The following is a 57,671-nucleotide window of genomic DNA, read 5'->3' on the forward strand; positions in this document are numbered from 1 at the left end:
GGATTTGCTGGCGGCCAACCAAGCGTTGATGACGGTCTACTTGATGAAAGCTGAACTCAAAACGCTCTGGACGCCAAGTACCGCCTGGGGCTGGAGATCAGCCTGGAAGCAATGGCTGCGCCACGCTCATGAAAGCGCGATACCGGCTCTGATCCTGTTCGCCAAACGGCTAAAGGGTTACTGGCGGGGAATCGTCAGCCGGGTTCGCTGGCCGATGCACACGGGGCAGTTGGAAGGCATAAACAATCGAATAAAGGTTATCAAACGGATGGCGTACGGTTACCGGGATAGCGAATTCTTTTTCATGAAAATCAAGAGCGTCTTTCCCGGTAATCCGTGAAGAACCAAAAAAAAGCCCCGATCTCTCGACCGGGGCTTTGTCTTTTCAGCCTCTGTAAACTACGAAGCCGAATGCACCGCGCCTTGCGACGCATTGGTCGGTTGCAGCTTGAACACGTAGAACAACACGGTCAGCAACACCAGGAACGCGGGGCCGACATACAGCGCCACACGCGTGTCCGGGAAGTACGCCATCAGGCCGACCACCAGCACCAGGAATGCCAGTGCACAGTACGAACTGGCCGGGTACAGCCACATCTTGTATTTCAGGCCGGCACGCTCGCTGGCGCTCAGGCCTTTGCGGAATTTCAGTTGCGCCAGCAGGATCATCACCCAGGTCCAGATCGCGCCGAAGGTAGCAATCGAGGTCACCCAGACGAAGACTTTTTCCGGTACCAGGTAGTTGAGCAGCACGCCCAGCAGCAGCGCAAAAATCGACAGCAGCAATGCGCGACGCGGTACGCCGTTATTCGAGGTCTTGGCGAAACCGGCCGGAGCCTGGCCGTTCTGCGCCAGGCTGTAGAGCATGCGCCCGGTGCTGAAGATGCCGCCGTTGCAGGAAGACAATGCAGCAGTGATCACCACGAAGTTGATGATGCCGGCCGCCGTCTTGATGCCCAGACGCTCGAAGGTCATCACGAACGGGCTGCCCTGGGTGCCGATTTCGTTCCACGGGTAGATCGACAGAATCACGAACAAGGCGCCGACGTAGAACAGCAGAATCCGCCAGAACACCGAGCCGATCGCATTCGGAATGGTCTTCTGCGGGTTCTTCGCTTCACCGGCGGTCAGGCCGATCATCTCGACACCGAGGTAGGCGAACATGACCATTTGTAGCGACATCAGCACCCCCGTCACGCCGTTAGGCATGAACCCGCCGTGGCTCCACAGGTTGGAAATCCCCAGTGCCACGCCGTCGTTGCCGAAACCGAAAGCGATGATGCCGATACCGCCGATCACCATGGCGATGATGGTGACGATCTTGATCAGGGCGAACCAGAATTCGAACTCACCGAAGGCCTTGACCGCGATCAGGTTGATCGAGCCCATGCTGATCAGCGCGGCGAGGGCCCAGATCCAGCGCGGTACGTCCGGGAACCAGATGCCCATGTACACGGCAACGGCGGTGATTTCCGCGACGCAGGTCACCAGCCACAGGAACCAGTAGTTCCAACCGGTGAGGAAGCCCGCCAACGGCCCGAGATAGTCTTGTGCGTAGCGGCTGAACGAACCGGCCACCGGGTTGTGTACGGCCATCTCGCCGAGGGCGCGCATGATCACCAGGATCGCCAGACCGCCGAGAATATACGAGAGCATGATCGCCGGGCCGGCCATTTCGATGGCCTTGGCCGAGCCCAGAAACAGACCGACGCCGATACAGGCACCGAGCGCCATCAGGCGAATATGCCGTTCGCCGAGTTCGCGTTTAAGCGGACCGCCCTGAGCGGTTTCGCCGTGAGGCAGGTGATTGCCGACTGGCATAGGGGTACAACCTCGTCTTGTTATTGGATGTGACCGCCGAGTGTCGAAGCCTCGGCCGGTAGGCCTTGGCTTGTAAGAAAACCGCGCCTGCTTCGTGGGCAAACGCGTCTTGTAGGACAAAACCTGCAAGATCAGCGGGGCGTGCAGTATAAAAAGCCTTGGGCAGGTCTTTTCACTCTATAAACCACAACATTCAGCGACAACTCTCGGCAAAAGCCCGGTTTACGGAGAGGCATTACCTGTTTTTCGCAGGAATACTCGCCGCCAAAAAAGGTGCCGAGTATTGCACAGCATTGGTGCATCGTCATGCCCCTGCTTTAGCAGTATTCACTGCGAAAAGGCTCTACCCATTGTCTTGGCGACACAGCTCCCTCGCCACAGCGTCGTTCAATCCAGATTTTCAGCAATCCCCCTCCCCATCCCCTCACATTTTTTTCCCCACCGCCAACCACCGTCTAAGCTTCAGACAAGTCCGGTCAATCTGCGTGAATGGATCAATCGACGATGGGCGCTTTGTGGCAAACCGATTCGAGTAAAGCCGTGGTTCCGACTGAACGTGTGGATGAAGCGCCTATCCCTGAAAAACCACGCCGCAGCCGGCATGGCTGGAAGGCTTTCTGGTTATTGCTGCTGATTATCGCGATTGTCGTGGGACTGGCGGCGAGCAAGGAAATGCGCACCTCGCGCTTTCAATCCCGGCAACTGAGCCAGTACGCCCAATCGTTGACCTACAAGCTGGAGCCCGGGCCCAGCGAAGCGATTCGCTATCCGGGCAAAGGGCCGTTCGATCTGCGTCTGGGCTACAGCTCGCTTGATGAGTTTCTGCCGCGCCTGCTCAAACGCGATTACGTGATCACCGAGCAGGCCCGCTTCTCGCCAGCCTTGCTCAGCTATACCGACAAGGGCCTGTTCGTGCCCTATGCGGAGAAGATTCAGGCCGGGCTGTCGATCACCGATTGCCGGGCCGCGCCGCTGTACAAGTACAACTACCCGCAACAGCTGTATGCGAGCTTCGCGGCGATACCGCCGGTGGTGGTCAGCAGCTTGCTGTTCATCGAAAACCGCTTTCTGCTCGACCCCAGACAACCCTTGGCCAACCCGGCTGTGGACTGGCCGCGCTTCGGCATGGCGGCGTGGTCGCAAGTGGCCAAGTTGCTGCACCTGCCCGGGCAATCCGCTGGCGGCAGTACCCTGGCCACGCAGCTGGAGAAGTATCGCCATTCGCCCGATGGCTTGACGGTGTCCGGTGCGGAGAAGATCCGCCAGATGATTTCCGCCAGTGTCCGCGCCTATCAGCCCGGCGCACAAACACTGGGGGCGCGGCAGAACATCGTGCGCGATTACCTCAACAGCGTGCCGCTGTCGGCGGTCCCGGGGCATGGCGAAGTGCATGGCATGGCCGAAGGCCTGCGCGTCTGGTACGGCAGTGATTTCAACACGGCCAACGCACAGTTGAACAGCCCGGCCACCGACCCGAAAACCATGGCCGACAAAGGCCTGGTCTTGCGCGAAATGCTCTCGCTGATGATCGCCCAGCGGCGCCCGTCGCATTACCTGACCAAGGGCCGCGATGAACTCGCCAACCTCACCGACAGCCACTTGCGCCTGCTCAAGCAGAACGGCGTGATCGACACCGCCCTGGCCGACGCCGCGCTCGCCGCCAAGGTCAGTTACCGCGACTGGCAGACCCAGCCGACCCTTCAACCGATTGAAACCAACAAAGGCATCAGCGTCGCCCGCAGCCGTCTGGCCAGCATGCTCAATCGTCCGCTGTACGACCTCGATCGTCTCGACCTGTCAGCCACCAGCACCCTGCAAGGTGAGTTGCAAAGCCAGGCCACGGCATACCTGAAGAAACTCGCCGACCCGGCTTATGCCGCCGAAATCGGCCTGCTCGGTGAGCGCTTGCTGACGCCGACCAGCACCACCCAGGTGCGTTACAGCTTCACCCTGTTCGAACTGACGCCGGACGGTTCGCGAGTGCGCGTGCAGACCGACAGCACCGACCAGCCGTTTGATATCAACGAAGGCAGCAAACTCGAACTCGGCTCGACCGCGAAGATGCGCGTGCTCACCACCTACCTGCAGATCATTGCCGAACTGCATGACAAATACGGCGCCATGAGCGTGCCGGAACTGAAGAAAGTCGAGGTGCCCGATCAGGATCGCCTGAGCCAGTGGGTCATCGATTACCTGATCCAGAACAAGGATCACGACCTGTCGAAGCTGCTCGGCGCAGCCCTTGACCGCAAATATTCGGCCAGCCCCGGCGAAGCGTTTTTCACCGGCGGCGGCTTGCACACGTTCCACAACTTCCGCAAGGAAGACAACGGCCGCATGCCGACCCTGCGCGATGCGCTGCGCGAGTCGATCAACCTGCCGTTCATTCGTCTGATGCGTGATCTGGTGCGTTACACCACCTACTCCGGCCCCAACAACAGCGCCGAACTGCTCAAGGATGACCGCGACCCGCGGCGTCAGGAATACCTGGCGAGCTTCGCCGACCGCGAAGGCACGTCGTTTCTGCTCAAATTCTGGAAGAAGTACAAAAACAAGGACACCCAGGCGCGCCTCGACACCTTCCTCGACAGCATGCGCCCGACGCCGATCCGCATGGCCGCCGTGCATCGTTACCTGCTGCCGAACGCCAGTCAGGAAGACTTCAACAGCTTCGTGCGCTCGCACCTCAAGGGCGCCAAGCTCACTGAAAAACTCACCGACGACCGCCTGATCCGGCTCTACGACGCCTACGGTCCAGGCACCTACGACTTGCCGGATCAGGGGTTCATCGCCAAGGTTCACCCATTGGACCTGTGGCTGATGGGATACCTGCTCAACAACCCCGACGCGACCTTCAGCCAGATCGTCAAAGCCAGTCAATTTGAACGTCAGGAAGTCTACAGCTGGCTGTTCAAGAGCAAACACAAGGGCGCCCGCGACAGCCGCATCCGCACGATGCTCGAGATCCAGGCATTCCTCGACATTCATCAGCGCTGGAAGAGCGTCGGCTACCCGTTCGATCACCTGGTGCCGTCACTGGCCACCGCCATCGGCAGTTCCGGCGACCGCCCGGCAGCGCTGGCCGAGTTGATCGGCACCATCCTCAACGACGGCGTACGCATGCCGACCCTGCGCATCGACAGCCTGCATTTTGCCGCCGGCACGCCCTATGAAACACGCCTGGTCAACGATCCTCACGTCGGCAAACGGGTGATGCCGTCAGAGGTGGCGACTGCCCTGCGCGAAGCGCTGTCGCAGGTGGTGGATGCCGGCACGGCGAAACGGGTGTCCGGCAGTTTCAAACTGGCCGACGGCACCCCGCTGGCCATGGGCGGTAAAACCGGCACCGGTGACAACCGTATCGAAGCGATCGGCTCGGGCGGACGGATTCTCAGTTCGAAGTCGATCAACCGTACGGCGACGTTCGTGTTCTACATCGGCGATCACCACTTCGGCACGCTCACCGCGTTCGTCCCGGGGCGTTCGGCGGAGAACTTCAAGTTCACCTCGGCGTTGCCGGTGCAAGTGCTCAAAGGCATGGCGCCGATCCTCACCTCGTATCTGCAACCGGGCAGCGACACGGCCTGCCGCCCCGCTGAGGTCGCCCAGCGCTGAACGTTCGCGGCGTGGTGGTAGCCGGCTGTTTTTTCGTCGCTGTTTTTCAATGTTCAAGCACCGGTAAAGGCGCTTAACCAACTGATATTCAGGCTTTTATTCTGAGCCAGCAGCGCTAGCCTGATCATCCTTATCGAGATTCAAGGATGATCACGATGTCTGACGTAACCCCGCTTGCCTCGCCCCTGAACAAGGGCAAACACCACGCGCTTATCAAAGCCAGTTTCAGTGATTGTTTCCAGTCCGCACCGCCACTGCGGACCGAAGCCCTGACGCGCCTGAAACTGAAGTTCGAGCACTGGCACACCCGGGATGCCGAACTTCGCGAAGCCAACAAACAGGCATGGATCACGCAAAACCGCGTGGATCGGTTCTTCAGCAAAGTGCAGAACGTGCAGGCCTTTGCCGCCCCGCTTCTGCAAGCCAGACTCAAGGAAAAGTACGGCGTGATGGATGATGTCCAGAGCACTTTTCTGCGCCTGTATATTCCGAAAAACAGCGACTGGTGGGTCATCGACACCTCCGCCGGCGTGACGACTCGCACCGTTTCGCTGCTGGATGCAGCGCTGCATAACTTTGCCAGCAATGAAGCCTTCACCGACGACTCCACCTTCATCAGCCAACCCGATGTGCGCGGGCACTTCACGATCAAGCCGATCAAAAGCCGAATGAGCGTCAAACAGTTCCAGGTGTTGTGTCGAGAACTGGACATCGGCCAGCAATACACGGCGCATCTGAAAGAAACTTTACAGTCGCCGGGCATCGTCGCCCGCGAATCACTCAAGGCAAAACTCCTCGCCAATGAAACGGCGGCGCTGACCGCCGCAGCCGCCCTGGCGCGGATCAAAGGTGACATCACGGCAGACGCGCACCGGGTGGTGACGCAAGTGCTGGCGGGCGCGCACAAGCCTGCCCTGAAAGGTAAAGTCATGGGGCATAGCGCCCTTTCCCTGCTGGGGACGACCCTGACCGGCATCGTGATTTTCGGCACCGCCGACAAACTGCTGCCCGATCTCTATCCGGTCATCGCGTACGTCCCTCACGACCCGGATCACCCGTTGAAGCTGTACCGCTCGCACCTCGACTTTCTGCGCGAGCTGAGCCGCCAGTTGCGCGAAAACCGGGTGTCGGCTGCGTCCGGGATGAGCTACCGGCAGTTCTTCAGTCAATTTGTCGACCATCAGCAGCGCGGGCATTTTTTCACCGCCCTGCAAAGCCAGCTCAGCCGTCTTGCCTGGCACAGCAAAGAGCCGCTGGATCAACGCCCGAACTGGCGTGAAGAAGCGGTGGCCGAACCTGACCTGCAACACCGACGGATTTTTCGCAGTGGCCCCCTCGCCGAGCAGCTGTACCAGCGCAAGATCGACAAAGTGCTCAGGGACGCCCGAGACATCGCCGTGTCTACCGCCGACGCCGACAGCCAGGCCCGCAAAACCTGGTGGGACAATGTGCTGAAGATTGCTGCGGATCTGTTCAACGTCGCGCTGCTGGTCGTCACCCCGTTTGTGCCGGTGATTGGCCAAATGATGTTGGCCTACACGGCTTATCAATTGAGCTGCGAAGTCATCGAGGGCGTCGTCGACCTGGCCGAAGGACAGTGGGTGGAGGCCACCGAACACTTGATCGGTGTGTTGAACGAGGTGGCACAAATGGCCGCCCTGGGTGCCGGTATGGCCATCGGCCAAATCGTCACGGCGAAGTTTTCCGCCTTCGTCGACGGTATGCTCCCGGTCAAGTCAGCCACGGGCAAAACCCGTCTGTGGAACCCCGATCTCGCCCCCTACCAACACCCGCAAACAGATCTGCCCCTCGACGCCAAACCTGCGCACAACGGCCTGTATGCGCATAAGGGCAAACAGATTCTGCGCAAGGCGAACCAGCACTACGAAGTCGCAAGAAATACACAAACCGGCGAACACTTCCTGCAGCATCCCACCCGCAGTGACGCTTACCAGCCGCGTGTCGAGCTCAATGGCGCAGGCGCTCACGTACTTGCGTTCGAGCAACCGCGCAGTTGGGACAACGCCACTTTGCTACGCCGTATCGGTCCGTCGGTGGAGCGTTTGAGCGATGCACAGCTGGAAACGGCTCGCCTGATCAGCGCAACCGATCCCGGCGAGTTGCGCGCCATGTACATCGACAACCAGCATGCGCCCGTCTTGCTGACCGACACCCTTGAACGCCTGAGCATCGATCAGGACATTCAGACCTTCATCGAGCACCTGAGCAGTGACGACCCGCTGGTCTATGGCAAAGCCGATGCCGTCACTCAGTTGCGGGGACTTACCGCCCACAACATGTGGCCGGAAAAAGCCTCAATGCGCATCATCGATGGCCACAACCAAACGATCTGGGCCCACACTGGCACCGAAGCCCCTGCCGGCAAAAAACTGGTGGTGCAGCTGCAGGAACGGCAGTTGCGTAATGGTGAGCTGCTGAAAATCGTCATGGAAACGCTGGATGAAAACGGCACCTCGGTCATTCTCGATTTACCCGCCGACCAGCTGCCGGCCTCGCTCGACTTACGTACCCGCGCCCTGCGTAAACGGCTCGTTGCGGTGACCGAGAGCGAACGGGCGAAACTGTTCGAAGAGGATTACGCCAACCGTACCCAAGTCGCCGAACCCCTGACGCAAAAGGTCACGAGCACTTTCCCGGAGATTGCACCGCAAGGGGTGAAAAACCTCTTGGCGAACGCCGGGGAAAACGAACGCAAAATAATCACCGAAGAAGGCCGCCTGCCCCTGCGCCTGAAAACCATCGCTCGCGACCTGCAACTGGAAACCCGCACCGCCCGCAGCTATGAAGGCTTTTACCGCGACGCGCTGATCACCGCCGACACCGAGCGCCTGACCCTTAACGCCTTGCGTCTGTACAGCGATGCCCTGGGCGATCTGCGTATCGAGATTCGCGCCGACAGCATTGATGGAGAGTTGCGCTGCAAGGCAGGTCCGGACGACGCTGGCCGCGTGCGCATCCTGATCCGGTACTCCGGCAATCGCTACGAAGTGTGTGACGCCGCGGGCAACACGCTGCACGAGGCGGCAGATCTCTATCGCTCGGTGTTGCAAGCGCTGCCAAAGGACACGCTTGCAGCGCTTGGCTATCAGCCGCACGAGGGGGAAATGTTCAAGCAATGGGTGATGGTCAAGACCGAGTCGGCCGCAACACGCCGCATCGCGCTTGACGACCGCGGGCCACTGCCGCCGCCAGCGCGGGAAAACCTCTTGCTGGTGCGCGGCCCCGCACTCTCAAGATGGGCCGCGACCCTGGAGGAACGCGTGTCGGACCTGTACCCGCACTTCAGCGATCAGGAACTGCGCACCTTCAACGAATCGCTGCGGACGACGGACGATCCGGCCGCGACCCTGGATCGTCTGGAAAAGGAAATCGATGACCTGCACGTCATGCTCAGGCAGTGGCAATTTCAGCAGCTCGACAGCTGGGCTGGCACCGTGTCCATCCGAAATAACGGCCAGCACATCATCGAGCGGCTGGTTGCATGCTTCGAGCGCAAATCCACGGTCTTTGGCAAGCGCAGTGCCCATCTGGAAGAAGGTTATGCGCTGGACCTGTCCACCGAGATCGCGCAAAACGATCTTGATCTGTGGTGGAACAAGCTACCCGAACTGGGCCAATACCTTGAGCAGGTCACCACTCTGAATCTGGACAACACACGATTTTCCACCGACACCACGGGCTTGTTGAACGACTTCCGCCATGTGCGTCAATTCAGTGCCAGACAATGTGGGCTGAGCGAAATCCCGCAAAGCATCGGCAACATGCATGTGCTCGAAACCCTGCGCCTGAGCGATAACCAGATCCACCTGGCCGCGGCGGATGTCGAGCGCCTGCGCAACCTGACCCGCCTGGAAATCATCAGGCTGGACAACAACCCGCTGGGGAGTTCGGTGAATGTCGGGCGCATGCCGCGACTCAGGGTTCTGAGCCTGAACAACACCGGCATCGAAACCTGGCCGGAGGGCCTGTTCGACAAGCGTCGGCCGCGAAGCTTTTTCCTCGATATGCAGCAAAACCCCATCAGCCGTTTGCCGCAAGTGGTGGCCGGTTCGGATCAGGCGCTGATCATCGCCCGCACCCGCATCTTCACCGAAAGCCTTTCCGACGCGAACCGGATCGCTTACCGCGCTTACCGCACATCAGTCGGTATCGACCCGAATATTTACTACTCCAAAGCGGCTGGCGAGGAAATGCGCTGGTGGACACCCGACCATGACGTGCTCTGGAACAGCCAACCGCCGGGTCTGGGTGCGCTGAGACCGGAAGCCTGGTCCGACCTGGAGATGGATGTCGAATCCGAGGGCCTGTTCAAAGTCATTAAAAAACTGCACCTGTCGGCGGACTATCAACGGGGCGGTGAGGCACGCCAACAGCTGGCCGACCGGGTGTGGCGGTTGATCGATGCGGCCTATCTCGACGCCGGACTGCGCGAAGAGCTGTACATCATGTCCACCGCCCCCGTGACTTGCGCGGATGCCGGTGCACAACTGTTCAACAACATGGGCATCAAAGTCCTCGTCTCCGAGGCCTATTCTGCCTCGACCACCCACGCACAACTGCAGGGCGAACTGGTGAAGCTGGCAACGGGGGCCGCCCGCCTGGAACGGGTCAATGCCATCGCCGAGGCCGACATTGCGTCACGCGACGGCACGCCGGATGAGGTGGAAGTGCATCTGGCCTATGAAACCGGACTGGCGGTGCGCCTGAATTTGCCCTGGCAGTCGCAACGCATGCTTTCCCGTCAGGTGGCCGGGGTTTCCAACGCAGCGATCGCCCAGGCTTACGACACGGTCATCGAGCTGGAACAGGGCGATGGTTTGGTCAATGGCATGCTCGACCAGTCGTTCTGGAGTCATTATTTGCGCGAAACCTGGCCCGCCGCATTCAGGAACAACGCCCTCACTTACGAAGGCAAAGCCGATCTGCTCGACCAGTTGCGTCAGGCACAAAAGGCCTGGGCAGACGCCAAAACCTTGCCGGAGGCGCAAAAAGCACCGATCCGACAACAGCTGAAAACCCTGGCAGACGCGTTCCCCTTGCCGCAAAACGAGGTGTTCACCGGTGCAGCCATGACCGAACAAACCTACGAACGGTTGATCAGCGAGCTGGGGTACAACGAGCAGGAACTGGGTCGGCGACTGACCCGGGCAGCGCTGAAAAAGGCCAAGGAATAAAGACGCCCTGACGGTAGCCGTGCTGCCGTCAGGGTGTTGTTTCAGACTTCCGAATCCCAGACCACCGTGGCGGTACCGGAATACTGGCTACCGCCATGCTTGAGCATCTCTTTGGTATCCTCGCGCCCCACCTCGAAATGCAAGATGCCGGGTTTGCGATCGACATAAAAACCCGGTTGAAACAACTCCGTGCCCGCGCCACTGAGCAACAACGGCTGGCGATTGACCGGCGTGCCGTCAGCGCGGGTCAGCCCGTTGGGCAGGCTCACGCTGATCTGCATCGGCACCTGATGATTGGCGGCATTGCGCAGGCCACAGGTGTCGCCCATCTCCTGCCCGCATTCAAGCTTCATCTTGAAACGCGACGAGGCCGAAATATTGAACGTCTGATCACGAAACAGGCGTGCCGGCTGGCGATTGTTATTCAGCCAGGATTGCCAGCCACCCTGCGGTTCCAGAACGACACGGTTGCCGCCGTGGGGAATTTCAATTTTCAGGGCGTGTTGAACATCCAGCGTCACGTTAAAGGTCAGCGTGTTGTCGTTGGGGATCATCACATCGCCAAAATCGAAGTCCATGCCCGGGCCGATCGTATAGAACATGGAGCCGATGTATTGGCCAGTCGACATGGTCAGCGGGTTGGGATTCCTGATTTCGTAGGCGTACTCGAAGGTCACGGTTTTCATGGCCGGCACATCCATCAGCGCCTTGCGACTGCAAGTGCCCGTGCCTTCGGGGAAAACCCAGAACCAGAGCATGTAGTTAATATTGCCCGCCGAATAATTGGTACTGACGCACGGGGCTGGCGCATACATCCAGATGCTCCAGCGAGGGCCCCAGGCGTCAGTGCCCGGCGGGTTGGCCAGTACGTCAAACCGGTTGCCGATGCCGGCAATGCGCATCTGCACTTTCTCGACCGCTCCCGTTTCCGTATGGACGACCTGCATGTCCCGCCAGCTCGAAGGCACTCTGAACATAAAACCGTCGCGTTCATTTTCATGGTTGGCCGGTATGGGCCTGCGGGAGGTAAACAGTATGTCTTCAGTCCGGATCGTGAAAATTCCCAGTGCCTTGCACATCGGGAACATCGGCGGATGCCAGGCGCACAGCCCGCTTTCCGGGGTGGTGTTGACGAACTTGTTGTTCAACGGATTCGCCGGATCAGGCCGGAAAACCGCGGTAATGTTCTGGACTGCGGCGTCGGCGGTCGCCATGTAACCCACGATCAGCAAACAACTGCCCAACCACCGGATGACGCCTTGTTTGAACCAGGAGATCACGTTCACTGTTTTGCCCTGTTCAGGTTTTGGGAGCGCTGCAGACTTCAAGGCGCCAACGCCTCGAAAATCATGTGTACGCTGCCAAAGTAGTTGCCCGGCCTGTAGCCCTCCGGCGCTGGCGCCGCAGCCACTTGCAAGCCGACACGCTTGCCCGGACGGGCATCGAGTTCCGAGACCACAAGGTCAGAGTCGACCGTCAGGCGTTTGTGATTGAAGGTCACGATCAGCGCAATGTTGTCGCTGTCGCGGCCGTTGCTCAGAAACGGCTCGGCACTGATCCGCGCGGCAATCGCGCCATTGCTGTTCTTCACATCGAAGAACTTGCGCAACGGGGTGAACTGCCCCGACTGCGTGTTGAACGGCAGGCTTTGCTCCAGATGAATCCAGTCAGGTTCTGACGGGATCACATAAAACTGTGCGGTGGGAATGGTCACCGACACCTCGAACGTTTCGCGCTCGGTAATGGCCTGCACGCCTTCACTGACCAGCAGCAGCGGCAGCCATCGGATTAAACGTTTTGCCTTGAACATGGTGATCACCTGAAACGCTCTGGTTGCGCGCTCATCCCTTGACTTCCAGGGGTTTGCTGTCCTTGCCTTCGATCAGCGTAAAGCTGTACTCACGCCCGTTCTGCTTGTCGAACTCGAACGTACGTCCCGGCAAAATGTGGTGCTTGGTGGTCGGCTGGCAGTCGCTTTCGTTTTTTACCGAACAGTCGCGAAACTCATCGATCACCACCACCGAATTACCGCGGTTGCGGATCCGGTATTGCCCGGCACCGTCATTGATCACGCTGTCGAACTGCGTCTGCGCAGGCCTGACGAAGAACACCGTGCCGTAACCGGCGAGCACGTTGACGCCAGCGGAGAGGCCTTTTTTGTATTCTTCGCGCTCCTCGCTGGAGACCACGAATTCGTCTTCCTTTTCCGGCACCACCGGCACGAAGCGCACACGGAAATAGCGTTCCTGATCACGCTTGCCCATGTACACCAGACGGGTGCCCTGCATGCCATTGGCCGGGACGATCAAACGCGCCGGACTGGCCATCAGGCCATTGCGTGCGGCGTTTTCGGTCTGCGACAGCAAGGGGATTTCCTGCGGGTTGCCATCGGCGTCATAAACGATCTCGAGAATGTTGACCTTGACGAAAGCCGTGGAGGCGCCGCCATTGAACACGCGCTTGAGGTAGGTGCTTTTGTCGGCATCAAGATAGTCGTACACCACCCCGACATTGATCGCCGGTGAGGCGTTGCCCAACAACGGCAACCCGGCGGTAAACAGCAGTGCCCAGCGAAGTTTCATTTTCTGCCCTCTGATGGATAAACAGTGAACGGTCGGCGCCTCAGACTTCCGAGTCCCAGACCACCGTGACATTGCCTCTGTAGGTTTTGCCGGTCCCGGTGAGCATTTGCTCGACATCCTTGCTGGCGATTTCGAAGTGCAGGGCTCCCGGTTGGCGATCCAGGTAGTAGCCCGGCATGAACAACTCGGTGCCGCTGCCATCACGGGCCAGTCGGCGGCGGCTGACCGGTTGCCCCGAGGCATCGGTAAGGCCGCCGGGGAGGCTGACGGAGACACTCAACGGCACACCGTGGCCGCTCAATGGCTCATACAGCGAGCAGTCGTTGCCGCCATTGCTGTACTCGCATTCCAGGTGCATTTTGAAACGGCTGGACGTCGACAGATTGAAGGTCTGGTCGCGGAACAACCGCTCCGGACGCTGATTGCGCTGCAACCAGCCCTGCCAGCCACCTTGCGGCAGCAATTCGATGCGGTTGCCGCCCGGCGGCACTTCAACCTTGAGGGTGTGTTCGACGCTCAAGACAAAATCGATGGTGACCGCCGAATCGTGGGGCCGGACCGCATCGCCAATGTCAAAGTCCATGCCCGGCCCGATGCTGTAATGGATACTGCCGCGATAAGTCCCGGTGGGCATTTTCAGCGGGTTGGGCGTACGCAGTTCGTAACCGAAAAACAGATAGCGGTATTCGAAGCGCGGCAGATCGAACAAGGCCGTTGTGGCACAGGCGCCGGCATTTTCCGGCACCATCCACATGAAGATGACGTACTCGCTGGAACCGTTCAGCCCGCCGCCGGAAATGCACGGAAAAGGCGCCTTGTGCCACCGGCCGGTGCTCCACAAGTGCTCGTAGTTACCGCCCCCGGTCATCTCCACCACGTCGCCACCGTGATCGGCGCGGCCGCCGACACCTGAAATACGCACTTCGAGCTCATCTGTATCGCCGTTCTCATTGGTCACCGTCAGGCGTCGCCAGTCAGAAGGCACCTTCAGAAAAGCGCCTTGGCGCGGATCGGTATGGTTGGCCTGCACCCTCATCCCGGTGGTCTGGGGGAAACCACCCAAAGGCAAGGTCAGGCTGAACAGATCGCGGCTTTCGCAGTACGCGGCGAAATGCGCGCAGTAACCTTCGCTGGGCTTGGTGTTCTTGAATCTGTTGACCATCGGATTGCCCGGATCCGGGCGAAACACCGCGGTGACTTCAACAATGCCAGCTTCTGAGCACAGCGGTAACGTCGCCAGAACAAAGGCTGACAGGTATCGCCCGAGGCCGGGCTTGAGCGAACGCAAACGTTTCATCGTGTAATCCCAAGTCATGCCATTAACCTGCGAGTGCCGGCTGCGTGGTGGTCTCTGCCAGGGTGTCGGGCGAGCAACGCAAATCACCGATCATCAGCACGTTGTTTTCACTGCGCGCATTGTCCGGATCGAGGCGGAACTGGCAGAGCAACTGATCACCGCGACGCACTTCCAGCGTCGGGGCACCAGCATTCATTTCCATCGAGAAGAAGCCGTCCACCTCGGTCACCCCACGACTGGCGTGATTGATGACGTGATGGCCCTTGAGCGGCTTGCCCTGCGGGTCGAGCAGACGCCCGAGCACGGTCAGGGTCTTGCTCACGGTGATCTTGCGGTAGTCGACCCCGCCCTTGTTCAAGTGGTAGCGCGCCCGTGCCGGCTGGATGCTCGCCGAAGGCGCGTGGTTGCCTTCGAAGTCGAAGCTGACCGAACTGTTTTTATAAGCGGTGAGCGGTATGTAATTGCGCCCTGGGCGCAGCGTCGCGCTGCCGCCACTGAGGTCGTCGGCGCGCAGGGTTATCTCATCGAGATCGGTTTCGACATCAACGATCATCCCGGCGCCACCGCCATGTTGCTGGCTGGTCATGACCATGTGCTCGCCGCCCACCGCCACGATGCTGTCGAGGTTCAAGCCACCGGTGTAATTACCGTTGTAGGAAGAACGCTGGAGGAATGCATCGCCATTGAAACTCTCGGCCTCGAAACTGCTGAGGCCGGATAACCCGACGCCATAGGTATCCGCCAGTGCGGTGACCGAGACGCTTTGCAGCACATGGTTCTCAAGGGTTTTGCGGTACGACAGCGAGCCATTGTTGTCACGCCCGCCCTCGCGCGCCGTGCGCGTGCCGATGCTGCCCGACCATTGCTCACCCGGTCCGCCCAGCGCCAGGCTGACACTCAGGTCGACCCCGCGATTGCGTGCATCGCCGCTGCTGTAGCTGCCCGGCCGGTCGAACAGCGACAGGCGCCAGTTGGCGTCACTGCCGAACAGCACGGTGCGTTGCGACCACCCCAGATCGAGTGCGGTACCGCTGACGTTGCCTTCGCTGTAGGAGACGCGGCCGTTGATGGAGTTCTTGCTGCTCAGGCGATGGTTGATCGCCAGCGATGAACTGCTGGTCTGGCCAATGAACACGTTGCGTTGGCGCACACGAGTGCCATCGGGCAGGGTTTCGTAGGTGTTGGTGGTGTCCAGCCAACTGCGGTTGTGCGTGGCGAACAGGTTGCCGGAGCCATAGCTGTAGATACCCTGCAGGTCCATGCCGGTGCCGTGCTCCTCGGTCTGGTAGACGTTGGCGTACAGGCTGGCGTTGTCGACCACGCTCCAGTCGATGGACGATCCATATTGCTGCTTGCCCTGAATCTGCCGCGCCGACAGCCCGAGAATCACCCGCGGATGCAACAGGTAATTGACCGCCGCCCCGGCCGTCATGTCGCCACTGGACTGTTCATCCCAGTTGCTGAGCAATTTGCTTTCCTGCCCGGCAAACAGGCTGTAGCGCCAGCGCTCATCGAGGTTGCGCCAGTTGGTCGGTTTGTACACCAGCTCCTGCGTGGTCGACGTGATCTGGCCATCTTCGATCAGGCGCACTTCGACCTCGTAAATGCCCCCCGGCAGCGGCCGGGTATCGAGGGTCTGCAAACCGGCCGCGACCGCCTGGGTATTGACCAGCACGCCATTGCGATAGATCTCCACCGAGGCCTGCCGATTGGCCGTGACGTAGATCGGATAGACACTCGGCCGGGGGCTGTTGATCGCCAGGCTGTCGGAACTGCCGTACATCAGGCCCACCGCCGTATCGGGGCTGGCGCCAAAGGTGCGCAGCTGGCGGCTCAAGCCTTCGGAGTTGGGCGTGAAATAACCCATGCGCAGAAACGTCCCCGGCATTTCACGCTGGCCATACAACTCATGCACGGCGTGATAGAGCTTGTCGTCCGGATCGCCGAGTTTGGCCAGTTGCAAATTGACCCGCTGCGTCCAGTTACCCAGGCTGCTGCTGGCTTCCAGACCATAACGTCCGCCCAGGTCCTGATCCTGACCACCGTTGAGATTCAACTGATTGCGCACGATCAGCCCGGTGCTGCCGTTCTCCGGAACGTCGTAGTAGCGCTTGGCTTCGGTGTCGCGCTCGGCATTTTCCGTGGCAATCGACAGCAGCGAACTCTGCAGGTTGTAATGCACGGCGATCATCTGCGCCGGGCAACTGCCCTGGCAGGCACCCAACAGCACGCCTTGTTGTAAATAAGCCGCCCACGTTTCGCGCTCACTGGCCGCAATCGTGCTCTCGGCCGTGTCGGTAAATTCCAGCAGGGTGACGCGATCATCTTTGCCCAGCACGATCATCGCCTCACCGAGAAATTGTTGATCACGTTCCACCCGAACGGCTAATGGCACATCGAAGAAGTGTTCTTCGAAATCCGCTGGCAACCCTTTGGCCTGAGCGAGCAGACTGCGGGGCGTCGTGGCATTGTCATTGGGCGCAGCCCAGGCACCGGCACATAAAAAAAGTGCGAGCGCAGCCGCGATGGGAGTCATCGGAAACATGATCGTAATATCCAGGTAACTAAAGAAGCCGACACCCACCGACCATCAATGATGGTCAGTGGGGCAAGACTATTGAACAAATAACTTCTTATTCAGAAGCGTACTGGCTCAGGACTTGATGACCGGCTCGAAGATCACCGAGAAACTGCCGCTGTAGTTACCGCTCTGGGTCGCTGACGGGGTCGCGGCCTTGATGCGCAGCGAACGTTGAACCCCCGGTACCGAATCGGTTTCGTTAACGATTTCAGTGGTGGTGCTGCCCAGTTCCACACCACCGACCGAAACGGTCAGCGGGAGGCTGTCACGGCCGTTGTACAGCGCCGGAGTGCCTTCAATCAAAGCGTTGATCGCACCCTTCGGATCGGTGTGTTTGAGGTTGAAAATGTGGTCGATGGTGCTCATTTCACCGCTGTCGAGCTGGCTCATGACTTCGTCGCGACCGAAGTTCGGATCCTGGGGCTTGATCACGAACAGCGACGTCGGCACGAACGCCTTGATGCTGATGCTCTGGCTGATGGGATCGACAGCGAAAGCCATGGAAGAGCTCATGGCCAGGCCAGCGAGTGAAGCGCCGATTGCGAGTTTCTTGAACATCGTTCAGTACCTGTTTGCTTGATAGTGGTTAGGTCATTGAAAGTTCAAACAACGTCTGCCTGAAGGGGAGCCGTGTTGCTTTGAACTCTCAACGCCGAGGCATGATCGGCTGTTGGTTCTTGAAAGTAAGCAGGCAACTTCCGATGACCGCGTAGTTAAACCACCCCACGACCAGCAAGAAAAAAGAACAAAAAATCAAAATATAAAACAGCGACTGTAAGTTATGCCTTACATACAGTTTCCGCAATAAAACCATACAGCGAATACAACTAATGAATACGGGACTTAAACCGGCTAAAGAATATAAGCCGGTGATTAATAGAGTGATAGCTTTAACTTTCCGGACATTGTTTTTATCAGCGAAAATTTAGCGTTAAAAAATGTGCATCGACGGCATTACGCCGCTTTCAGCGCGGGCGCCGCTCGTCGACTGAAGGCAGGTTCCGACAAAAAACGCCTTGCCTGCGTCTTAAGATATATCTTAAGTTGTATCTAAATACGACGAGAGAGAGAAAGCAAAAATGAGAGACCCTCATTCCCCCCACCGCGAACACGGTGACGGCCGTGACGGCTTCGAGAAACGCCCCGGCCGCGAACGCGGCGGCCGTGGCCCGCGGGTGTTTGCCCCCGGCGATCTGAAATTGCTGTTGCTGGCGCTGGTCGCCGAGCAGCCCTGCCACGGCTACGACCTGATCCGCCAGATCGAAGGCATGTTCGACGGCGCCTACAGCCCGAGCCCCGGCGTGATCTACCCGACCCTGACCTTTCTGGAAGAAAGCGAACTGATCACGGGCGACGCCGAGGGCGGCAAAAAACGCTACAGCGTGACCGACGCCGGGCGCCTGTCCCTGGGCGAGCAAGCGGTGGCGCTGGATGGCGTGCGCATGCGTATCGACGTCAGCAAACGTTCACTGCGCGGCCACGACCGGCCGCCAGAAATTCACGAGGCGGTGCATAACCTGCGCCATGCCCTGCAACTGCACCACGGGCGCTGGAGCGCGGAAGAAATCCTGCGTGTGCGCGATCTGCTCAACGACACCGCCAAAGCCATCGTCGACGGCCCCGCCGTTCAACCTGTCTCGGAGAAAGCCGAATGACTGCAGTCGATACTCAAACCATTCACCGTGTGATGCACGAAATCAAACGCCGTCGCCTCGAAGTGCTGCGCGTGGTCGATATCACCCCACGCATGCGCCGTATCACCCTTGGCGGGCCGGAACTGGCCGACTTCATCAGCCTCGGTACCGACGATCACGTCAAACTGCTGTTCCCGCAGAACGCCGAACAAACCGCCGCGCTGGAAACCATGGTGCTCGGCGACAAGAACGAAGGCCCGATGCCCGAAATGCGCGACTACACCCCGCGCCGCTACGACCTCGACACGCTTGAGCTGGACATTGATTTCGTCCTGCACGGTGACGGGCCTGCCTCGACCTGGGCCGAACAGGCTACACCCGGGCAGTTCCTGCACATCGGCGGGCCACGCGGCTCGATGATCGTGCCGGACATCTTCGACAGCTACTTGCTGATCGGCGACGAAACCGCCCTGCCCGCCATCGCCCGCCGCCTCGAAGGCCTGGCGGCCAATCGCAAGGCGCTGGTGGTGATCGAAGTGGCAAACGGCGGCGAGCAGCAAGTACTGGAAAGTGCAGCGCAGGTCAATGTGATCTGGGTATTGCGCGAAGGCGGCAAGGACAACCTGCTGACCACCGTCAAGCAGTTGCAGGTGCCTAAAGGCAATCTGTATGCGTGGGTGGCCACCGAGACCAAGGTTTCCCGGCAGGTTCGGCGGGTGTTGCTCGATGAGCATGGCCTCGACGAGAAGCTGGTGAAAGCCGTCGGCTACTGGCGCGCCGAAGGATCCGAAGAAGAGTGATATCCCCTGTAGGAGCTGCCGCAGGCTGCGATCTTTTGACTTTGCTTTAAAAAGACAAGATCAAAAGATCGCAGCCTGCGGCAGCTCCTACGGGTACTTTAACGTCGTGCAGATCGCCAGCGGTCTATGCCAATCAGCGCTAACCCAATCACCACAAACCCCACCAATATCCCCCCGGCATTGATAAACACCTGTGGATAACCCAGCACCGCCACATCAATGAACGGATACGCATAAGCGCCCAGCAAATGCCCGCGCAGCAAGGCGTAGATGAAGTACACCAGCGGATAAATCAGCCATAGCGGCAGATGCCATAAACGCAACGTGCCTTTGGGTACGCACAACCACCAATAGCCCAGAAACAGCAGCGGCATTACGTCGTGGAGCAATTCGTCGGCGATAAATTGCCAGCCTTCGGGGTGCCACAAATGCCGCAGCAGAACGCTATAGGCGAGGCCGACCACGGCAATGCTCACGGCCACCCCACTGCTCACCCACGGCTGCAGGAACCAGCGCGGTGCGGCGGATTCACGCGACGTGACGGCGCAGGTCAGCACCGTTGCCGCCAGCGTATTGGTCAACACCGTGAAGTAACTGAAGAAACTCACCAGCCCGCCCAACAGACTGGCGCCGACACTCAAGCGCGCAAAAAAAATCAGGTACAGCTGAATCGCCAATCCCGCCCAGCCCAGCACGGCGGCGAGGGTAGTCAGGCGGCGCCGCCACACGGCGTCCATCTCAGAGCGGTCGCTTGGTGCGCGCAAGCTTCACGTACAGACGCTCGACCTTCTCCCGTGCCCATGGGGTCTTGCGCAAAAACGTCAGGCTCGACTTGATGCTCGGATCGCTCTTGAAGCAACGGATGTCGATACGCTCGGCCAGCCCCGACCATTCGTAGTGGGCCACCAAGGCGGTGAGGATCTGTTCGAGGGTCACGCCGTGCAGCGGATCGGGGGATTGTTCGTTCATGCCAGGCCTTTGGGCGAAGTGAAATGCAGAAGCCGCGCACCTTAGCCGAGGGGATGATCGGGTGGAAGGCCTTCCTGCAAATGTAGGCCAACCCGAGAAGATCGCAGCCTGCGAACGGTCCCACAATGCGCCCGTTTGCCGCACTGTTACCGAATCCGAAACGGTTCATGTCAGCAAAACCCCTTTGTCTTTTTGTTACAGATCATTATCCTGCCGCCTTTCCGCTGAATCGCTTCACTGCCTGCGTCAAATCGTAGCGCTCAGCTCACCCCCAAAAAAAGATCAAGAAAGACCCCTTTTATGCCCGATTTTCCGTTTTTCCGAGACAGCGCTATCTCATCCCTGCGCCTGATCGGCGGCTGCACCGCCCTTGGCCTCGCCACCTGCGCCCAAGCGGCTCCCGCGTTCGACAGTGAATCACCGTACATGCTCGGTGACTGGAACGGCACGCGCACCGAACTCGCGGAAAAAGGCTACGACTTCAAGCTCGATTACACCGGCGAAATGGGCAGCAACCTGCACGGTGGCTACGACCACGACCGCACCGCACGCTACAGCGACCAGTTCGGCCTCGGCACGCATCTGGACTTGCAGAAGATCCTCGGCTGGGACGACGCCGAGTTTCAACTGACCATCACCAAGCGCAGCGGCAACAACATCAGCAACGACCGCATCAACGATCCGCGCGTTGGCGGCTTTACCTCCGCCCAGGAAGTCTGGGGCCGTGGCCAGACCACGCGTCTGACGCAGATGTGGTATCAGCAGAAATTCTTCGATCAGAAACTCGACATCAAGGTCGGCCGTTTCGGCGAAGGCGAAGACTTCAACAGCTTCCCCTGCGACTTCCAGAACCTGGCGTTCTGCGGTTCGCAGGTCGGCAACTGGGTCGGCGGCATCTGGTACAACTGGCCGGTCAGCCAGTGGGCCCTGCGCGTCAAATATCACCTGACGCCGGAGCTGTACGCACAGGTCGGCGCCTACGAGCAGAACCCGTCGAACCTCGATCGCGGCAACGGCTTCAAACTCAGTGGTAGCGGCACCCAAGGCGCGATTCTGCCGATTGAAGTGGTATGGACGCCGAAACTCAATGGCCTGCCGGGCGAATACCGTGCCGGTTACTACTACAGCAACGCCAAGGCCAACGACGTCTATAAAGACAGCCACGGCCAACCGGCAGCGCTGAGCGGTGAAGCCTATCGCAGTGCGTCGAGCAAACACGGCGTGTGGCTCGGTGTGCAACAGCAGATCACCAGCATGGCCAGTGACAACTCGCGCGGCCTGAGCGTGTTCGCCAACGCCACGATGCACGACAAGAAAACCAATGCGATCGACAACTACGTGCAGGCCGGCCTCACCTACAAAGGCCCGTTCGATGCGCGCGCCAAGGACGACATCGGCTTCGCCCTCGCCCGCGTCCACGTCAACCCGGCCTTCCGTAAAAACGCCGAAGCGAGCAACCGCGCCAACGCCGTGTACAACTACGACGACCCGTCGTTCCTGCCGCCGCAAGACACCGAATACAGCGCTGAGCTCTATTACGGCGTGCACGTCACGAACTGGCTGACCGTACGCCCGAACCTGCAATACATCCGCCATCCGGGCGGCGTGGACAAGGTCGATGACGCACTGATCGGCGGGATCAAGATCCAGTCCTCGTTCTAACTGACACCGCTGTACCCCTGTGGGAGGGGGCTTGCTCCCGAATGCGTCGTATCAGCCAACACACCAGCCATCTGACACACCGCTTTCGGGAGCAAGCCCCCTCCCACACGAGAATTTAGTTAGCCAAACAAGTTTTATCTGAACCATGCCCACGCCAAATCGTCATCTAAAGTGACTACAGCGCGGGACTACATAAACGTCACGGAGAATCACACTATGAGCACCGAAAGTGCTTCGAGTCGGGGCCGTCTGCTACCGAGCCTGCTCGGCATTCTGCTTCTACTGATGGGCCTGGCCATGTTGGCCGGTGGGGTCAAGCTGAGCATGCTCGGCGGCTCGCTGTACTACCTGCTGGCCGGTATCGGCATCGCGCTGACCGGCATTCTGATGCTGCTGCGCCGTCGTGCGGCGCTGGGCCTGTACGCCATCGTGCTGTTTGCCAGCACCGTTTGGGCGCTGTGGGAAGTCGGTCTGGACTGGTGGCAACTGGTGCCACGTCTGGCGCTGTGGTTTGTCCTCGGCTTCGTGATGTTGCTGCCGTGGTTCCGTCGTCCACTGCTGCTCGCCGGCCCTGCGCCAATGGGCACCGGCGGTCTGACCGTGGCCGTGGTTCTGGCCGGCGTCACCGCTCTGGCCAGCCTGTTCACCCACCCGGGCGAAACCTTCGGCGAACTGGGCCGCGACACTGCCGACATGACCAGCACCGCGCCAGCCATGCCGGATGGCGACTGGCAGGCCTACGGCCGCAGCGAATTCGGCGACCGTTACTCGCCACTGAAGCAGATCACCCCGGAAAACGTCGGCAAGCTGCAAGAAGCCTGGCGCATCCAGACCGGCGACCTGCCGAGCGCGGATGACCCGGTTGAGCTGACCAACGAAAACACCCCGCTCAAAGCCAACGGCATGATCTATGCCTGCACCGCGCACAGCAAAGTGCTGGCGCTGGACCCGGACACCGGCAAGGAACTGTGGCGCTTCGACCCGCAGATCAAGAGCCCGGTCGGCTTCAAAGGCTTCGCCCACATGACCTGCCGTGGCGTGTCGTACTACGACGAAGCCGCTTACGCCAAGTCTGAAAACGCTGCCTCCGCCGTAATTTCCGAAGCTGGCAAAGCCGTTGCTCAGGCCTGCCCGCGTCGTCTGTACCTGCCAACCGCTGATGCTCGCCTGATCGCACTGAACGCCGACACCGGCAAAATCTGCGAAGGCTTCGGCAAAAACGGCGTGGTTGACCTGACCCAAGGCATCGGCCCGTTCACCGCCGGTGGTTACTACTCCACCTCACCAGCGGCGATTACCCGTGATCTGGTGATCATGGGCGGTCACGTTACCGACAACGAGTCGACCAACGAGCCATCGGGCGTGATCCGCGCCTTCGACGTGCGCGACGGCCACCTCGTGTGGAACTGGGACAGCGACAAGCCAGACGCCACCGAACCATTGGCTCCGGGCGAAACCTACAGCCGCAACTCGGCCAACATGTGGTCGCTGGCCAGCGTCGACGAAAAACTCGGCATGGTTTACCTGCCACTGGGCAACCAGACTCCAGACCAATGGGGCGCTGACCGCACCCCGGGCGCCGAGAAATTCAGCGCCGGTGTCGTTGCTCTGGACCTGGCCACCGGTAAAGTGCGCTGGAACTACCAGTTCACCCACCACGACCTGTGGGACATGGACGTTGGCAGCCAGCCAACCCTGCTCGACATGAAAACCGCCGATGGCGTGAAACCTGCGCTGATCGCCCCGACCAAACAGGGCAGCCTGTACGTCCTCGACCGTCGTGACGGCACGCCGATCATCCCGATCAAGGAAATCCCGGTACCGCAAGGCGCCGTCAAAGGCGACTTCACCGCACCGACCCAGGCCCGTTCGGACCTCAACCTGCTGGCCCCGGAACTGACCGAAAAAGCCATGTGGGGTGCGAGCCCGTTCGACCAGATGCTGTGCCGCATCCAGTTCAAGGAACTGCGTTACGAAGGTCAGTACACCCCTCCGTCGGAACAGGGCAGCCTGATCTACCCGGGTAACGTTGGCGTGTTCAACTGGGGCGGCGTGTCGGTCGACCCGGTTCGCCAAATGCTGTTCACCAGCCCGAACTACATGGCCTTCGTTTCGAAAATGGTGCCGCGCGAGAAAGTCGCCGCCGGCAGCAAACGCGAAAGCGAAACCGCTGGCGTGCAACCGAACACCGGCGCGCCTTACGCGGTGATCATGCACCCGTTCATGTCGCCACTCGGCGTACCGTGCCAGGCTCCGGCCTGGGGCTACGTCGCCGGTATCGACCTGACCACCAGCAAAGTCGTGTGGAAACGCAAGAACGGCACCAGCCGCGACAGCTCGCCAATCCCGATCGGCTTCAACCTGGGCGTGCCTAGCATGGGCGGCTCGATCGTGACGGCCGGTGGCGTTGGCTTCCTCAGCGGCACCCTCGACCAGTACCTGCGCGCCTACGACGTCAACTCCGGTAAAGAGTTGTGGAAAACGCGTCTGCCAGCAGGTGGTCAAGCGACTCCGATGACCTACACCGGCAAGGACGGCAAACAATACGTGCTGCTCGTTGTCGGCGGCCACGGCTCGCTGGGCACCAAGATGGGTGACTATGTGATTGCGTACAAACTGCCGGAATAAGCTTTAGCGGCGGTAAAACAAAGGCGACATCCTGTGAGGGACATCGCCTTTTTTGTGCACGCCATTTCTGCATACACCTGGAACCCTGTGGGAGCGAGCCTGCTCGCGAAGGCGTCAGCACATTCAACATCTACGGTGCCTGACACACCGCTTTCGCGAGCAGGCTCGCTCCCACAGGTTGAAAAGTGTTTATCTGTGGGAAATGTGCTCGTCCTACAGACGTTGAAAGTTGCGCGGAGTTTTCCGACAAGTCGCGTCGGTTGTGCCTCGGAAATCGGCTGGATAGGCTCTGGGGGTCGCTGCAAATTCAGCGAACGGGCGTCGCGGCCCGACTTCTGGGGCATAATTGCCGCCGCTTAACAGCAGCACCCCGAGTGCTTGTTTTATGGTGGCTGTACGCGGGATACCTTCGGGTATGCCGAATGCCTCAGGTCGGTCCGCGAACCCGCGTACAGCTACCACCCCTCTTTTTGCGTCGCGGCAATTAGAGGAATGGCCCAATTCCTGAGGAGCAACAAATGAAAAAGCCGACACCCAATCCGCCAGAAACCAACGACACCTCGCCCTACGAATCCCCCGATTCCAAGAAATTCCACGAAGCCGCCGAACGCGCCCTCGATCACTACCTCAAGCCCAACGCTTTGACCCTGCGCTTCCATAAACCCAGCACCATGTTCCAGGTCGCGCCGAATCAGGACAGCGAAAGCCTGCTGGTCCACGCCTGCGAATCCCTGGCCCAAGCCAACATCCTGGCCAGCGACATCGCCGCCTACGTCGATCTCCCGCAGCGGCGCACGATTATGGCGATTCAACAGATCGTGATGCTGGCGGAGTTGGCGGTGAATCGAGTGCTGGATAACCACGAAATCCCCCAACCTCCCGCACACAACTGATCTCCCGTGGGAGCGAGCCTGCTCGCGAAGGCGTCAGCGCATTCAATACTTATGGTGCCTGACCCACCGCTTTCGCGAGCAGGCTCGCTCCCACAGTAGGATTGAGCACATCCAGTAAGAGAATGGTCGGCTGTCAGCCCGCCATCGCTGGCAAGCCAGGCTCCCACAAGGATTGAATACTACCGATAGAGAATGGCCGGCTGCCAGGCAGCCATCGCTGGCAAGCCAGGCTCCCACAAGGATTGAGTACTACCGATAGAGAATGACCGGCTGCCAGCCCGCCATCGCTGGCAAGCCAGACTCCCACAAGGATTGGGTACTACCGATAGAGAATGGTTGGCTGCCAGCCCGCCATCGCTGGCAAGCCAGGCTCCCACAAGGATTGAGTACTACCGATAGAGAATGACCGGCTGCCAGGCCGCCAACTTCAGCAGGCTGACACCCACAGCGACCGAGTCAACCACTAGGCCGAGTGTCAGCTCGCCTGCTCTTGATCTTGATCCACCGGCCGCGTCGGCAGGCTGAGCGGAGGGATTGATCCGGGGGTGGGAGCGCAGCGACCGTTTGGCGCAGCCAAACACATCGAGAGGAGGTGCAGCGAAGCAAACCGTAGGCGATGCCCCCCGGATCAATCCCGGAGCGAAGGAACCCCGAGCCCCAGCGAGCGGGCCAAACGTTGCGGCAAGCCTTTTTGGGTACTTTTTCGGCGTCTGGAAAAAGTGCCTCGCCGTAAGGGCGAAACCGCCAGCCGCAGCACCCGAAGCAACGGATATACCCCCCCCCCAAGAACCTGGTCGGCCCAAAGGCCGCCAAGCCCAAAAGCGTGCCCCCTGTCAAAACCCTGAACACACAACCAGAAACACCCACCCCCATTGAAACCACCCAAACCCTGCCCCATCTAAGACCCATACCCCATTGCGCAGGTGCCCCATGAGCGACCAGCAAGAATTCCCCGATAATTCCGACGACTACACCGAAGCCAGCGAAGACCACATCGAACACACCGCCTCCGGCAAAGGCCTCGCCCTGCCCGGCCAGAACCTGCCGGACAAGGTCTACATCATCCCGATCCACAACCGCCCGTTCTTCCCGGCGCAAGTCCTGCCGGTCATCGTCAACGAAGAACCCTGGGCCGAAACCCTCGAACTGGTCAGCAAATCCGAACACCACTCCCTGGCCCTGTTCTTCATGGACACGCCTCAGGAAGACCCGCGCCACTTCAACACCGACGCCCTGCCGCAATACGGCACCCTGGTCAAAGTCCACCACGCCAGCCGCGAAAACGGCAAACTCCAGTTCGTCGCCCAGGGCCTGAGCCGCGTACGCATCAAGACCTGGCTCAAACACCATCGCCCGCCGTATCTGGTGGAAGTCGAATACCCGCACCAGCCCACCGAGCCGACCGACGAGGTCAAGGCCTACGGCATGGCGCTGATCAACGCGATCAAGGAACTGCTGCCGCTCAACCCGCTGTACAGCGAAGAGCTGAAAAACTACCTCAACCGCTTCAGCCCCAACGACCCGTCGCCGCTGACCGACTTCGCCGCCGCCCTGACCTCCGCCACCGGCCTGGAATTGCAGGAAGTGCTCGACTGCGTGCCCATGCTCAAGCGCATGGAAAAAGTCCTGCCGATGCTGCGCAAGGAAGTCGAAGTCGCGCGCCTGCAAAAAGAGATTTCGGCGGAAGTTAACCGCAAGATCGGCGAGCATCAGCGCGAGTTCTTCCTCAAGGAACAACTCAAAGTCATTCAGCAGGAACTCGGCCTGACCAAGGACGACCGCAGTGCGGACATCGAACAGTTCGAGCAACGCCTGGAAGGCAAAGTCCTGCCGGCGCAGGTGCAGAAACGCCTCGAAGAAGAAATGCACAAACTGTCGATCCTCGAAACCGGCTCACCGGAATACGCGGTCACCCGTAACTATCTCGACTGGGCGACGTCGGTGCCGTGGGGTGTTTATGGCGCGGACAAACTCGACCTCAAGCACGCACGCAAGGTGCTGGACAAACACCACGCTGGGCTTGATGACATCAAGGATCGCATCCTCGAATTCCTCGCCGTCGGTGCCTACAAAGGCGAGATCAGCGGTTCCATCGTGCTGCTGGTCGGCCCGCCAGGTGTGGGTAAAACCAGCGTCGGCAAATCCATCGCCGAATCCCTTGGCCGGCCGTTCTACCGCTTCAGCCTCGGCGGCATGCGCGACGAAGCCGAGATCAAGGGCCACCGCCGCACCTACATCGGCGCGCAGCCGGGCAAACTGGTGCAGGCGCTGAAAGACGTCGAAGTGATGAACCCGGTGATCATGCTCGACGAGATCGACAAGATGGGCCAAAGCTATCAGGGCGACCCGGCCTCGGCACTGCTGGAAACCCTCGACCCGGAGCAGAACGTCGAATTCCTCGACCACTACCTCGACCTGCGCATGGACTTGTCGAAAGTCCTCTTTGTCTGCACCGCCAACACATTGGATTCCATCCCCGGCCCGCTGCTCGACCGCATGGAAGTGATTCGTCTGTCGGGCTACATCACCGAAGAAAAAGTCGCCATCGCCAAGCGTCACTTGTGGCCGAAACTGCTGGAAAAGGCCGGCGTATCCAAGGGCAGCCTGAGCATCAACGATAGCGCGCTCAAGGCGTTGATCGACGGTTACGCCCGTGAAGCCGGCGTGCGCCAGCTCGAAAAGCAAATGGGCAAACTGGTACGCAAAGCGGTGATGAAGCTGATCGACGACCCGAAAGCGGTAATCAAGCTCGGGCCGAAAGACCTGGAGGCCTCGCTCGGTCATCCGGTGTTCCGCAACGAACAAGTGCTGTCCGGCACCGGTGTCATTACCGGCCTTGCGTGGACCAGCATGGGCGGCGCGACGTTACCGATCGAGGCCACGCGGATTCACACACTCAATCGCGGTTTCAAACTCACCGGGCAACTGGGTGATGTGATGAAGGAATCGGCAGAGATCGCCTACAGCTACGTCAGCTCGCACCTGAAACAGTTCGGCGGCGACGCGAAGTTCTTCGACGAGGCCTTCGTCCACCTGCACGTGCCGGAAGGCGCAACGCCGAAGGACGGCCCAAGCGCCGGGGTGACCATGGCCAGCGCCCTGCTCTCGCTCGCACGCAATCAAGCGCCGAAAAAAGGCGTGGCCATGACCGGCGAACTGACGCTGACCGGGCATGTGCTGCCGATTGGCGGGGTGCGCGAGAAGGTGATTGCGGCGCGTCGGCAGAAGATTTTCGAACTGATTCTGCCGGAGCCGAACCGTGGCAACTTCGAGGAACTGCCGGATTATCTGAAGGAAGGGATTACTGTGCACTTTGCCAAGAAGTTTGCGGATGTGGCGAAGGTGCTCTTCTGATAACTCGATAGCGCAGGCGTTACCGCTTTCGCGAGCAGGCTCGCTCCCACAGGGTTGTGCAGTGAACACAGAAATTGTGAACACCGTTGCCCACTGTGGGAGCGAGCCTGCTCGCGAAGGCGTCAGTCCTGACAACCCCTCCCCTGACTGTCACACTTTGTCTCATCTTCAGTTATGCTCGCCGTTCGTCGTAAACGCCGGAGCCGCTGACACCATGTCCCCCACTCGCCTGTTTGTCCCCCTCGCCCTTTCCTTGCTGGCCGCTTGCGCCACGCAGCCGAAACACAACGTGACCGTGGAAAAACAAAGCGAATGCCCCGTCCAGCTCAGCAACGGGCAAAACCTGATTGTGACGCTGCCAAGCAACCCGACCACGGGCTACCGCTGGGCCATTCAGGATTCGGCAGGCGGTGTATTGCGCGCCCTCAGCCCCGAGGTCTATAGCAATCCGGAGGATGCTGGCGTAGTCGGCGCGGCGGGCGTATCGACCTGGCGCTTTCAAGCATTTGCCCCCGGCACCGGGCGTCTGCGCCTGACCTCGCAACAGCCGTGGGCGCCGGAAGTGTTGCCGGTGGAAACCTTTGACTGCGCCATTTCGGTGAACTGATCGTGGGCTGGCTGATCCTGGCGCTGATGGGCGCGGTGACTTTTCTCTACGGTGTGAGCACCCACGCGGCGCTGCTTTGCCTGTTGGTCAAACCGTTACCGGTGCTGGCGCTGCTCGGCTGGCTACACGACGCCCCGCCCAGTGACTATCGCCGCTGGATCAGCCTGGGTCTGATTTTCTCGCTGCTCGGCGACGTGTTGCTGGCATGGCCGGGGGACTTGTTTGTGTTCGGCCTCGGCGCGTTTCTGATCGCGCATCTGGCGTATCTGAAGGCTTATCTGAGTGACTGCAAGCGTCTGGCGGTGCTGCCCTTAGTGCTCGCGCTCGGTGTTGGCGCGGTCTTACTGGGGATTCTGATTTCCAGCGGTCTCGGGCCGTTGCTGATACCAGTGATTGTTTATGGCACCGCGATCAGTGCGATGCTCTGGCGCGCCCTCGCTCGCCTCGGCACCGATGTGCCGAAACGTTCGGCGCTACTCGCGGCGGGTGGTGCGCTGGCGTTTGTATTTTCGGACAGCGTGATCGGTATCGACCGTTTCGTCGCCCCTTTCCACGCCGCACCTTACGTCATCATCCTCAGCTACTGGCTGGGCCAATGGGGCATCGCGGCCTCGGCGTTCTCCCAGACTAAACGGATCTGATCGTTCCCACGCTCCGCGTGGGAATGCATCCTGTGACGCTCTGCGTCATTTGCGCAGGGACGCGGAGCGTCCGGGGCGGCATTCCCACGCAGAGCGTGGGAACGATCACCGGCAAAAAAACGCTTTATCAGACAACCCGCGCATCCCCACGCCACTTTGGCTAAAATGCCGGCCTTTTCCACCGACACCGCCGGACACCGCCGTGAGCAAAGAACCCGATCGCATTTTCGCCCAGCCTTTGGCCCAGGTGCCTGACTTCGCCTTCAACGAAGACGTGGTGCGGGTGTTCCCGGACATGATCAAGCGCTCGGTGCCGGGTTACCCGACCATCGTTGAAAACCTCGGCGTGCTCGCTGCGCAATTTGCCCAGCCAAACAGCGTGCTCTACGACCTCGGCGCCTCGCTCGGTGCGGTGACCCAAGCGCTGCGCCGCCATGTCCGCACCGACGGTTGCCGGGTGATCGCTGTGGATAACTCGGCGGCGATGGTCGAGCGTTGCCGCGAATACCTTAACGGTCAGAATTCGATGTTCCAGGAGTTGCTGCCGGTCGAAGTGATCGAAGGCGATATCCTCGCGCTCGACTTCCAGCCTGCTTCTGTGGTGGCGCTGAACTTCACCCTGCAATTCATCGCCCCGGATCAGCGCACCGCGTTGCTCTCGCGCATCCGTCAATCGTTGCTGCCGGGTGGCGCGCTGATTCTGTCGGAGAAGCTGCGCTTCAACGATGCCGAAGAACACGCGCTGCTCACCGATCTGCACGTCGCGTTCAAACGCGCCAACGGCTACAGCGAACTGGAAATCGCCCAGAAGCGCAGCGCCATCGAAAACGTCATGAAGCCCGACAGCCTCGAAGAACACCGCGAACGCCTGCTGGCCGCCGGTTTCTCGAAAGTCGTGCCGTGGTTCCAGTGTCTTAACTTTGCCTCGTTGATTGCCTTGCCATGATTGATCTGTCCCCCCTCGCCCGCCGTCTGGCCGGTACACCGCTGGCCGACTGGGCCAACACCCTGCAAGCGCAACTCGACAAGAAAATGGAGAAGGGCCACGGCGATCTGGAGCGCTGGCAAAGTGCACTGGATGCGCTGCCGAAGATCCAGCCGAGCGAAGTCGATCTGCTTGACGGTCTGAAGCTCGACACCGATTGCGACGATGCGACCCGCGCGCAAATGCACACCGCGCTGATGGGCCTGTCGCCATGGCGCAAAGGGCCGTTTGATCTGTTTGGCGTGCATGTCGACACCGAATGGCGTTCGGACTGGAAGTGGTCGCGCGTCGCCCCGCATCTGGATCTGAAAGGCAAACGCATTCTCGATGTCGGTTGCGGCAATGGTTACTACATGTGGCGCATGCTCGGCGCCGGCGCGGACAGCGTGATCGGTGTCGATCCGAACTGGCTGTTCTTCTGCCAGTTCCAGGCTGTGCAGCGTTACCTGTCGGAGCCGAATGCCTGGCACCTGCCGTTCCCGTTTGAAGACCTGCCACCGAACCTTGAAGGTTTCGACACGGTGTTTTCCATGGGCGTGTTCTATCACCGCCGCTCGCCAATCGAGCATTTACTGGCGCTGAAGGATTGCCTGGTCAAGGGCGGCGAACTGGTGCTGGAAACCCTGGTGGTCGAAGGCGACAAGCATCAAGTGCTAGTGCCGGAAGATCGTTACGCGCAAATGCGTAACGTGTGGTTCCTGCCGTCGGTGCCGGCGCTGGAGTTGTGGCTGCGCCGCGCCGGTTTCACTGACATTCGTTGCGTCGATGTCAGTACGACAACGGTCGAGGAACAGCGCGGCACCGAGTGGATGAAGTATCAGTCGCTGAGTGACTTCCTGGATCCTGAGGATCACAGCAAGACGATCGAAGGACTGCCGGCGCCGATGCGAGCGGTGATCGTCGCGAAGAAGTAATCCGATCTACCCTACAAAGGAGATCCTCCTGTGGGAGCGGGCTTGCTCGCGAAAGCGGTGTGTCAGGCAACATTTCAATTGCCTGACACACCGCTTTCGCGAGCAAGCCCGCTCCCACTTTGGGGTTGGTGTTTATTCAGTGGCTTTGGCTCGGCGAGCCCGGAAGAACTCGGTCAACACCGCCCCACACTCCTCCGCCAGCACCCCGCCCTCATACAACACCCGGTGATTCAAAAAGCCCTGGGTAAAAAACTGCCCCTGGCTCTGCACAATCCCGGCTTTCGGCTCCAGCGCGCCGTACACCACGCGCGACACTCGAGAATGCACGATCAGCCCCGCGCACATGCTGCACGGCTCCAGCGTCACGTACAGCGTGCTGCCCGGCAGGCGATAGTTGTTCACGGCTTGCGCAGCAGCGCGGATCGCGACCATTTCTGCGTGGGCGCTGGGGTCGCTTCCGGTGATCGGGCAGTTGAAGCCACGCCCGATAATCTCGCCATCCTGCACCAGCACCGCGCCCACAGGCACTTCGCCGAGGGCTGCGCCTTGCGCGGCGAGGGCCAGGGCTTCGCGCATGAAATCACGATCACGGCTGCGGTCGATGATCGCCGCGGGGCGAATCTGGCGCATCACTTCACCTCGATGGCGGCCATCAGGCCGGTTTCCATGTGGTCGATCACGTGGCAGTGAAACATCCATACTCCAGGGTTATCCGCCACCAGCGCCACTTGCGCACGCTCGTTCTTGCCCAGCAGATACGTGTCGGTGAAATACGGAATGATCTTGTGGCGGTTCGACGCAATCACCTTGAAGCTCATGCCGTGCAGGTGGATCGGGTGCTGGTACTGGGTCATGTTCTTCAGTTCGAAAATATAGCTCTGGCCCAGTTTCAGGCTGGCAATCGGTCGATCGGCGCACGTCTTGTCGGTGATGTCCCAGGCCTTGCCGTTGATCTGCCACAGGCTCGGCGGCCTGCCGTTGTCGACGTTGACCGACACCGAACCGACCCATTCGAAATTGAAGTTGAGTTTCTCGGCATTGGCCAGATCGGGCTCGGCCACCGGGTTGGCCGGCAGCGCGGGCGGCCACTCGGTCGGTGCATCGGTGTTGGCCACCGAACGCAGGGTGCCCAGACGTACCGGGCCGTTGCGCAGCGACAGTTCTTCGCCCGCTGCCGGGGCCTTGATCGCCAGGCAAATACGCATGCCCGGACCGAGCCAGTATTCCTTGCCCAGCGGCCGCGGTTCGACCGGGTTGCCGTCCAGCGCATAGATCTTTGCTTCGACACCGGGAATGTTGATGCGATAAGTCAGCGTATTGTCGAGATTGAGCAGACGCACGCGGGTGATCTGCCCGGCCGGCAAATCAATCACCGGCAACGGCACGCCATTGATGGTCGACAGGCGCCCCGCCGTACCACCGCGCGCGGCTTCACGGGGAATGCTGAACTCGACGAAATTGCCTTCCTCGTCGATGTGCCAGTTTTTCAGGCTAAGGGTTTTTTCGTATTTGAAACCGGTCGGCTCGCGCTCTTCGATGATCAACGGCCCGACCAGCCCGCGCCCCAGCTCTTCGCTGCTACTGACGTGCGGGTGATACCAGTAGCTGCCGGCGTCGGGCACGCGGAATTTGTAATCGAAGTATTCGCCCGGCAACACCGGCAGTTGCGACACGTACGGCACGCCGTCCATTTCCAGCGGCAGGCGAATGCCGTGCCAGTGAATGGTGGTCGCCACCGGCAGATGGTTGATGAAGCGCACCCGCAGCCATTCACCCTGACGCACACGCAACTCGGTACCCGGCGCCGACGGGCCGAACGCCCAGGCTTCGGTCTTGTGCCCCGGCACCAGCTCAACGTCCAGCGGCGCGGCGATCAGCTCATAGTCGTGACCAGCCTCAGCGTCAGCCATTTTGCCCAGCCAGTAACGCGACGCGCCCCCCGCTCCCACGCCAACGACAACAAGACCGGCCAGGCCACCGAGGATTTGGCGACGGGTAAAGGACATGAACTCAACTACCTCACGTATCAGCGACAGGCCTGGGGCCCGTAAAAGGCGAATACGATACACCCGCAACTGAGAAAGATTAAGTGAAGTGTTGCCGCAGGGTTGGCATTGCACCGAGGCACTGCGAAGAGGGCCACTATCGTGCCACTTCCTTCATGAAAATAGCCTGCAACAAGGTTAGACTGCGCGACCTGCACGTCGAGACGGCTCGCCGTACCAAGTCACCGTGGGCTAATGGATATTGATCGCGTGACTCACGCGTTCTGACGAATGAAAAGAGAGGGACGTCTTGAAGGTCAGTCAATTGATGGTGATCGCCACACTGGCGATCATTGGTACCCCGTTGCTGTTCGACGCCGCAGCGGCGGCTGATGAGTTTAGTTTCGAACTGAGCACAAACGCACCGGTGACGGCGCAAGGCTATTCAAATACTGACTCGTTTGGCGGCGATGGCACATTCGTCAATTCCGACATGATCGGGTCGCCCGATAAAAAAACCACATGCCCTGTTCCACCTCAGAAAAAGAAGTCACCCTCCAAGCCCGCGCCAAAACCAGAATCTGCCGCCAAGCCCGGGGCGCAAATCATTACGCATGTATGCTCCCCAATCATCACCATTAATATGCCTCAGGGTACGTACTTCCATCCTTCGCAAAGCTCCCGCAACGGCTCGATACCGGCTATCCCGTCTGTCACTGTCGCTACGGAGCCGCCCAGCAATCCGACTAGCTCTTTTACGCCAACACGCGCACCCGATAATTTCAAAGTTAAGTTTAAAGATCTGTTTGAGGTAGAGCTTACGACTCACAGCACAAAAATGCTGGGCGTTTTAATTTTGGCTTTTGTACTGTTCGCGATAGCTGGAGCATATTATTTTCACTTTATCGCTGAGCGCTCGTCAAAATCCAAAGCTCCTTGGGTTTGGAGGAGTTTGGTTCTCCTTGCGCTTGCAGTTCTGGCTACTTATTTGGTGATGAACAATCTTTTACCTCCGAAAATTAAGGACACGACTATTGATCGCATATATATCGAATTATTAACTGCCAAAGCCTCGCCAGCCACAGAACCTGCGGCAGACCCTACCCCCACCAAACCACAACCGACAAGTGAACATATTGAAGCTGTTCAGACGCCAGTAAAATCTTCAGTGGGCGAAAAAACAGACTCCGAAATCTGGGAAATAATTAGCGCGTTCGTTGCAGGAGCAATCTTTAGCTCCGCACTATTTTTTTTATACCTTCACACTAAAACCCTACGCTCTTCTCGTGCACTCCCCCTTAAAGATCTTCATCTTCTAGAGGATGAAGTATCAAAAACGCTAGCAGCCACTAACAACTTTTACGACCACCCAGAAGTTAAACTCAACTCGCTTCTCAATTCAATTAATCAGGCACTAGACTTGTTAGAGCCCGGCGATGCATCAAGAGACTTTACAAGCATTCAACCTGAAACATTCTTCATTCGAGCCAATCCAGACGATTATGGTTATTTGAATAGCAATTTGAGAGAGCTTTACCATTTCCTTTCTACACGCCATAAGAATCAAAAAACTCAGTGGCAAAACGAAGCATTCCAACGACTTGCAGAAGCGCGCCAACATATATTTGAGGTCTGCAGCATCCGCCCCGCCGACGAATATTCGGGCTTCAAATAATCGCCCCAACCAAATAGTTCACCCAACAAAAAAGGCGCCTAAGCGCCTTTTTTGTTCACCACGAAACAACCAGCAGGATCACTCCCACTCAATCGTCGCCGGCGGCTTGCTCGACACGTCGTAAGTGACGCGGGAGATGCCTTCGATTTCATTGATGATGCGGCCGGATACGGTTTCCAGCAGTTCGTAAGGCAGGTGAGCCCAACGCGCAGTCATGAAGTCGATGGTTTCTACGGCACGCAGGGCTACAACCCAAGCGTAACGACGGCCATCGCCTACCACGCCAACCGATTTCACCGGCTGGAACACTACGAACGCCTGGCTGACTTTGTGGTACCAGTCGGCTTTGCGCAGTTCTTCGATGAAGATGTGGTCGGCACGACGCAGCAGGTCGGCGTATTCCTTCTTCACTTCACCGAGGATGCGCACGCCCAGACCCGGGCCCGGGAACGGGTGACGGTAGACCATGTCGTACGGCAGGCCCAGTTCCAGGCCCAGACGACGGACTTCGTCCTTGAACAGTTCGCGCAGTGGCTCGACCAGTTTCAGGTTCATCTCTTCCGGCAGACCGCCCACATTGTGGTGCGATTTGATCACGTGCGCCTTGCCGCTTTTCGCGCCAGCCGACTCGATCACGTCCGGGTAGATGGTGCCCTGAGCGAGGTACTTGATGTTTTCCAGTTTGTTGGACTGAGCATCGAAGACGTCGATGAAGGTGCGACCGATGATCTTGCGCTTCTTCTCAGGATCCGCTTCGCCGGCCAGGTTGTTGAGGAACTGGTCTTCAGCGTTGGCGCGAATCACTTTGACGCCCATGTTCTCGGCGAACATGGCCATCACTTGCTCGCCTTCGTGCAGACGCAGCAGGCCGTTGTCGACGAACACGCAGGTCAGTTGATCGCCAATGGCTTTGTGCAGCAGTGCAGCAACCACCGAGGAGTCAACGCCGCCGGACAGACCCAGCAGCACGTTGTCGGTGCCGACTTGTGCGCGGATGTTGGCGATGGCGTCTTCAGCGATCTTCGACGGCGTCCACAGGGCTTCACAGCCGCAGATGTCGAGAACGAAGCGCGACAGGATGCGACCGCCCTGCTTGGTGTGCGTCACTTCCGGGTGGAACTGCACGCCGTAGTAGGCGCGATCGTCGTTGAACATGCCGGCGATCGGGCAGCTCGGGGTGCTGGCCAGGATGTGGAAGTCTTCCGGCATCTTGGTGACCTTGTCACCGTGGCTCATCCACACGTCGAGGCCGAACAGGCCATCAGCGTCGATGTGATCCTCGATGCCGTCGAGCAGACGGCTCTTGCCGACCACGTCGACACGGGCGTAACCGAACTCGCGCAGTTCAGAACCTTCCACTTTGCCGCCCAGTTGCTCGGCCATGGTCTGCATGCCGTAGCAGATACCGAAGACCGGGACGCCCAGGTCAAACACCGCCTGCGGGCAGCGCGGGCTGTTGGCTTCGTGCACGGACTCGGGGCCGCCGGCGAGGATGACGCCTTTAGGCGCGAATTCGCGGATCGCATCTTCGTCCATGTCGAACGGGTGCAGCTCGCAGTACACACCGATCTCACGCACGCGGCGGGCGATCAGTTGGGTGTACTGGGAACCGAAGTCGAGGATCAGGATGCGGTGAGCGTGAATATCGAGGGCCATGATTCAGTCTCGTCTAAGTCGTTCAGAAACAGTCGTGATTCAGAAACAACTCGGGGCTGAATCAAACAGCCCCGGTTGCTTACTTTATTGCTTGAAGGCTCAACCTACGCGGTAGTTTGGCGCTTCTTTAGTGATCTGCACGTCGTGAACGTGGGATTCGGCCATACCAGCGCCGGTGATCCGCACGAACTCAGGCTTGGTGCGCATTTCTTCGATATTGGCGCTACCGGTGTAGCCCATCGAGGAACGCAGACCGCCCATCAACTGGTGAATGATCGCGCTCAGGGTGCCTTTGTACGGCACACGGCCTTCGATGCCTTCCGGAACGAGTTTCTCGGCGCCTGCCGAGGAGTCCTGGAAATAGCGGTCGGAAGAGCCTTGCGCCTGGGACATGGCGCCCAGCGAACCCATGCCGCGATAAGCCTTGTACGAACGGCCCTGGAACAGTTCGATCTCGCCCGGTGCTTCTTCAGTACCGGCGAACATCGAGCCCATCATCACGCAGGAAGCACCGGCCACGATGGCCTTGGACAGGTCACCGGAGAAACGGATGCCGCCGTCGGCGATCAGCGGTACGCCGGTGCCTTCAAGGGCAGCGGCAACGTTGGCGATGGCACTGATTTGCGGAACGCCGACACCGGCGACGATGCGGGTGGTGCAGATCGAGCCAGGGCCGATACCGACCTTGACTGCGTCAGCGCCTGCTTCGGCCAGAGCCTTGGCAGCGGCGCCGGTGGCGATGTTGCCGCCGATCACCTGCACTTCAGGGAAATTCTCTTTGACCCAGCGAACGCGGTCGATCACGCCTTTGGAGTGGCCGTGCGCGGTATCGACTACCACGACGTCTACGCCAGCGTTGACCAGAGCGGCTACGCGATCACCGGTGTCTTTACCGGTGCCGACAGCAGCGCCAACGCGCAGACGACCTTGATCGTCCTTGCTGGCCAGCGGGTAGGCTTTGGCTTTTTCGATGTCGTTGACGGTCATCATGCCTTTGAGGGCGAATTTGTCGTCGACGATCAGCACGCGCTCGATGCGGTGCTTGTGCAGCAGTTCGCGTGCTTCGTCCTTGCTCGCGCCTTCCTTGATCGTGACCAGACGCTCTTTGGGCGTCATCACTTCACGGACGGTGGCTTCCAGACGGCTTTCGAAACGCACGTCACGGGAAGTGACGATGCCGACCAGGTCGCCATCGTGCAGGACCGGAACGCCGGAAATGTTGTGCATGCGAGTCAATTCGAACAGGTCACGAACCGTGGCATCTGCCTCGATGGTGATCGGATCCTTGACGACGCCGGCTTCGAACTTCTTGACCTTGCGCACTTCGGCAGCTTGCTGCTCGATGGTCATGTTCTTGTGGATAATGCCGATGCCACCTTCCTGAGCCATGGCGATTGCCAGACGGGCTTCAGTAACGGTGTCCATGGCGGCAGAAACCAGAGGAATGTTCAGTTCGATGCCACGGGTAAGGCGGGTCTTGAGACTGACTTCGTTAGGAAGCACCTCGGAATAACCGGGCACTAGGAGAATGTCGTCGAATGTCAGAGCTTCTTGGCTGATACGCAGCATCGCGGGGGCTCCCGAGCGGGAAAATGGAAGCGCGCCATTATAGTCAGACACCCCCTGCTGTTCAATGTAAAACTCAGCTTAATATCAATGTTGCTGATGTACGGGGATCCCCGCCGCTACAGCTCCACCTTGACCCAAGAGACAGGTTGATCGAGCCAATCAGCGAACTCATCGATAAAGCTTTGCTTGAAGCCGGCCTCAAGCCAGTTATTGAAGATGAAACCAAGGTTGGAAAACGCGCATTCCTGCAAAAACAGAAAACCGTTGATGTCATCTTCATGCCCGCATTCGGGGCAAGTGAAGTTGTCTGTGCGGCCCGGGAACCAGTCTTCCAGGCTTTCGAACAGTGCTTCGCCGACTTCACGACGGCACTCGGCGCAACCGGCTTCTTCGAGAAAACCCTTTGCCGGGGTATAGATGCAGCGCTTGGTGACGATCTCCAACCCGTTGATCGGCTCGCCGAAGGGCAGCGCCTCGGGATGCAACACCACGGCGCGGGCGCCATCAGCGATGGCGTGAGCCATGCGGTTGCCGGTGCGACCGCAGGTGGTCAGTTCTTCTTCGATGATGTTCTTGCGCACCAGCCAGCGCACGATCGCCCGGGCCCGGGGTTCGTGGACCGGCAGGGTGGAGATTTTCGGGACGATGATGCTTTGCGAGTTCATGGACAGTCCTGCGGTATGGCTTCTGACGCCTTCGCGAGCAAGCCCGCTCCCACATTGGAATGCATTTCCCTGTGGGAGCGGGCTTGCCCGCGAAGGGGCCCTGAAGGCCGGCAGCTTAATCCCTGACAAAATCCGGTCAAGTACTCAAATAGCGCCCGATCAACGCCAGACCACTGGCCAGCACCAGCCAGGTCACCAGTCGCACAAACGCCTCGCGGGATAAACGCATCGTCAACCGCCGCCCAACCCACAATCCCAGCGCCATGGCCGGCAACAGACACAGCGCCAGCATCAACAAGGGTAGCTCGGCATACACACCTGCGATGGCGAACAGACTCAAACGCACCACCGTGCTGCAACTGATCAGCGCACTTTGCGTGGCCCGGGCTGCGTCTTTCGGCAAACGGCTATTGAGATAGATCGCATAAAGAAAGCCGCCACTGCCAAACAACGCCCCGAACAGGCCACCCACCGTGCCCATCGGCACTGCCCACCCTGCGGACAATTGCGCGGGCCGCGCTTTGACCCACAAGCTGTAAACCGCATAAGCGCTGATGAACACCCCCATCAACAGCAACAACAGATCGGATTTAAGGTTGAGCAAAAAAATAACCCCCAACGTACACCCCACCGCCATGCACGGCAGCAACCGCAACAGCTCCGGTTTAGCCACATCGCGCCGCGACGGCAGCAGATTGCCGAACGCGGCGACGAAATCCAGCAGCACCAGCAACGGCACGATTTTCGACAACGGCATGAACAGAATCAGAATTGGCCCCGCCACCAATGCCGTGCCGAACCCGGCAATGCCGAACACGATATAAGCCAAGGCGATCCCCAACGCGATCACCGCCCAGCCTCCTGCGCCCCATGTCCATTCACTCAACAACGCCACCGCACTCATCGATCCGCTTCCTTAACAAGCCTGTGACGACTTTAGCCAGCGCAGAGGGTTGCGACTAATATCTTCCAGGCCGCTTACCCATCTCGAAAAGGCATACCTGTGCTTTCAACCCGCCAATTACGTTACTTCGTGGAAATTGCCGAATGCGGCAGTTTCAGTGCTGCAGCTGAACGTTTGTTCGTTGCGCAATCGGCGCTGAGCCGGCAGATCAAGGACATGGAAGCCCGCCTGCAAACCCCGCTGTTCGAGCGCACCGCGCGCCAGCCTCGCCTCACAGCGGCTGGGGAAGCATTTCTGCCGCGAGCAAGAAATCTGCTGAACGAGCTGAGCAAGGCCAGCGCCATGGCCACCGAGGTCGGCAATGGCCAGCTCGGCACATTGCGCCTCAGTCACTCCAGCACTGTGTCTATCAGTGGCCGGCTGCTCAGTGACATTGGCGCTTATCTGCAGCAACAGCCCGGCGTGTCACTGGATATCGGCAAGTTGTCTTCCGAGGCGCAATTGGAAGAGTTGGCCGAAGGACGCCTCGATGTCGGCCTGCTGCGCCTGCCCGTATTGCGTCAGCGTGAAGGGATTCAGGTGGTGCCGCTGTTTATTGAGCGCTTGCTGCTGGCAGTTCCGATGGGGCATCGGTTGGCTGCAGCCGAACGTGTCGACTTGGCCCAACTGAAGGACGAGGCGTTCATCTCGATCCCGCACCCGCAACGCGGCGGCCTGAGTTATCTGTGTGCCGAGCTGTGCATGCGTCACGGCTTCTTCCCGAAAGCCGCGCGGGTGATGTCGCGCAAAACCACGCAATTGCAGTTGATCCAGGCCGGTTTTGGCATCGCTCTGCTGCCCGAATCCATGCAGGTCATCGCCCCGAGCGGCGTGCGCTTTCTGCCCCTGGCCGATCCCGACTGCCACAGCACCGTCGCCCTCGCCTATCGCCAGAATCCAACACCCCTGACGCACCACTTCATCCAGACCTTCACAAATCCCTCCTGTGGGAGCGAGCCTGCTCGCGAAGGCGCCGTGTCAGTCATCATCTGAATCGTCTGTAACGCCGCTTTCGCGAGCAGGCTCGCTCCCACAGGCTTTTGTGTTGTGTCATGGTGATTGACTGGCAAATGCCTTTAAACTGCGCCCCATGATTAAAGATCCCTTTGCAAGACTTGGCCTGGACCGTGAAGTCCTGACCGTCAGCCAGCTCAACGGCCGCGCGCGGGTGTTGCTAGAAGACGTGTTCAGCAACATCTGGGTCGAGGGCGAAATCTCCAACCTCGCCCGCCCGGCGTCCGGCCACATCTATTTCACCCTCAAGGACAGTGGCGCCCAGGTGCGTTGCGCGCTGTTCCGGCAGAACGCGGCGCGGGTGCGTCAGGCGTTGAAAGACGGCCTGGCGGTGAAGGTGCGCGGCAAGGTTTCGCTGTTCGAGGGCCGTGGCGACTATCAACTGATTCTCGACACCGTCGAGCCGGCCGGGGACGGCGCCCTGCGTCTGGCCTTCGATGCGCTGAAGGAAAAGCTCAACGCCGAAGGCCTGTTCAGTGCCGAGCGCAAAGTGCCGCTGCCGGCGCATCCACAGCGCATCGGCATCATCAGTTCGCCGACCGGCGCGGTGATCCGCGACATCATCAGCGTGTTCCGCCGCCGTGCGCCGCAAGTGCAACTGACGTTGATTCCGACCGCCGTGCAGGGTCGCGAAGCCACCGCACAGATCGTTCGCGCCTTGAAGATGGCGGACGCGCATGGCTTCGACGCACTGATCCTCGCCCGTGGCGGCGGCTCGCTGGAAGACCTCTGGTGCTTCAACGAAGAAGCCGTAGCGCGCGCAGTCGATGCCTGTGTGACACCGATTGTCAGCGCCGTTGGCCATGAAACCGATGTATCGATCAGCGATTTCGTCGCCGACGTACGCGCACCGACGCCGTCCGCCGCCGCTGAGTTGCTCGCCCCCGATTCCAGCCACCTGATCCGTCAGGTTGAAAGCCTGCACCGCCGCCTGGTGATGCGCATGCGTGACCGCTTGATGCGCGATCGCCTGCGCCTGGAAGGCATGGCCCGTCGCCTGCGCCATCCCGGCGAACGACTGCGCCAGCAGGCTCAGCGCCTGGATGATCTGGACATGCGTATGCGCCGGGCATTCGAACGCAGCCTCAATACCCGTCGCGAACGCCTGATACGCGTGGAGACCCGCCTCGCCGGGCAGCATCCGGGGCGGCAACTGGCGATGTTGCGCCAACGTCTGGAAAGCCTCGCCGAACGCTTGCCGCGCGCCATGCGCGAAGGTCTGAAGAACCGCCGCCTGCAACTGCACAGTCAAATGCAGACGCTGCATGTGGTCAGCCCACTGGCGACCCTTGGGCGTGGTTACAGCATTCTGCTCGACGAACGCGGCCATGCGATTCGCAACGCCGCGCAAACCCATACCGGCCAGCGCCTGAAAGCCAAACTCGGCGAAGGCGAACTGCAAGTGCGCGTCGAGGACAATCACCTCACGCCTGTCACCCTTTCTTTACTGGACTGATCCATGCCGCGTTTTCTCGCTCCACTGTTTTTGCTCTGTCTGACCTTCAATGCCCACGCCGACAGTTACATCACCCGGCTGTTGAACAAACCGGTGCCGGGCGGCGTGGCAGTGGTTGATCTGGGCGCCGCTGCGCAGGCACCGAAAGCCACGTATCAGGGCAAACCGGTACTGGTAGTAAAAGAACAGAACAACTGGCTGGCGATTGTTGGCGTGCCGCTGACCGTCAAACCCGGCGCACAGCAGATCAACAGTGGCGGGCGTAATCTGCCGTTCACGGTTGGTAACAAGAAATACCCGGAACAGCGCATCACCCTGAAGAATACCCAGCAGGTCAATCCGAACCCGGCCAACCTCAAGCGCATCGAAGGCGAGCTGGCCGAGCAGATCAAGGCTTACCGCAGCTTCAGCCCGAACACGCCGAGCAATCTGCTGCTGGACAAACCGGTCAACGGGCCGCTGTCGAGCAAGTTCGGTGTGCGTCGATTCTTCAACGGTGAAGAGCGCAACCCGCATGCTGGCCTCGACTTTGCGGTGCCGGCGGGCACGCCGATCAAGACCCCGGCGGGAGGCAAGGTGATTCTGACCGGTAACTACTTCTTCAACGGCAACACGGTATTTGTCGACCATGGCCAGGGCTTTATCAGCATGTTCTGCCATATGTCGAAAATTGACGTGAAGGTTGGCGATCAACTGGCGCGTGGCGCGGTGGTGGGCAAGGTCGGTTCGACGGGGCGGGCGACCGGGCCGCACATGCACTGGAATATCAGCCTGAACGATGCGCGGGTGGATCCGGCGATTTTCATTGGTGCATTCCAGCCCTGATTCCTCAGTGAAGGCTGCTGGCCTCTTCGGGAGCAAGCCCCCTCCCACACGTTTCTCCGGTGTACACAAGATTTTCGAACATCCCGGATCATTGTGGGAGGGGGCTTGCTCCCGAAGGCGGTCTTCCATACACCGAAATATGCACAGACAAACCACTCCACCCCAAATCATGAAGAGCCCATCTTCCTGAATTGCGCAGCTATCAAACCCTGCGCAAAACTAACAACGATCTATGGCATTAAGCACAATAAAATCGCGCAAAATCCAGCTTTTCGAGTATTCCTCTCAATTTTTTTCGACTGCTTGCCATCCTCCCCACCCGCGGTTAGGGTTGAAGGCATGAAAACCTCTCACACCCTCATTCAGCTTCGCCAGCACCGCAGCCTGTGCCTCGTCAGCGCACGACTGCCAGGCTGAATCGCGGCACCTCGTCCCACGCTTTCCCTGAACATTCGTAACACCGGCAGGCCGCCTCTTTTCGGCCCAGACAATAAGGAATTTCCCGATGAGCATGCTCAAAGATCCGTCTTCGAAATACCGCGCGTTCCCCGTCATCAACCTGCCGGATCGCACCTGGCCGTCGAAAACCATCGACGCCGCGCCGATCTGGTGCAGCTCCGACCTGCGCGACGGCAACCAGTCGCTGATCGAGCCAATGGACGCTGTGAAGAAACTGCGTTTCTGGAAGACCCTGGTGCAGGTCGGCGTGAAGGAAATCGAAGCGTCCTTCCCGGCCGCTTCGCAAACCGATTTCGACTTCGTGCGTACCCTCATCGAAGAAGGCCACATCCCGGACGACACCACCATTCAGGTGCTGACCCAGGGCCGTGAAGACTTGATCGAGCGCACGTTCGAATCCCTGCGCGGTGCGAAAAAAGCCATCGTTCACCTGTACAACGCCACCTCGCCGTCTTTCCGTCGCATCGTCTTCAATCAGGACAAGGACGGCATCAAGGCCATCGCAGTCAACGCCGCCAAGCTGTTCGTCAAATACGCAGCGATGCAGCCGGACACCGAGTGGACGTTCGAATACTCGCCGGAAACCTTCAGCGCCACCGAGCTGGAATTCGCCAAGGAAGTCTGTGACGCAGTGATCGAGGTCTGGAACCCGACGCCTGAACACAAGATGATCCTCAACCTGCCGGCCACTGTTGAATGCGCGACCCCGAACATTTACGCCGATCAGATCGAATGGTTCGGCCGTAACATCAACCGTCGTGACAGCGTGATCATCAGCCTGCACACCCACAATGACCGTGGCACCGGCGTGGCCGCCACCGAACTGGGCCTGATGGCCGGCGCCGACCGTGTCGAAGGCTGCCTGTTCGGTAACGGCGAGCGTACCGGTAACGTCGACCTCGTCACCGTAGCCCTGAACATGTACACCCAGGGCGTTGACCCTGAGCTGGACTTTTCCGACATCGACGGCGTGCGCAAAGTCGTCGAAGAGTGCAACCAGATCCAGGTTCACCCTCGTCACCCGTACGTCGGCGACCTGGTCCACACCGCGTTCTCCGGCTCGCACCAGGATGCGATCCGCAAGGGCTTTGCCCAGCAAAAATCCGACACCCTGTGGGAAGTGCCGTACTTGCCGATCGACCCGGCCGACATCGGCCGCAGCTACGAGGCAGTGATTCGTGTGAACAGCCAGTCGGGCAAGGGCGGCATCGCTTACTTGCTGGAACAGGAATACGGCATCAGCCTGCCGCGTCGCATGCAGATCGAGTTCAGCCAGGTCGTGCAGCGTGAAACCGACCGTCTGGGTCTGGAGATGACCGCCAAGCAGATTCACTCGCTGTTGATCAGCGAATACCTGCAAGCCAACACCCCGTACGCGCTGGTCAGCCATCGCCTGCAGGAAGAAAACGGCAACAGCGCCGTCGAAGTGGAAGTGGCCAGCCAGGGTCAGGGCGAAACCAATCTGCACTGGCGCGGCAAAGGCAACGGTGCGCTGGAAGCACTGGTGGCCGGTCTGCCGATTCCGGTGGAAATCATGGACTACAACGAACACGCGATCGGCGCGGGCACCAACGCCAAGGCAGCGGCTTACATCGAGCTGCGCGTGAACGGCGAACGTGCGGTACACGGCGTGGGTATCGATGAAAACATCACCACCGCCAGCTTCAAGGCACTGTTCAGTGCACTGAACCGCTCGCTGAGCCAGCCGGAAGCGAAAGCGGCGTAAGCCATCGCTGAAATGCAAAGGGCCCCGAAGTGCGAACTTCGGGGCCTTTTTTTGCCTGATGTTTTTTGTATTGACTGGTCTGGCCCCTTCGCGAGCAGGCTCGCTCCCACAGTGGTCGCGGTGTACATGAAATCGGGTGTACACCCACAATCCCTGTGGGAGCGGGCTTGCCCGCGAAGAGGTCCGCACAGACAACCCGCAAATCAGGTGAACTCGAAGGTATCCGCATCCAGATTCGCCGGAAAACGCTCGCGGTAAGCCGCCAGTGGTGCCGCTTCCAGCACTGCCTTGAACACGCCGTCAGCCTCCCCCGCCGCCAGCAGGCTCTCACCCTGGAAATCGAGTACCTGACTGTCGCCGGTGTAGGCAAAGCCCTTGCCGTCAGTCCCTACTCGATTCACCGCCGCCACGTAGCAGAGGTTTTCGATGGCGCGTGCTGGCAGCAGACGATTCCAGTGCAGGCGTCGCGCACCCGGCCAGTTGGCGGTGTACAGCAGCAGATCGGTGTCCTGTGCATCGCGGCTCCACACCGGGAAGCGCAGGTCATAGCAAATCAGCGGACGAATCCGCCAACCCTTGAGCTCAAACTGCACCTGGCGCTCGCCGGGTGTGTAGTGGTTGTGCTCGCCGGCCATGCGGAACAGGTGACGCTTGTCGTAATGCAGCACTTCGCCGTCGGGCCGCGCCCAGAGCAGGCGATTGCGATGACTACCGTCGGCCGCCTGAATGATCACGCTGCCGGTGATCACCGCATTCAGCTTGGCTGCCTGCACTTTCAGCCATTTGCTGGTCGGACCATTCTCGACTTCGGCGAGGGTTTCCGACTCCATGGAGAAACCGGTGGTGAACATCTCCGGCAGGATAATCAGATCCGCCCCCCGCGCCTGCTCCAGCAATGCATCAAAATGCTCAAGATTGGCTTGGCGGTCATGCCAGGCCAGGCTGGTCTGGATCAGCGCCAGATTGAGATCGGGCAAGGTACTCAGATCGCGCATAATTTGGCCGCCGCTTCGCGCAGCGTCTCCTCGCGTTTGGCAAAGCACAGGCGCACAAGGCGCTGGCCTTCGGGTGGGCTCTGATAGAACACCGACACCGGAATACTCGCCACACCGTGCTCGCGGGTCATCCACATGGCCATCTCGACGTCGTTCAGGTCGGGACGAATCTGCGAGTAATCGACCAGTTGGAAGTACGTACCGGTGACACGGGTAAAGCTGAATCGCGACGGTGCCAGCAGATCGCAGAACAGATCACGTTTGGCCTGATAGAAACCCGGCAACTCTTCGACGTGTTCCGGGTGCTCGGCCATGTAATCGGCCAAGGCATATTGCAGCGGCGTGACGCCGCAGAAACTGACGTACTGATGCACCTTGCGCAGTTCCGCAGTCAACGCTGGCGGTGCGACGACATAGCCGGTTTTCCAGCCAGTGACGTGGTAAGTCTTGCCGAACGAGCTGACCACAAAGGCACGCCGATACAGCTCCTCGTGGGCGAGCACGCTGACATGCGGCACGCCGTCGAACACCAGGTGTTCGTAGACTTCGTCGCTGATCAGATAGATGTCACGGTCACGAATCAACGCCGCCAACTGATCCAGCTCGGCGCGGCTGATCAAGGCACCGCTCGGGTTGTGCGGGGTGTTGAGGACGATCATTTTCGTGCGTGGGGTCAGGGCCGCTGCAAGCTTGCCGAAATCGATGGAGAAATCGTCTGGCCTCAACTGCACATGCACGCAACGACCGCCCGCCAGCTCCGTCGCGGGCTCGTAACTGTCGTAGCACGGGTCGAACACGATGACTTCGTCACCGCTGTGGATAACCGCCTGAATGGCGCAGAAGATCGCCTGGGTCGCGCCCGGCGTCACCGTCACCTCATGTTCAGCATCGACATTCACGCCGTAACTGCGGGCGATCTTCGCTGAGATCTGCTCGCGCAGTGCCGGCAGGCCGGTCATCGGCGAATACTGGTTGTGGCCACTGGCAATATGCCGACCTACCGCATCGCGCAGGGACTGCGGGCCGTCGAAATCAGGAAAACCCTGGGACAGGTTGATGGCTCCGGTCTGCGCCGCGAGCTGAGACATCTGCGTGAAAATAGTGATGCCGACATTCGGCAGCTTACTGGTGATCATCGGGGGTTCCCTGCTCTGCACCCGGCTCTGACGACGGCGCGGGAGAGCCCGAGGATAGCCCATCCGGCGCCCATAAAAAAAGGGCGCCTGCCGGCGCCCTTCTCTTTCAATGATCGTTCCCACGCTCTGCGTGGGAACGATCAAATGACCATCTCCATCACTTCTTGTCGCGGCGCTTCTTGTCGGCTTTCTTGGTGTGCGACATCATCCGACGCTTCCTGTTGACCTGGCGATCGGTCAGCGTGTTTTTGTTGCCTTCGTACGGGTTCTCGCCGCCCTTGAACTCGATGCGGATCGGCGTACCGACCAGCTTCAGCACACGACGGTAAGTGTTCTCCAGATAGCGCACGTACGACTTCGGCACTTTCTCGATCTGGTTACCGTGGATCACGATGATCGGCGGGTTCGCGCCACCCAAGTGGGCGTAACGCAGCTTGATCCGGCGGTTGTTGACCATCGGTGGCGCGTGCTCGCCAACCGCGTCTTCCAGAATCTGGGTCAGACGGTTGGTCGGCCAGCGGGTGACCGCCGACTTGAACGAGTTCTGTACGGAAGCGTAGAGGTTGCCCACGCCAGTGCCGTGCAGTGCCGAGATGAAGTGGATGTCGGCGTAGTCAACGAAGAACAGGCGACGCTGCAGCTCGACCTTGACGAAGTCGCGCTCGCTCGGCGTCATGCCGTCCCACTTGTTGATCGCGATCACCAGCGCACGACCGGCCTCGATCGCGAAGCCCAGCAGGTTGAGGTCGTGATCGACCACGCCTTCGCGGGCGTCCATCACGAAGATCACCACGTTGGCGTCTTTGATCGCCTGCAGGGTTTTGACCACGGAGAACTTTTCGACTTCTTCGTGGATCTTGCCGCGCTTGCGTACACCGGCGGTGTCGATCAGCGTGTACTTCTCTTCATTGCGTTCGAACGGGATGTAGATACTGTCGCGCGTGGTGCCGGGTTGGTCGTAGACGATTACCCGGTCTTCACCGAGCATCCGGTTGACCAGAGTCGACTTGCCGACGTTCGGACGACCGATGATGGCGATCTTGATCCCGTCTTTTTCGCTCGGGCCAGGAATGCGCTTGGCTTCCTCACCTTCGGCAACGACTTCTTCTTCGCCGTCTTCCGGCTCTTCTGCGTCTCTCGGGAAATCACCCAAGGCGATTTCCAGCATCTGAGTGATGCCACGGCCGTGAGCACCGGCGATCGGAATCGCGTGGCCCATGCCTAACGGAGCAAACTCAGCGCGGGCCATTTCCGGGTCGATGTTGTCGACCTTGTTGGCAACCACGTAGGAGCGCTTGTTACGTTTGCGCAAGTGTTCGGCGATCATCTGGTCAGCGGCGGTAAAACCGGCCTTGGCATCTACCAGGAACAGCACAACATCTGCTTCTTCAATGGCCAGCAGCGACTGCTCGGCCATTTTTTCGTCCATACCGTGCTCGTCACCGGAGATACCACCGGTGTCGACCAGAATGTAGGAACGCCCTTGCCACTTGGCCTCACCGTACTGGCGATCACGGGTCAGACCGGACAAGTCGCCGACGATGGCGTCGCGAGTCCTGGTCAGGCGGTTGAACAAGGTGGATTTGCCGACGTTCGGTCGGCCCACCAGGGCGATTACGGGAACCATGCGGCTCTCCACTTCGTTATTTCAGAAAATACAAAAGCCGCTGCGAGGCAGCGGCTGGTGCTCGGGGCAACACTGTGGGGGCGAACAGGTTCACTCCCACAAGTGAAGCTGCCTGGGGTGTTATCCCCAAGCATAGTTGTTACTTGATGGTCAGGGCTTCCAGTTTGCCGCTGTTGCCATACACATAAATCGTGTCACCCACCACCAGCGGACGGGCACGCAGGCCGTCGCTGTCGATGCGCTCACGGCCGACGAAACGACCGTCAACCTGACTCAACAGGTGCAGATAACCTTCCAGGTCACCCACTGCCACATAGCTGGAGAACACTTCCGGAGCCGACAGTTGACGACGGGCCAACGAGTCGTTGCTCCACAATGCTGTGGTGGAACGTTCGTCGACGCCTTCAACGGTGCCCGAAGACAGGCTCACGTAAACACTGCCGAAACCTTGGGCGATACCCGCGTAGCTCGACGCATCGCGCTGCCAGAGTTGACGGCCGCTTTCCAGATCCAGTGCCGCAACGCGACCCTGATAGCTGGCAACGTAAAGCGTACCGCCGGACAGCAGCAGGCCACCGTCGATGTCGACCACGCGCTCCAGTTCCGAACGACCTTGTGGAATCGCGATCCGTTGTTCCCAGACCGGCACGCCGTTGGAAATATCCAGAGCGACCACTTTACCCGTCGACAGACCCGCTACCGCGAGACGGTTGGTCACCAGCGGTGCACTGGTGCCACGCAGGGTCAGCACGGCCGGCGTGCTGTCGTACACCCAGCGTTGCGTACCGGTGGATGCATCCAGACCGATCAGACGATCGTCCTGGGTCTGCACCACTACCACGTCACCGTTGTTGGCCGGTGGCGCGAGAACTTCGCTGTTGACGCGAGCACGCCACTTCTCTTCACCATTGCTGGTGTCCAGAGCGACAACTTCGCCACGCAACGTACCGATCAGCACCAGACCGTAACCCACGCCAACGGCGCCGGAGACAGGCAAATCAAGATCCTGTTTCCACTTCACGTCGCCATTGCCGCGATCCATGGCCATCACCACGCCGGTTACATCGGCGGCGTAGATGGTGTCACCGTCGATCGCCGGTACCAGCATGTTGTAGGTTTCGCCCTGACCGTCACCGATCGAACGACTCCACTGCTTTTGCAGAACCACTTCTTCTTTGAAGTCGGTCAGTTCAGCCGGTGGCAATTCTTTTTTGCTGTTGCTGCTGCAACCCGCGGCCAAAATGGCCAGAGCCAGCAATGCTGCATGCTTCCAACGGATCACGTCACGCATCCCCTTTGGCCAGGTCGTCGAGCTTGATTTGAAGGCCACCGACCGCCGCTTCATCCGACAGTGCCGCCTTGGCTTTTTGATACGCCTTGTTCGCGTCGTCGGTACGACCCAGCCGCACCAGCAGGTCGCCCTTAAGTTCTTCGCGGGTGGCCAGGAACGCTTTGTCAGCGTCGCCGTCGAGCAGTTTCAGGGCGTCTTCAGCCTTGTCCTGCGCGCCCAGCACCTGCGCCAGGCGCTGACGGGCGATTTCGCCCAGCGCCGGGTTGGCCGGTTTGTCGACGATGGCTTTAAGCTCGGTTGCGGCGTCATCCAGCTTGCCGCTGTCGACTGCAACCTTGGCCACGAACAGGCTGCCGTACTGCGCGTAGGCAGTGCCGCCGAATTCGCTGTTGAGCTTGCCGGCCAGGTCCGCAACGCGGGCAGCATCAGGCTTGCCGTCAGGCGTCAGCGTGGTTTCCAGCAGTTGCTGGTAAAGCACCGAGGCGCCTTGCGACTGGTTGCTCTGATACTTGTGATAAGCCTGCCAGCCGAACACGATGACCAGCGCCAACAGGCCGCCAGTGACCAGAGGTTTGCCGTTGCGTGTCCACCAGTCCTTCAAATCCGCCAACTGTTCGTCTTCGGTACTCGACACCCCAATACTCCTTAATCGCTAAATCGGCTGTTTAGACAGCTTCAACCCTGCACGACGCAGGTGGCCAGGTGAGCGGCAAGCGCATCCCAGGCAATGCTTTGTTGTTCGCCCTGGCCACGCAGGGGTTTGAAACCTACCACTTGCTGGGCCATTTCGTCGTCACCCAGGATCAGTGCGTACAACGCACCACTCTTGTCGGCTTTCTTGAACTGGCTTTTGAAACTGCCGGCGCCAGCATTGACTTGCAGACGCAGGTTTGGAAGTTGATCGCGTACCCGTTCGGCCAGAGCCAGACCGGCCAGCTCGGCTTCTTCACCGAAGGCGCAGAGGTAGACATCGACCTGACGGGAGATTTCTTCCGGGATCTGCTCCAGGGTTTCGAGCATCAGCACCAGACGTTCGATGCCCATGGCGAAACCGACGCCTGTGGTCGGCTTGCCGCCCATTTGCTCGACCAGACCGTCGTAACGGCCGCCCGCGCACACAGTGCCCTGGGCGCCGAGTTTGTCGGTGACCCATTCGAAAACGGTTTTGCTGTAGTAGTCGAGGCCGCGAACCAGTTTCGGGTTAAGCACGTAAGGAATGCCAACAGCATCCAGACGAGCCTTCAGGCCTTCGAAGTGAGCACGGGACTCGTCGTCGAGGTAATCCGCCATCTTCGGCGCATCGACCAGCACGGCCTGGGTCTCGGCATTTTTGGTGTCGAGCACGCGCAGCGGGTTGGTTTTCAGACGACGCTGGCTGTCTTCGTCGAGCTTGTCGTGGTGCGCCAAGAGGTACTCGACCAGCGCTTCACGATAACGACCACGGGACTCGCTGGTGCCGAGGCTGTTCAGTTCGAGTTTGACCGCATCACGGATACCCAGCTCGCCCCACAGGCGCCAGGTCATGATGATCAGCTCGGCATCAATGTCCGGACCGTCGAGGTTGAACACTTCCAGACCGATCTGGTGGAACTGGCGATAACGGCCTTTCTGCGGGCGCTCGTGACGGAACATCGGGCCGATGTACCAGAGTTTCTGCACCTGGCCACCGCCGGTGATGCCGTGCTCGAGCACCGCACGCACGCACGCCGCGGTGCCTTCCGGGCGCAGGGTCAGGGAGTCGCCGTTGCGGTCTTCGAAGGTGTACATCTCTTTTTCGACGATGTCGGTCACTTCACCGATCGAGCGTTTGAACAGCTCGGTGAATTCGACGATCGGCATGCGGATCTGCTTGTAACCGTAGTTATCCAGCAGACGCGCCACAGTGCCCTCCAGATAACGCCACAGCGGGGTCTGTTCGGGCAGGATGTCATTCATGCCACGAATGGCTTGCAGAGACTTGCTCACTTTAAATCCTTAAATTCGTTCGGCGTTCAGTCAGCTCAGCCGCGCGCGATAACCGCTGCGTCAGCTTCGACCTTCTCGGCCGCTTTCTGGCGGATCAGCCTTTCCAGCTCGTCCACCAGATTGTCATTCGTCAGTTTCTGCGACGGCTTGCCGTCGATATAAATCAGGTTTGGCGTGCCGCCGGTCAAGCCGATATGGGCTTCCTTGGCTTCACCGGGGCCGTTGACCACACAACCGATCACCGCGACATCCAGCGGCACCAGCAGGTCTTCAAGACGCCCTTCCAGCTCGTTCATGGTCTTGACCACATCGAAGTTCTGCCGCGAGCAGCTCGGGCAGGCGATGAAGTTGATGCCACGGGAACGCAGATGCAAAGACTTGAGAATGTCGTAACCGACCTTCACTTCCTCGACCGGGTCGGCCGCCAGCGAGATGCGGATAGTATCGCCAATCCCCTCGGCGAGCAGCATACCTAGGCCCACGGCGGATTTCACTGTGCCCGAACGCAATCCACCGGCTTCGGTGATGCCCAGGTGCAGCGGCTGGACAATTTCTTTCGCCAGCAAGCGGTAGGCTTCAACGGCCATGAACACGTCGGAAGCCTTCACGCTGACCTTGAAGTCCTGGAAATTCAGGCGTTCGAGGTGTTCAACGTGACGCAAGGCGGACTCGACCAGCGCGGCCGGGGTCGGCTCGCCGTATTTCTTTTGCAGGTCTTTTTCCAGCGAGCCGGCGTTGACGCCGATGCGGATCGGGATCCCGCGGTCACGGGCGGCATCGACCACGGCACGCACGCGGTCTTCACGACCGATGTTGCCCGGGTTGATCCGCAGGCAGTCCACACCCAGCTCGGCTACGCGCAACGCGATCTTGTAGTCGAAGTGAATGTCGGCAACCAACGGCACCTTGACCAGTTGCTTGATTCTGCCGAACGCCTCGGCGGCGTCCATGTCCGGCACCGATACGCGAACGATGTCGACGCCGGCGGCTTCCAGACGATTGATCTGCGCAACGGTGGCGGCCACGTCATTGGTGTCACTGTTGGTCATGCTCTGCACAGCAATCGGCGCATCGCCGCCCACCGGTACGTTGCCGACCCAGATCTTGCGCGATTCGCGACGTTTGATTGGAGATTCGCCGTGCATGACTTATTGACCCAACTTCAGGCGAGCAGTCTCGCCACTGGTGAACGGAGCGATATCGACCGGCTGGCCGTTGTAGCTGACCTGTGCGGCGCGGGCAACGCCCAGACGCACGTTCAGCGGCAGCTTGCCGCTGACAGCCACGCTGTCGCCTTTATGTTTCAGACCACTGAACAGCACTTTGCCGCGACCATCGGTAACTTGCGCCCAGCAATCGCCGGTGAACTGCAATTGCACCTGGCCGTCGCCGGCAACTGGAGCGGTCGCTTGCGCGGTTGGCGCAGGCGTCGCAGGAACGACTGGCGCCGTGGCGGTCGGCGCTTGCGTCGCGGGAACGTTCGGTGCAGGAGTGGCCGGGGTGGCGACAACCGGGGCCGGTGTGTTAACCGGTGCTGTTGGCGTCGCCGGCGCTGCTGGCGCAGTTGCCGGAGCAGCAGGCTCGGCGCCAGCAGCGCCGGCGGTGGTTTCCGATTGCGGCAGCGCCAGGGCAGTGGCGCCCTCGGTCTGAGCTTCGGCGACAGCCTGATCTTCCGGCTCGTCAATCGGATGGATCTGGGTGGTGCCGTCGGCGCCTTCGACTTCGACGTGCTCTGGTGTCAGGCTGGCCAGGTCTTTGGTGCGCTGCGACGTCTGATCCTGCCACCAGACGAAACCGCCGCCGATGACCGCGATCAGCAACAGCAAGCTGACGATACGCAAAATGGTGTGGGAAACCCGCACCGGCTCTTCGATACGACCCAGAGCGTGGACGTTGCTGCCTTGGGAATCGGTGCCGGTGGACTGGTCGAATTGCTGGACCAGAACGGTCTGGTCCATGCCGAGCAATTTGGCATAAGCGCGAATGTAACCGCGAGCGAAGGTATGCCCCGGCAGCTTGTCGAAAGCGCCGGCTTCAAGATTGCTCAGGGAAGTCACGGTGAGGTTGAGCTTGAGGGCCACTTCGGCCAGCGACCAGCCATTGCTTTCGCGGGCCTGGCGCAGGGTCTCACCGGGGTTAACGCGATTCGCTGCTACAACTTCGGGATGCGCCGCTTTCATCATTGCTCCGACAGGTATTGCTGATATTCCGGCGTACCGGGATAGAGTCGTTTTAATTGCAGGCCATAACTGGCGGCCTTGTCGCGATCTTCAAACACTTTTGCCAGCCGAACGCCGAGCAATAGACTACGTGCATTTTGTTCGGTCAGCAGGCTGAAACGGTCGTAATAGTCTCGCGCGGGCACATAATGCCTGTCTTCGAAGGACAACTCAGCCATTTCCAGCAATGCGCGTGGCTGTTGGCGGTTCAACCGCAGCGCCTTTTCCAGCTGCTGCTGCGCCAGATCACGCTGACCGAGCTTCGCCGCCGTCATGCCGAGGTTCTCGAACACACGCGAACGCTCAGGATACAGGGTATCGGCGGCGGCCTGTTCAAAACGCTCGTAGGCTTCTTTATAACGCTGTTGTTCGTAGAGAAAACTGCCGTAGTTGTTGAGGATGCGCGCATCGGCAGGACGGGAGGACAAAGCCTTGCGGAAGTGTTCGTCGGCCAGCTCAGGCTCCATTTCGGACTGGAACACCAAGCCGAGAGCAGCATTGGCATCAGGATCGGAACCGTCGATTTCCAGCGCCTTCTTCAGCGGCACCTTGGCCCGCTCGCTCATGCCTTGCTGCAAGTACCCCAGCCCCAACTGCACGTAGGCAGCCCGCGCTTCATCGCGGCCCTTGCTGGTCTTCATCGGGTTGTAGTCACCCGACAGGACACAACCAGCACACAGGCTGGTCAACAGCAACAGCAGCGCAAAGCGCAGGGACATAGAGATCCTCTCTTAGTTAGTGTTCGCAGCGTTCTGTGCCAGATCGCTGTCGGCGCTCAACTCACGCACGGCGATGTAACGTTCGCTGCGACGGGTGCGATCCAGCACCTGCCCTACCAATTGACCACACGCAGCGTCGATGTCTTCACCACGGGTGGTGCGGACAGTGACGTTGAAACCGGCCTGATGCAACTGATCCTGGAACCGTCGGATAGCATTGTTGCTCGGCCGCTCGTACCCGGAATGCGGGAACGGGTTGAACGGAATCAGGTTGATCTTGCACGGAATGTTCTTCAGCAGCTCGATCATTTCCACCGCATGCTCAACTTTATCGTTGATGTCCTTGAGCAAGGTGTACTCGATGGTCAGCACACGCTTCTCGCCAAGGGCGGACATGTAGCGCTTGCACGACTCGAGCAGCATCTTAAGCGGATATTTCTTGTTGATCGGCACCAATTGGTTACGCAATGCGTCATTCGGTGCGTGCAGGGACAACGCCAGGGATACGTCGATGTGCTTGGCCAGCTCATCGATCATCGGCACCACACCCGACGTGGACAGGGTCACGCGGCGCTTGGAAATCCCGTAGCCGAGGTCATCCATCATCAGATGCATGGCGGCGACGACGTTGTCGAAGTTCAGCAGCGGCTCACCCATGCCCATCATCACCACGTTGGTGATGGCACGGTCGACGGTTGCCGGGACACTGCCGAAAGATTTGTTGGCAATCCACACCTGACCGATGACTTCGGCGGCGGTGAGGTTGCTATTGAAGCCTTGCTTGCCGGTGGAGCAGAAACTGCAATCCAGGGCACAGCCTGCCTGGGACGAAACGCACAGAGTGCCGCGTTTGCCCTGGGGAATGTACACGGTCTCGACGCAGCTGCCGGACGCCACGCGCACCACCCACTTACGGGTGCCGTCGCTGGAAATGTCCTCGCTGACCACTTCAGGACCACGGACCTCGGCAATAGCCTTGAGCTTGTCGCGCAAGGCCTTGCTGACGTTCGTCATGGCGTCGAAATCATCGACGCCAAAATGGTGAATCCATTTCATTACCTGACCGGCACGGAAACGCTTCTCCCCGATTGAGTCGAAGAATTTTTCCATTTCCTGTTGAGTCAGCCCCAGCAGGTTGGTTTTTACAGTCGATGTAGTCATGGATTCACCTTCACTCTTAAGCCAATGCTTAGCGAGTGGTTACTTCAGTAGCTGCGAAGAAGTACGAGATTTCACGAGCAGCTGCGGCTTCGGAGTCCGAACCGTGAACAGCGTTGGCGTCGATGGAATCAGCGAAATCAGCGCGGATGGTACCGGCAGCAGCTTCTTTAGGGTTGGTAGCGCCCATCAGCTCACGGTTCAGAGCGATAGCGTTTTCGCCTTCCAGAACCTGAACAACTACAGGACCGGAGATCATGAAAGCAACCAGGTCGCCGAAGAAACCACGAGCGCTGTGCTCAGCGTAGAAGCCTTCAGCTTCAGCTTTGGACAGTTGCTTCAGTTTCGAAGCTACAACGCGCAGGCCGGCTTTTTCGAAACGAGTGGTGATCTCGCCGATGACGTTTTTT

44 protein-coding genes (1 of these 44 running past the window's edge) are annotated in these 57,671 nt (G+C 59.7%); 18 read left to right on the forward strand and 26 right to left on the reverse strand.

Annotated elements, in window-relative coordinates:
* A partial coding sequence (locus tag CKW18_RS20615) for a transposase (RefSeq protein ID WP_141233058.1) occupies positions 1–340 on the forward strand: 340 nt, incomplete at its 5' end.
* A 59-nt stretch (positions 341–399) separates the two neighbouring features.
* On the opposite strand, the gene CKW18_RS20620 is transcribed toward CKW18_RS20615, so the two are convergent.
* The gene (locus CKW18_RS20620) at positions 400–1,821 is read right to left on the reverse strand and encodes an amino acid permease (RefSeq protein ID WP_095190490.1); all 1,422 of its coding nucleotides are present in this window, start codon (positions 1,819–1,821) and stop codon (positions 400–402) included.
* Positions 1,822–2,325: 504 nt separating this feature from the next.
* On the opposite strand from CKW18_RS20620, the gene CKW18_RS20625 reads away from it, so the two are divergent.
* Positions 2,326–5,436: a transglycosylase domain-containing protein gene (locus tag CKW18_RS20625; RefSeq protein ID WP_095190491.1), complete on the forward strand. Its 3,111-nt coding sequence runs from the start codon at positions 2,326–2,328 to the stop codon at positions 5,434–5,436.
* A gap of 155 nt (positions 5,437–5,591) precedes the next feature.
* Positions 5,592–10,631, forward strand: coding sequence for an NEL-type E3 ubiquitin ligase domain-containing protein (locus CKW18_RS20630; protein ID WP_170947293.1), 5,040 nt, complete (start codon positions 5,592–5,594; stop codon positions 10,629–10,631).
* A gap of 41 nt (positions 10,632–10,672) precedes the next feature.
* Here the strand turns inward: CKW18_RS20630 and CKW18_RS20635 are convergent, their stop codons facing one another.
* The 6 genes from CKW18_RS20635 to CKW18_RS20660 all read right to left on the reverse strand — a co-directional run bounded on the left by CKW18_RS20635 (position 10,673) and on the right by CKW18_RS20660 (position 17,649).
* The gene (locus tag CKW18_RS20635; protein ID WP_256587042.1) at positions 10,673–11,917 is read right to left on the reverse strand and encodes a hypothetical protein; all 1,245 of its coding nucleotides are present in this window, start codon (positions 11,915–11,917) and stop codon (positions 10,673–10,675) included.
* A gap of 38 nt (positions 11,918–11,955) precedes the next feature.
* Positions 11,956–12,441 (reverse strand): CS1 type fimbrial major subunit, encoded by a 486-nt coding sequence (locus tag CKW18_RS20640; protein ID WP_095190493.1) that lies wholly within the window; start codon positions 12,439–12,441, stop codon positions 11,956–11,958.
* A gap of 31 nt (positions 12,442–12,472) precedes the next feature.
* On the reverse strand, positions 12,473–13,213 hold the full coding sequence (locus tag CKW18_RS20645; protein ID WP_095190494.1) for a pilus assembly protein: 741 nt from the start codon (positions 13,211–13,213) through the stop codon (positions 12,473–12,475).
* Between the two features lie 40 nt (positions 13,214–13,253).
* Positions 13,254–14,510, reverse strand: coding sequence for a hypothetical protein (locus tag CKW18_RS20650; RefSeq protein ID WP_170947294.1), 1,257 nt, complete (start codon positions 14,508–14,510; stop codon positions 13,254–13,256).
* Positions 14,511–14,532: 22 nt separating this feature from the next.
* Positions 14,533–17,055 carry a TcfC E-set like domain-containing protein gene (locus CKW18_RS20655; RefSeq protein ID WP_095190495.1) on the reverse strand — a complete coding sequence of 841 codons (2,523 nt, stop codon included), beginning with the start codon at positions 17,053–17,055 and terminating at the stop codon, positions 14,533–14,535.
* 108 nt (positions 17,056–17,163) lie between these two features.
* Positions 17,164–17,649 carry a CS1 type fimbrial major subunit gene (locus CKW18_RS20660; RefSeq protein ID WP_095190496.1) on the reverse strand — a complete coding sequence of 162 codons (486 nt, stop codon included), beginning with the start codon at positions 17,647–17,649 and terminating at the stop codon, positions 17,164–17,166.
* 521 nt (positions 17,650–18,170) lie between these two features.
* Between CKW18_RS20660 and CKW18_RS20665 the strand changes: the two genes are divergently transcribed.
* Together CKW18_RS20665 and CKW18_RS20670 are read left to right on the forward strand one after the other, a co-directional pair.
* Positions 18,171–18,746, forward strand: a complete 576-nt coding sequence (locus CKW18_RS20665) for a PadR family transcriptional regulator (RefSeq protein WP_095190497.1) — start codon at positions 18,171–18,173, stop codon at positions 18,744–18,746.
* Complete coding sequence (locus CKW18_RS20670) at positions 18,743–19,525, forward strand: siderophore-interacting protein (protein ID WP_095190498.1); 783 nt, start codon at positions 18,743–18,745, stop codon at positions 19,523–19,525. The genes CKW18_RS20665 and CKW18_RS20670 overlap by 4 nt, the downstream gene beginning before the upstream one ends.
* Positions 19,526–19,623: 98 nt before the next feature.
* Here CKW18_RS20670 and CKW18_RS20675 read toward each other — a convergent pair whose 3' ends face one another.
* A complete protein-coding gene (locus tag CKW18_RS20675; protein ID WP_095190499.1) occupies positions 19,624–20,262 on the reverse strand; it encodes a Pr6Pr family membrane protein in 639 nt (212 codons plus the stop codon).
* Position 20,263: 1 nt separating this feature from the next.
* Positions 20,264–20,494 carry a VF530 family DNA-binding protein gene (locus CKW18_RS20680; RefSeq protein ID WP_095190500.1) on the reverse strand — a complete coding sequence of 77 codons (231 nt, stop codon included), beginning with the start codon at positions 20,492–20,494 and terminating at the stop codon, positions 20,264–20,266.
* Between the two features lie 300 nt (positions 20,495–20,794).
* On the opposite strand from CKW18_RS20680, the gene CKW18_RS20685 reads away from it, so the two are divergent.
* The 8 genes from CKW18_RS20685 to cmoB all read left to right on the forward strand — a co-directional run bounded on the left by CKW18_RS20685 (position 20,795) and on the right by cmoB (position 32,178).
* A complete protein-coding gene (locus CKW18_RS20685) occupies positions 20,795–22,156 on the forward strand; it encodes a carbohydrate porin (protein WP_095190501.1) in 1,362 nt (453 codons plus the stop codon).
* Between the two features lie 216 nt (positions 22,157–22,372).
* The gene (locus CKW18_RS20690; protein ID WP_095190502.1) at positions 22,373–24,784 is read left to right on the forward strand and encodes a glucose/quinate/shikimate family membrane-bound PQQ-dependent dehydrogenase; all 2,412 of its coding nucleotides are present in this window, start codon (positions 22,373–22,375) and stop codon (positions 24,782–24,784) included.
* A gap of 518 nt (positions 24,785–25,302) precedes the next feature.
* Positions 25,303–25,677: a DUF6124 family protein gene (locus tag CKW18_RS20695; RefSeq protein ID WP_095190503.1), complete on the forward strand. Its 375-nt coding sequence runs from the start codon at positions 25,303–25,305 to the stop codon at positions 25,675–25,677.
* Between the two features lie 930 nt (positions 25,678–26,607).
* Entirely contained in the window at positions 26,608–29,031 is a 2,424-nt protein-coding gene (gene lon / locus CKW18_RS20705) for an endopeptidase La (protein WP_095190505.1), read from the forward strand.
* Positions 29,032–29,245: 214 nt separating this feature from the next.
* Positions 29,246–29,638, forward strand: coding sequence for a protease inhibitor I42 family protein (locus tag CKW18_RS20710; RefSeq protein WP_095190506.1), 393 nt, complete (start codon positions 29,246–29,248; stop codon positions 29,636–29,638).
* A gap of 2 nt (positions 29,639–29,640) precedes the next feature.
* Positions 29,641–30,279, forward strand: a complete 639-nt coding sequence (locus tag CKW18_RS20715; protein ID WP_170947295.1) for a lysoplasmalogenase — start codon at positions 29,641–29,643, stop codon at positions 30,277–30,279.
* Between the two features lie 202 nt (positions 30,280–30,481).
* Positions 30,482–31,225, forward strand: coding sequence for a carboxy-S-adenosyl-L-methionine synthase CmoA (cmoA, locus tag CKW18_RS20720; protein ID WP_095190508.1), 744 nt, complete (start codon positions 30,482–30,484; stop codon positions 31,223–31,225).
* Positions 31,222–32,178 carry a tRNA 5-methoxyuridine(34)/uridine 5-oxyacetic acid(34) synthase CmoB gene (gene cmoB, locus CKW18_RS20725; protein ID WP_095190509.1) on the forward strand — a complete coding sequence of 319 codons (957 nt, stop codon included), beginning with the start codon at positions 31,222–31,224 and terminating at the stop codon, positions 32,176–32,178. Before cmoA ends, cmoB begins: the two co-directional genes overlap by 4 nt.
* Before the next feature lie 132 nt (positions 32,179–32,310).
* Here the strand turns inward: cmoB and tadA are convergent, their stop codons facing one another.
* Complete coding sequence (gene tadA / locus CKW18_RS20730) at positions 32,311–32,808, reverse strand: tRNA adenosine(34) deaminase TadA (RefSeq protein ID WP_095190510.1); 498 nt, start codon at positions 32,806–32,808, stop codon at positions 32,311–32,313.
* Positions 32,808–34,184, reverse strand: a complete 1,377-nt coding sequence (locus CKW18_RS20735; RefSeq protein WP_095190511.1) for a multicopper oxidase family protein — start codon at positions 34,182–34,184, stop codon at positions 32,808–32,810. Before CKW18_RS20735 ends, tadA begins: the two co-directional genes overlap by 1 nt.
* Before the next feature lie 289 nt (positions 34,185–34,473).
* Between CKW18_RS20735 and CKW18_RS20740 the strand changes: the two genes are divergently transcribed.
* A complete protein-coding gene (locus tag CKW18_RS20740) occupies positions 34,474–35,838 on the forward strand; it encodes a hypothetical protein (RefSeq protein WP_095190512.1) in 1,365 nt (454 codons plus the stop codon).
* A 78-nt stretch (positions 35,839–35,916) separates the two neighbouring features.
* Here the strand turns inward: CKW18_RS20740 and guaA are convergent, their stop codons facing one another.
* From guaA to CKW18_RS20760, 4 genes are all read right to left on the reverse strand, one after another.
* On the reverse strand, positions 35,917–37,494 hold the full coding sequence (gene guaA / locus CKW18_RS20745; protein ID WP_095190513.1) for a glutamine-hydrolyzing GMP synthase: 1,578 nt from the start codon (positions 37,492–37,494) through the stop codon (positions 35,917–35,919).
* A 99-nt stretch (positions 37,495–37,593) separates the two neighbouring features.
* Positions 37,594–39,063 carry an IMP dehydrogenase gene (gene guaB / locus CKW18_RS20750; protein WP_007916845.1) on the reverse strand — a complete coding sequence of 490 codons (1,470 nt, stop codon included), beginning with the start codon at positions 39,061–39,063 and terminating at the stop codon, positions 37,594–37,596.
* 116 nt (positions 39,064–39,179) lie between these two features.
* Positions 39,180–39,728, reverse strand: coding sequence for a sugar ABC transporter ATPase (locus CKW18_RS20755; protein WP_095190514.1), 549 nt, complete (start codon positions 39,726–39,728; stop codon positions 39,180–39,182).
* Between the two features lie 136 nt (positions 39,729–39,864).
* A complete protein-coding gene (locus CKW18_RS20760; protein WP_095190515.1) occupies positions 39,865–40,632 on the reverse strand; it encodes a sulfite exporter TauE/SafE family protein in 768 nt (255 codons plus the stop codon).
* Positions 40,633–40,731: 99 nt separating this feature from the next.
* Here CKW18_RS20760 and CKW18_RS20765 point away from each other — a divergent pair, with 99 nt between their 5' ends.
* The 4 genes from CKW18_RS20765 to leuA all read left to right on the forward strand — a co-directional run bounded on the left by CKW18_RS20765 (position 40,732) and on the right by leuA (position 46,151).
* Positions 40,732–41,664: a LysR family transcriptional regulator gene (locus tag CKW18_RS20765; RefSeq protein WP_095190516.1), complete on the forward strand. Its 933-nt coding sequence runs from the start codon at positions 40,732–40,734 to the stop codon at positions 41,662–41,664.
* Positions 41,665–41,761: 97 nt separating this feature from the next.
* Positions 41,762–43,141, forward strand: coding sequence for an exodeoxyribonuclease VII large subunit (gene xseA, locus CKW18_RS20770; RefSeq protein WP_095190517.1), 1,380 nt, complete (start codon positions 41,762–41,764; stop codon positions 43,139–43,141).
* Positions 43,142–43,144: 3 nt separating this feature from the next.
* Positions 43,145–43,966, forward strand: coding sequence for a M23 family metallopeptidase (locus CKW18_RS20775; protein ID WP_095190518.1), 822 nt, complete (start codon positions 43,145–43,147; stop codon positions 43,964–43,966).
* Between the two features lie 505 nt (positions 43,967–44,471).
* The gene (gene leuA, locus CKW18_RS20785; RefSeq protein WP_095190520.1) at positions 44,472–46,151 is read left to right on the forward strand and encodes a 2-isopropylmalate synthase; all 1,680 of its coding nucleotides are present in this window, start codon (positions 44,472–44,474) and stop codon (positions 46,149–46,151) included.
* Positions 46,152–46,354: 203 nt separating this feature from the next.
* Here leuA and CKW18_RS20790 read toward each other — a convergent pair whose 3' ends face one another.
* From CKW18_RS20790 to ndk, 11 genes are all read right to left on the reverse strand, one after another.
* Complete coding sequence (locus tag CKW18_RS20790) at positions 46,355–47,146, reverse strand: amidohydrolase (RefSeq protein ID WP_095190521.1); 792 nt, start codon at positions 47,144–47,146, stop codon at positions 46,355–46,357.
* Positions 47,134–48,282, reverse strand: a complete 1,149-nt coding sequence (locus CKW18_RS20795) for a pyridoxal phosphate-dependent aminotransferase (protein ID WP_095190522.1) — start codon at positions 48,280–48,282, stop codon at positions 47,134–47,136. The genes CKW18_RS20790 and CKW18_RS20795 overlap by 13 nt, the downstream gene beginning before the upstream one ends.
* A 157-nt stretch (positions 48,283–48,439) precedes the next feature.
* Complete coding sequence (gene der, locus CKW18_RS20800; protein ID WP_095190523.1) at positions 48,440–49,909, reverse strand: ribosome biogenesis GTPase Der; 1,470 nt, start codon at positions 49,907–49,909, stop codon at positions 48,440–48,442.
* A 139-nt stretch (positions 49,910–50,048) separates the two neighbouring features.
* Entirely contained in the window at positions 50,049–51,200 is a 1,152-nt protein-coding gene (gene bamB, locus CKW18_RS20805) for an outer membrane protein assembly factor BamB (RefSeq protein ID WP_095190524.1), read from the reverse strand.
* Positions 51,193–51,834 (reverse strand): tetratricopeptide repeat protein, encoded by a 642-nt coding sequence (locus CKW18_RS20810; protein WP_095190525.1) that lies wholly within the window; start codon positions 51,832–51,834, stop codon positions 51,193–51,195. Before CKW18_RS20810 ends, bamB begins: the two co-directional genes overlap by 8 nt.
* 41 nt (positions 51,835–51,875) lie before the next feature.
* Entirely contained in the window at positions 51,876–53,165 is a 1,290-nt protein-coding gene (gene hisS, locus CKW18_RS20815; protein WP_095190526.1) for a histidine--tRNA ligase, read from the reverse strand.
* A gap of 35 nt (positions 53,166–53,200) precedes the next feature.
* On the reverse strand, positions 53,201–54,310 hold the full coding sequence (gene ispG, locus CKW18_RS20820) for a flavodoxin-dependent (E)-4-hydroxy-3-methylbut-2-enyl-diphosphate synthase (RefSeq protein WP_095190527.1): 1,110 nt from the start codon (positions 54,308–54,310) through the stop codon (positions 53,201–53,203).
* Between the two features lie 3 nt (positions 54,311–54,313).
* The gene (locus tag CKW18_RS20825) at positions 54,314–55,345 is read right to left on the reverse strand and encodes a RodZ family helix-turn-helix domain-containing protein (RefSeq protein WP_095190528.1); all 1,032 of its coding nucleotides are present in this window, start codon (positions 55,343–55,345) and stop codon (positions 54,314–54,316) included.
* On the reverse strand, positions 55,345–56,103 hold the full coding sequence (gene pilW / locus CKW18_RS20830) for a type IV pilus biogenesis/stability protein PilW (RefSeq protein WP_095190529.1): 759 nt from the start codon (positions 56,101–56,103) through the stop codon (positions 55,345–55,347). Before pilW ends, CKW18_RS20825 begins: the two co-directional genes overlap by 1 nt.
* A gap of 12 nt (positions 56,104–56,115) precedes the next feature.
* Positions 56,116–57,264 (reverse strand): 23S rRNA (adenine(2503)-C(2))-methyltransferase RlmN, encoded by a 1,149-nt coding sequence (rlmN, locus tag CKW18_RS20835; RefSeq protein WP_095190530.1) that lies wholly within the window; start codon positions 57,262–57,264, stop codon positions 56,116–56,118.
* 28 nt (positions 57,265–57,292) lie between these two features.
* Positions 57,293–57,671, reverse strand: partial view of a nucleoside-diphosphate kinase gene (gene ndk, locus CKW18_RS20840; protein WP_007916882.1) — the 3' portion only. The gene runs 47 nt beyond the window's last position; 379 of the gene's 426 nt are visible here — the last part of the coding sequence; its start codon lies beyond the right edge, outside the window — the gene reads right to left on this strand; the stop codon is at positions 57,293–57,295.

Source organism: Pseudomonas sp. Irchel 3E19 (genome assembly GCF_900187585.1).
Taxonomy (GTDB): Bacteria; Pseudomonadota; Gammaproteobacteria; order Pseudomonadales; family Pseudomonadaceae; genus Aquipseudomonas; species Aquipseudomonas baetica.

Bases quoted from the DNA above. Each gene is read 5' to 3' on its own strand.
- CKW18_RS20735 (WP_095190511.1), bottom strand. From the start codon at position 34,184: ATGTCCTTTACCCGTCGCCAAATCCTCGGTGGCCTGGCCGGTCTTGTT.
- tadA (WP_095190510.1), bottom strand. From the start codon at position 32,808: ATGCGCCAGATTCGCCCCGCGGCGATCATCGACCGCAGCCGTGATCGT.
- bamB (WP_095190524.1), bottom strand. From the start codon at position 51,200: ATGCGTGACGTGATCCGTTGGAAGCATGCAGCATTGCTGGCTCTGGCC.
- CKW18_RS20630 (WP_170947293.1), top strand. From the start codon at position 5,592: ATGTCTGACGTAACCCCGCTTGCCTCGCCCCTGAACAAGGGCAAACAC.
- CKW18_RS20650 (WP_170947294.1), bottom strand. From the start codon at position 14,510: ATGAAACGTTTGCGTTCGCTCAAGCCCGGCCTCGGGCGATACCTGTCA.
- guaA (WP_095190513.1), bottom strand. From the start codon at position 37,494: ATGGCCCTCGATATTCACGCTCACCGCATCCTGATCCTCGACTTCGGT.
- CKW18_RS20790 (WP_095190521.1), bottom strand. From the start codon at position 47,146: ATGCGCGATCTGAGTACCTTGCCCGATCTCAATCTGGCGCTGATCCAG.
- CKW18_RS20685 (WP_095190501.1), top strand. From the start codon at position 20,795: ATGCCCGATTTTCCGTTTTTCCGAGACAGCGCTATCTCATCCCTGCGC.
- guaB (WP_007916845.1), bottom strand. From the start codon at position 39,063: ATGCTGCGTATCAGCCAAGAAGCTCTGACATTCGACGACATTCTCCTA.
- CKW18_RS20755 (WP_095190514.1), bottom strand. From the start codon at position 39,728: ATGAACTCGCAAAGCATCATCGTCCCGAAAATCTCCACCCTGCCGGTC.
- CKW18_RS20665 (WP_095190497.1), top strand. From the start codon at position 18,171: ATGAGAGACCCTCATTCCCCCCACCGCGAACACGGTGACGGCCGTGAC.
- pilW (WP_095190529.1), bottom strand. From the start codon at position 56,103: ATGTCCCTGCGCTTTGCGCTGCTGTTGCTGTTGACCAGCCTGTGTGCT.
- rlmN (WP_095190530.1), bottom strand. From the start codon at position 57,264: ATGACTACATCGACTGTAAAAACCAACCTGCTGGGGCTGACTCAACAG.
- CKW18_RS20795 (WP_095190522.1), bottom strand. From the start codon at position 48,282: ATGATCACCAGTAAGCTGCCGAATGTCGGCATCACTATTTTCACGCAG.
- CKW18_RS20655 (WP_095190495.1), bottom strand. From the start codon at position 17,055: ATGTTTCCGATGACTCCCATCGCGGCTGCGCTCGCACTTTTTTTATGT.
- cmoB (WP_095190509.1), top strand. From the start codon at position 31,222: ATGATTGATCTGTCCCCCCTCGCCCGCCGTCTGGCCGGTACACCGCTG.
- CKW18_RS20620 (WP_095190490.1), bottom strand. From the start codon at position 1,821: ATGCCAGTCGGCAATCACCTGCCTCACGGCGAAACCGCTCAGGGCGGT.
- CKW18_RS20660 (WP_095190496.1), bottom strand. From the start codon at position 17,649: ATGTTCAAGAAACTCGCAATCGGCGCTTCACTCGCTGGCCTGGCCATG.
- CKW18_RS20640 (WP_095190493.1), bottom strand. From the start codon at position 12,441: ATGTTCAAGGCAAAACGTTTAATCCGATGGCTGCCGCTGCTGCTGGTC.
- leuA (WP_095190520.1), top strand. From the start codon at position 44,472: ATGAGCATGCTCAAAGATCCGTCTTCGAAATACCGCGCGTTCCCCGTC.
- CKW18_RS20760 (WP_095190515.1), bottom strand. From the start codon at position 40,632: ATGAGTGCGGTGGCGTTGTTGAGTGAATGGACATGGGGCGCAGGAGGC.
- ispG (WP_095190527.1), bottom strand. From the start codon at position 54,310: ATGCACGGCGAATCTCCAATCAAACGTCGCGAATCGCGCAAGATCTGG.
- CKW18_RS20710 (WP_095190506.1), top strand. From the start codon at position 29,246: ATGTCCCCCACTCGCCTGTTTGTCCCCCTCGCCCTTTCCTTGCTGGCC.
- CKW18_RS20775 (WP_095190518.1), top strand. From the start codon at position 43,145: ATGCCGCGTTTTCTCGCTCCACTGTTTTTGCTCTGTCTGACCTTCAAT.
- CKW18_RS20625 (WP_095190491.1), top strand. From the start codon at position 2,326: ATGGGCGCTTTGTGGCAAACCGATTCGAGTAAAGCCGTGGTTCCGACT.
- lon (WP_095190505.1), top strand. From the start codon at position 26,608: ATGAGCGACCAGCAAGAATTCCCCGATAATTCCGACGACTACACCGAA.
- CKW18_RS20680 (WP_095190500.1), bottom strand. From the start codon at position 20,494: ATGAACGAACAATCCCCCGATCCGCTGCACGGCGTGACCCTCGAACAG.
- xseA (WP_095190517.1), top strand. From the start codon at position 41,762: ATGATTAAAGATCCCTTTGCAAGACTTGGCCTGGACCGTGAAGTCCTG.
- CKW18_RS20695 (WP_095190503.1), top strand. From the start codon at position 25,303: ATGAAAAAGCCGACACCCAATCCGCCAGAAACCAACGACACCTCGCCC.
- CKW18_RS20825 (WP_095190528.1), bottom strand. From the start codon at position 55,345: ATGAAAGCGGCGCATCCCGAAGTTGTAGCAGCGAATCGCGTTAACCCC.
- CKW18_RS20645 (WP_095190494.1), bottom strand. From the start codon at position 13,213: ATGAAACTTCGCTGGGCACTGCTGTTTACCGCCGGGTTGCCGTTGTTG.
- CKW18_RS20670 (WP_095190498.1), top strand. From the start codon at position 18,743: ATGACTGCAGTCGATACTCAAACCATTCACCGTGTGATGCACGAAATC.
- der (WP_095190523.1), bottom strand. From the start codon at position 49,909: ATGGTTCCCGTAATCGCCCTGGTGGGCCGACCGAACGTCGGCAAATCC.
- CKW18_RS20675 (WP_095190499.1), bottom strand. From the start codon at position 20,262: ATGGACGCCGTGTGGCGGCGCCGCCTGACTACCCTCGCCGCCGTGCTG.
- CKW18_RS20690 (WP_095190502.1), top strand. From the start codon at position 22,373: ATGAGCACCGAAAGTGCTTCGAGTCGGGGCCGTCTGCTACCGAGCCTG.